This is a genomic window from Streptomyces sp. CNS606, assembly GCF_000426325.1.
The window spans coordinates 168,004-215,192 of sequence record NZ_AUFD01000011.1; the positions used below are offsets into that span (position 1 = coordinate 168,004).

39 protein-coding genes, 1 pseudogene and 1 riboswitch (1 of these 41 running past the window's edge) are annotated in these 47,189 nt (G+C 73.1%); of the genes and pseudogenes, 20 read left to right on the forward strand and 20 right to left on the reverse strand.

Annotated features, from left to right (window positions below; genetic code table 11):
• Both glmS and K304_RS0109515 read right to left on the reverse strand, forming a co-directional pair.
• Positions 1-532: the beginning of a glutamine--fructose-6-phosphate transaminase (isomerizing) gene (gene glmS / locus K304_RS0109510; RefSeq protein ID WP_027763556.1), read on the reverse strand. It extends 1,283 nt beyond the left edge of the window; 532 of the gene's 1,815 nt are visible here — the first part of the coding sequence; its start codon is at positions 530-532; the stop codon falls past the left edge of the window.
• Between the two features lie 74 nt (positions 533-606).
• Positions 607-885, reverse strand: coding sequence for a hypothetical protein (locus K304_RS0109515; protein ID WP_027763557.1), 279 nt, complete (start codon positions 883-885; stop codon positions 607-609).
• A 236-nt stretch (positions 886-1,121) separates the two neighbouring features.
• On the opposite strand from K304_RS0109515, the gene K304_RS28165 reads away from it, so the two are divergent.
• Positions 1,122-2,747 carry a beta-N-acetylhexosaminidase gene (locus K304_RS28165; protein WP_037789723.1) on the forward strand — a complete coding sequence of 542 codons (1,626 nt, stop codon included), beginning with the start codon at positions 1,122-1,124 and terminating at the stop codon, positions 2,745-2,747.
• 46 nt (positions 2,748-2,793) lie between these two features.
• Here K304_RS28165 and K304_RS0109525 read toward each other — a convergent pair whose 3' ends face one another.
• Both K304_RS0109525 and K304_RS0109530 read right to left on the reverse strand, forming a co-directional pair.
• Positions 2,794-3,720, reverse strand: coding sequence for a DUF4429 domain-containing protein (locus tag K304_RS0109525; RefSeq protein ID WP_027763558.1), 927 nt, complete (start codon positions 3,718-3,720; stop codon positions 2,794-2,796).
• Positions 3,721-3,750: 30 nt separating this feature from the next.
• Entirely contained in the window at positions 3,751-4,512 is a 762-nt protein-coding gene (locus K304_RS0109530) for an SDR family oxidoreductase (RefSeq protein WP_027763559.1), read from the reverse strand.
• Between the two features lie 104 nt (positions 4,513-4,616).
• On the opposite strand from K304_RS0109530, the gene K304_RS28170 reads away from it, so the two are divergent.
• Positions 4,617-5,600, forward strand: coding sequence for a sigma-70 family RNA polymerase sigma factor (locus K304_RS28170; protein ID WP_078528833.1), 984 nt, complete (start codon positions 4,617-4,619; stop codon positions 5,598-5,600).
• Between the two features lie 96 nt (positions 5,601-5,696).
• Here the strand turns inward: K304_RS28170 and K304_RS0109540 are convergent, their stop codons facing one another.
• The 4 genes from K304_RS0109540 to K304_RS0109555 are packed head-to-tail and all read right to left on the reverse strand — an operon-like array spanning position 5,697 to position 11,561.
• On the reverse strand, positions 5,697-6,857 hold the full coding sequence (locus tag K304_RS0109540) for an acyl-CoA dehydrogenase family protein (RefSeq protein WP_027763560.1): 1,161 nt from the start codon (positions 6,855-6,857) through the stop codon (positions 5,697-5,699).
• A 2-nt stretch (positions 6,858-6,859) separates the two neighbouring features.
• Positions 6,860-7,828 (reverse strand): hydroxymethylglutaryl-CoA lyase, encoded by a 969-nt coding sequence (locus K304_RS0109545; protein ID WP_027763561.1) that lies wholly within the window; start codon positions 7,826-7,828, stop codon positions 6,860-6,862.
• On the reverse strand, positions 7,825-9,912 hold the full coding sequence (locus tag K304_RS0109550) for an ATP-binding protein (RefSeq protein ID WP_027763562.1): 2,088 nt from the start codon (positions 9,910-9,912) through the stop codon (positions 7,825-7,827). The genes K304_RS0109545 and K304_RS0109550 overlap by 4 nt, the downstream gene beginning before the upstream one ends.
• A gap of 17 nt (positions 9,913-9,929) precedes the next feature.
• Positions 9,930-11,561, reverse strand: a complete 1,632-nt coding sequence (locus tag K304_RS0109555; protein ID WP_027763563.1) for a carboxyl transferase domain-containing protein — start codon at positions 11,559-11,561, stop codon at positions 9,930-9,932.
• Between the two features lie 96 nt (positions 11,562-11,657).
• On the opposite strand from K304_RS0109555, the gene K304_RS0109560 reads away from it, so the two are divergent.
• The 3 genes from K304_RS0109560 (at position 11,658) to tesB (ending at position 14,442) form a co-directional block, all read left to right on the forward strand.
• Entirely contained in the window at positions 11,658-12,293 is a 636-nt protein-coding gene (locus K304_RS0109560; RefSeq protein WP_027763564.1) for an SACE_7040 family transcriptional regulator, read from the forward strand.
• Positions 12,294-12,343: 50 nt separating this feature from the next.
• On the forward strand, positions 12,344-13,501 hold the full coding sequence (locus K304_RS0109565) for an acyl-CoA dehydrogenase family protein (protein WP_027763565.1): 1,158 nt from the start codon (positions 12,344-12,346) through the stop codon (positions 13,499-13,501).
• Positions 13,502-13,572: 71 nt separating this feature from the next.
• Positions 13,573-14,442 carry an acyl-CoA thioesterase II gene (gene tesB / locus K304_RS0109570; RefSeq protein WP_027763566.1) on the forward strand — a complete coding sequence of 290 codons (870 nt, stop codon included), beginning with the start codon at positions 13,573-13,575 and terminating at the stop codon, positions 14,440-14,442.
• 58 nt (positions 14,443-14,500) lie between these two features.
• Here the strand turns inward: tesB and erm are convergent, their stop codons facing one another.
• The 3 genes from erm to K304_RS0109585 all read right to left on the reverse strand — a co-directional run bounded on the left by erm (position 14,501) and on the right by K304_RS0109585 (position 16,497).
• Positions 14,501-15,262, reverse strand: a complete 762-nt coding sequence (gene erm, locus K304_RS0109575; RefSeq protein ID WP_027763567.1) for an ErmE/ErmH/ErmO/ErmR family 23S rRNA (adenine(2058)-N(6))-methyltransferase — start codon at positions 15,260-15,262, stop codon at positions 14,501-14,503.
• Between the two features lie 190 nt (positions 15,263-15,452).
• Positions 15,453-15,590, reverse strand: coding sequence for a hypothetical protein (locus tag K304_RS33305; protein WP_158687321.1), 138 nt, complete (start codon positions 15,588-15,590; stop codon positions 15,453-15,455).
• Between the two features lie 100 nt (positions 15,591-15,690).
• Entirely contained in the window at positions 15,691-16,497 is an 807-nt protein-coding gene (locus tag K304_RS0109585) for a phosphatase (protein ID WP_037789726.1), read from the reverse strand.
• A 113-nt stretch (positions 16,498-16,610) separates the two neighbouring features.
• Here K304_RS0109585 and speB point away from each other — a divergent pair, with 113 nt between their 5' ends.
• Positions 16,611-17,609, forward strand: a complete 999-nt coding sequence (speB, locus tag K304_RS0109590) for an agmatinase (RefSeq protein WP_027763569.1) — start codon at positions 16,611-16,613, stop codon at positions 17,607-17,609.
• 569 nt (positions 17,610-18,178) lie between these two features.
• On the forward strand, positions 18,179-21,997 hold the full coding sequence (locus K304_RS0109595; RefSeq protein WP_051308194.1) for an ABC transporter ATP-binding protein: 3,819 nt from the start codon (positions 18,179-18,181) through the stop codon (positions 21,995-21,997).
• Positions 21,998-22,010: 13 nt separating this feature from the next.
• Here the strand turns inward: K304_RS0109595 and K304_RS0109600 are convergent, their stop codons facing one another.
• Positions 22,011-22,235 carry a hypothetical protein gene (locus K304_RS0109600; protein WP_027763571.1) on the reverse strand — a complete coding sequence of 75 codons (225 nt, stop codon included), beginning with the start codon at positions 22,233-22,235 and terminating at the stop codon, positions 22,011-22,013.
• A 14-nt stretch (positions 22,236-22,249) separates the two neighbouring features.
• Complete coding sequence (locus K304_RS0109605) at positions 22,250-22,735, reverse strand: NUDIX hydrolase (protein WP_027763572.1); 486 nt, start codon at positions 22,733-22,735, stop codon at positions 22,250-22,252.
• Positions 22,736-22,897: 162 nt separating this feature from the next.
• On the opposite strand from K304_RS0109605, the gene K304_RS0109610 reads away from it, so the two are divergent.
• Positions 22,898-24,313 (forward strand): S28 family serine protease, encoded by a 1,416-nt coding sequence (locus tag K304_RS0109610; RefSeq protein WP_027763573.1) that lies wholly within the window; start codon positions 22,898-22,900, stop codon positions 24,311-24,313.
• Positions 24,314-24,361: 48 nt separating this feature from the next.
• On the opposite strand, the gene K304_RS0109615 is transcribed toward K304_RS0109610, so the two are convergent.
• A complete protein-coding gene (locus tag K304_RS0109615; protein ID WP_027763574.1) occupies positions 24,362-25,285 on the reverse strand; it encodes a bifunctional helix-turn-helix transcriptional regulator/GNAT family N-acetyltransferase in 924 nt (307 codons plus the stop codon).
• Positions 25,286-25,539: 254 nt separating this feature from the next.
• On the opposite strand from K304_RS0109615, the gene recD2 reads away from it, so the two are divergent.
• Complete coding sequence (gene recD2, locus K304_RS28175; protein WP_051308176.1) at positions 25,540-27,825, forward strand: SF1B family DNA helicase RecD2; 2,286 nt, start codon at positions 25,540-25,542, stop codon at positions 27,823-27,825.
• Between the two features lie 115 nt (positions 27,826-27,940).
• On the forward strand, positions 27,941-29,254 hold the full coding sequence (locus K304_RS0109625) for a citrate synthase (RefSeq protein ID WP_078528835.1): 1,314 nt from the start codon (positions 27,941-27,943) through the stop codon (positions 29,252-29,254).
• 412 nt (positions 29,255-29,666) lie between these two features.
• Here K304_RS0109625 and K304_RS0109630 read toward each other — a convergent pair whose 3' ends face one another.
• The 3 genes from K304_RS0109630 to K304_RS0109640 form a co-directional block, all read right to left on the reverse strand.
• Positions 29,667-29,885 carry a heavy-metal-associated domain-containing protein gene (locus K304_RS0109630; RefSeq protein WP_027763576.1) on the reverse strand — a complete coding sequence of 73 codons (219 nt, stop codon included), beginning with the start codon at positions 29,883-29,885 and terminating at the stop codon, positions 29,667-29,669.
• A 150-nt stretch (positions 29,886-30,035) separates the two neighbouring features.
• On the reverse strand, positions 30,036-30,233 hold the full coding sequence (locus tag K304_RS0109635; RefSeq protein WP_027763577.1) for a helix-turn-helix transcriptional regulator: 198 nt from the start codon (positions 30,231-30,233) through the stop codon (positions 30,036-30,038).
• A gap of 226 nt (positions 30,234-30,459) precedes the next feature.
• Positions 30,460-31,362 (reverse strand): sugar phosphate isomerase/epimerase family protein, encoded by a 903-nt coding sequence (locus K304_RS0109640; protein WP_027763578.1) that lies wholly within the window; start codon positions 31,360-31,362, stop codon positions 30,460-30,462.
• 121 nt (positions 31,363-31,483) lie between these two features.
• On the opposite strand from K304_RS0109640, the gene iolC reads away from it, so the two are divergent.
• The 5 genes from iolC (at position 31,484) to K304_RS28185 (ending at position 37,563) form a co-directional block, all read left to right on the forward strand.
• A complete protein-coding gene (gene iolC / locus K304_RS28180) occupies positions 31,484-32,497 on the forward strand; it encodes a 5-dehydro-2-deoxygluconokinase (RefSeq protein ID WP_037789730.1) in 1,014 nt (337 codons plus the stop codon).
• Between the two features lie 74 nt (positions 32,498-32,571).
• Positions 32,572-33,471 (forward strand): 5-deoxy-glucuronate isomerase, encoded by a 900-nt coding sequence (gene iolB / locus K304_RS0109650; protein WP_027763579.1) that lies wholly within the window; start codon positions 32,572-32,574, stop codon positions 33,469-33,471.
• Entirely contained in the window at positions 33,468-35,360 is a 1,893-nt protein-coding gene (gene iolD, locus K304_RS0109655; RefSeq protein ID WP_027763580.1) for a 3D-(3,5/4)-trihydroxycyclohexane-1,2-dione acylhydrolase (decyclizing), read from the forward strand. The genes iolB and iolD overlap by 4 nt, the downstream gene beginning before the upstream one ends.
• Positions 35,361-35,525: 165 nt before the next feature.
• A complete protein-coding gene (locus K304_RS33310; RefSeq protein WP_158687322.1) occupies positions 35,526-36,185 on the forward strand; it encodes a hypothetical protein in 660 nt (219 codons plus the stop codon).
• 25 nt (positions 36,186-36,210) lie between these two features.
• Complete coding sequence (locus tag K304_RS28185) at positions 36,211-37,563, forward strand: hypothetical protein (RefSeq protein WP_486591612.1); 1,353 nt, start codon at positions 36,211-36,213, stop codon at positions 37,561-37,563.
• Positions 37,564-37,580: 17 nt separating this feature from the next.
• On the opposite strand, the gene nhaA is transcribed toward K304_RS28185, so the two are convergent.
• On the reverse strand, positions 37,581-38,969 hold the full coding sequence (nhaA, locus tag K304_RS0109670; RefSeq protein ID WP_037789734.1) for a Na+/H+ antiporter NhaA: 1,389 nt from the start codon (positions 38,967-38,969) through the stop codon (positions 37,581-37,583).
• A gap of 295 nt (positions 38,970-39,264) precedes the next feature.
• On the opposite strand from nhaA, the gene K304_RS0109675 reads away from it, so the two are divergent.
• Positions 39,265-40,371 (forward strand): PucR family transcriptional regulator, encoded by a 1,107-nt coding sequence (locus K304_RS0109675; protein WP_027763583.1) that lies wholly within the window; start codon positions 39,265-39,267, stop codon positions 40,369-40,371.
• Between the two features lie 61 nt (positions 40,372-40,432).
• Here the strand turns inward: K304_RS0109675 and K304_RS28190 are convergent.
• Together K304_RS28190 and K304_RS0109685 are read right to left on the reverse strand one after the other, a co-directional pair.
• A pseudogene (locus tag K304_RS28190) lies at positions 40,433-41,355 on the reverse strand (aminoglycoside phosphotransferase family protein).
• Between the two features lie 581 nt (positions 41,356-41,936).
• Positions 41,937-42,590, reverse strand: coding sequence for a LysM peptidoglycan-binding domain-containing protein (locus K304_RS0109685; RefSeq protein ID WP_027763584.1), 654 nt, complete (start codon positions 42,588-42,590; stop codon positions 41,937-41,939).
• A gap of 2 nt (positions 42,591-42,592) precedes the next feature.
• Positions 42,593-42,750: riboswitch (cyclic di-AMP (ydaO/yuaA leader) on the reverse strand.
• 802 nt (positions 42,751-43,552) lie between these two features.
• Between K304_RS0109685 and K304_RS0109690 the strand changes: the two genes are divergently transcribed.
• The 4 genes from K304_RS0109690 to K304_RS0109705 all read left to right on the forward strand — a co-directional run.
• Positions 43,553-44,155 (forward strand): response regulator transcription factor, encoded by a 603-nt coding sequence (locus tag K304_RS0109690; protein WP_027763585.1) that lies wholly within the window; start codon positions 43,553-43,555, stop codon positions 44,153-44,155.
• Positions 44,156-44,423: 268 nt separating this feature from the next.
• Entirely contained in the window at positions 44,424-45,689 is a 1,266-nt protein-coding gene (locus tag K304_RS0109695; protein WP_486591613.1) for an FAD-dependent monooxygenase, read from the forward strand.
• A 38-nt stretch (positions 45,690-45,727) separates the two neighbouring features.
• Positions 45,728-46,591: a metallophosphoesterase family protein gene (locus K304_RS0109700; protein ID WP_027763587.1), complete on the forward strand. Its 864-nt coding sequence runs from the start codon at positions 45,728-45,730 to the stop codon at positions 46,589-46,591.
• Between the two features lie 48 nt (positions 46,592-46,639).
• Positions 46,640-47,189, forward strand: a 550-nt coding sequence (locus K304_RS0109705; protein WP_027763588.1) for a carboxyl transferase domain-containing protein, incomplete at its 3' end; no start/stop codon positions are given.

Below are 47,189 nucleotides of genomic sequence, written 5' to 3' on the forward strand. Positions count from 1 at the left end.
CCGGCGAGCCGTTGCGGGCGACGACGATGCGGTCGGGGAAGTCGGCGTGCAGCACCGCGATGCCGTACGTGCCGTCGATGTGCCGCAGCGCCTCCTGCACGCGCCCCTCGAGGGTGTCGGCCTGGGCGCGGGCGACCAGGTGGGCGAGGACCTCGGTGTCGGTGTCGGAGACCAGCTCCACGCCGTCGGCGGCGAGCTTGGCCCGCAGGTCGGAGGCGTTGTCGATGATGCCGTTGTGCACGACGGCGACCTTGCCCTCGGGGTCGAGGTGCGGGTGCGCGTTCACGTCGTTGGGGGCGCCGTGGGTGGCCCAGCGGGTGTGCGCGATGCCGGTGGTGCCGGCGAAGCGCTTCGGGAGCTTCGCCTCCAGGTCGCGCACCCGGCCCTTGGCCTTGACGGACTTCAGGCCGGAGCCGCGGGTCTGGACGGCGATGCCCGCGGAGTCGTAGCCCCGGTACTCCAGGCGCTGAAGCCCTTCCAGCAGCAGCGGCGCGACGTCGCGCTTCCCGATGTATCCCACGATCCCGCACATGGCGCTTCTCCTTCGAACGGTCGGTCGGTGTGCCGGCGCGCCGAGGCGGGTGCGCCGCGGGGCGGCGCGTCGCGTCAGCCGTAGACGATGCGCCGGATCTGCCGCAGCGACAGTTCCGGCGGCGCCACCGCGCGGTGCGGCAGTTCGGCGGCGATCCGCTCGAAGATGTCGGCGTTCACCAGCCCGCCGGACTTCAGCTCGCGGTGGCGGCGGCGTACGTAGTCCTCGGTCGTCTCGTCGAAGTACGCCAGCACGTCGAGGACCACCCGGACCGCCTCGTTGCGGGGCAGCGCGGTGGTGCGGGTCAGGTGGTCGATCAGGTCCTCGTGGACCGGTGTCCGGCGCTCCAGCACCCGTCGATAGTGCGCGTCCGGGGCGGCCTTCGCAACATTTCTGCCCGATACCGGGCAGGATCGCGAGAAAAGGCGGCTCCGGTGTCCGGTCCCGGGAATTGGTCTACACCTTGACCCCGGGGTCCTGAGCACGGTACGAACGTCAGCGTGCGTCACTTCATGCACATGCCATCGCTCGGAACGTGCTCCCGGCCGCGAGAGGCCCGGAGGACGGACCGCCGCCGAAGGGATCGCTCGTGAGACGTCTCAGGCCCCTCCTGCTCAGCGCCGCGCTGCTGCTCGGCGCGGTGCCGGCGACCGGCGCCGCGGCGAACGCCGCCCCCGCCCCGGCCGGAGCCGGGGGAGACCCCCGGCCACTGGACCAGATCATCCCCGCACCGGCGTCCGTGCGCGCGCACGGCGACCCGTTCACCCTCACCGACGACACCCGCATCCAGGTGGGCGGACACGCCGCGGCCGCGCGGGGAGCGCGGGACGCGGCGCAGGAACTCGCGGAGATCCTGCGGCCCTCCACCGGCTACGACCTGCCGGTCACCACCCGCGGCGACGCACACCGCGGTTCCGGGGCGATCGTGCTGGCCCACGGCGGGCCGCGCAGCCTGGGGGAGGAGGGCTACCGGCTGCGGGTGGGCGAACACCGCATCGTGCTCCAGGCGCGGGCGTCCGCCGGCTTCTTCCACGGCGTGCAGACGCTGCGGCAACTGCTCCCCGCGCAGGTGGAGTCGGACGCCGCGCGGACCGGGACGCGGACCTGGCGGATCGCCGGCGGCACCCTCACCGACACCCCGCGCTTCGAGCACCGCGGTGCGATGCTCGACGTCTCCCGGCACTTCTTCACGGTCGAGGAGGTCAAGCGCTACATCGACCAGCTCGCCCTCTACAAGTTCAACCGCCTGCACCTGCACCTGAGCGACGATCAGGGCTGGCGCATCGCCATCGACTCCTGGCCGCGGCTCGCGACCCACGGCGGCAGCACCGAGGTCGGCGGCGGCCCCGGCGGCTACTACACCAAGGCCGAGTACCGGGAGATCCTGCGCTACGCGGACGCCCACCAGCTGATGGTCGTCCCGGAGATCGACATGCCCGGCCACACCAACGCGGCCCTCGCCTCGTACGCCGAACTCAACTGCGACGGCGTCGCGCCGCCGCTCTACACCGGCATCGAGGTCGGCTTCAGCTCGCTGTGCGTGCCGCTGGAGCGCACGTACGACTTCGTGGACGACGTGGTGCGCGAGATCGCGGCCATGACACCGGGGCCCTACCTGCACATCGGCGGCGACGAGGCGCACTCCACCAGCCACGAGGACTACGTCGCCTTCATGGACCGCGCACAGGCCGCCGTCGGGAAGTACGGCAAGACCGTCGTGGGCTGGCACCAGCTCACCGGCGCCGAGCCCGCCGAGGACGCCGTCGTGCAGTACTGGGGCGTCACGGGAGAGGAGGAGGACGTCGCGGAGGCCGCCCGCAACGGCAACCGGCTGGTGCTCTCGCCCGCCGACCGGGTCTACCTCGACATGAAGTACAACGAGGACACGCCGCTGGGGCTGAGCTGGGCCGGATACGTCGAGGTGCGGCAGTCCTACGACTGGGACCCGGGCCGCTACTTCCAGGGCGTGCCGGAGAACGCCGTCCTCGGCGTCGAGGCGCCGCTGTGGTCGGAGACCCTGGAGAACAGCGACCACATCGAGTACATGGCGTTCCCGCGGCTGCCGGGCGTCGCGGAACTCGGCTGGTCGCCGGCGGCCACCCACGACTGGGAGGACTACCGCGTCCGCCTCGCGGCGCAGGCGCCGCGCTGGGAGGCCCTGGGCATCGACTACTACCGCTCCCCGCAGGTCCCCTGGGACTCCGGGACGCGCTGACGCGCGCCGGCCCGGCCGTGCGGCGGACGCCGGCCGGGCGGCGGAGTCAGAAGCGGTTCAGCACCGCACGCTTGGCCGCCGCGAACTCCTCGTCCGTCAGGACGCCTTCGCGGTGAAGTTCGCCCAGCTCCCGCAGCCTGCGCAGCAGTGCGTCGTGGTCCGCGTCGCCGGGAGCGGACTTCACCAGGGACGGCGGCGCGGAGGCCGTCGCCCCCGCCGCCGCGGGGGCACTCTCCGCGAGTGCGGGAGGCGGCCCGGCTCCGGGGTGCGGAAGCCGGGCCGCGACGGCGGCGGCCAGCAGCACGGCGCCACCCGTCTCCCGCGCCTGCCGCACCCCCCACAGCAGCACGCAGTTGGGGTCGTGCTCCGGCTTCGGCGCCGTGTGGCCGCCGCGCGGCCGGAACCGCAGGCTGCCGTTCTGCCAGCCCACCGCCGGAGTCCACTCCACCGCGGTCAGCTCGTCGAGCGGCAACGTCCTCGGGCCACCGGAGGACTTGCTCTCCTCGGCCATCCAGTTCCACTCCAACTGCACCCGCTCGCCGTCGAAGACGGCCGTGCCGTCCGTACCGGCCGCCGTGCGCGGCACGGACGGGCCGGGCAGCAGGTACCGGTCGCACGGACCGTCCGGCACCTGTTCCAGCAGCCGCGCGTTCCGCACCTCGTCCACGACGTACTCGGCGACGCCCGCCCGGTCGCCGTCGACCGCCAGCTGGTACGGGTCGGCGGTGTCCGGGAGCCGGCCGCCCGCGACATGGGCCAGCGGATCCGCACCGGTGCGCAGCCGCACCCGCAGGCGTCCCGCCTTCCGGCCGTGCCCCGCCTCGTACGCGATCCCCGCCACCGCCTGCAACGGCACGGCGACCTCGCCCAGCTCCCTGCGCAGCGTGTGGGTGGACCTGCCGTTCCCCGGCACGATCCGCAGCGTGTCGCCGTCGAACGTCCAGGTGCCCGCGCGCTGGATGATTTCCGCCATGCCGACGATTCTCGCGCACGGGCACCGTGCTCAGGCCACCCGTTCGGACAGGAAGTCCTCCCAGGTGCGCGCGCCCAGGGTGGCGCCCTCCAGCGTCAGGTTGGCGCCCGCCCGGTAGGCGCGGCCGGCCTTGCCCGGGATGCGGACCGGCATCAGGGGGCGCCGCTTGCCGCGCGCCCGCAGGTAGCCGCGGCTCAGCTCGGCGAGCTCGTACACCCTCGGTCCCGCCAGGTCCGGCACCAGCCCCGCCGGCGTGCCCAGCGTCAGCTCCACCAGCCGTTCCGCCACCTCGCGCGCGTCCACGGGCTGGAGGCGGAGCCCGCCGGGGGAGGGGACCACCGGCAGCTTCGCCATCTTCTCCACCATGGCCAGCGTCAGGTCGTGGAACTGGGCGGCCCTCAGGGTCGTCCAGGGCACGCCGGAGCCCGCGACGGCGCGTTCGGCGGCGAGCTTGGACCGGAGCCAGGCCAGCGGCACCCGGTCCGCGCCGATGACGGAGATGTACACCAGGTGCTTCACCTGCGCCTGCGCGGCGGCGCGGGCCAGGTGCGCGGTCGCCTCGTCGTCCCCCTTGGGGCCACCGGCGAGGTGCAGTACGGTCTCGCAGCCCGCCACGGCGGCGGCCACGCCCCTGTTCTCCCGCAGGTCCCCCGTGACGTACACGACGCCGTCCTCGTCCGGCCGCTCCCGGCGGCTCAGGACGCGCACGGAGCAGCCCGCGCCGCGCAGCAGCGGCACCACGTGCCGTCCGAGGGTGCCGGTACCGCCGGTGACCAGAATCGTCGAAGCCATCGTCTCTCCTCATCGCGTCGGCCCGAAGGTGGCGCTTCCCGGCTCCGTCGTGCCGGGTTTCGGGTTCTACTGCTGTGACACGTGGCGAGGAAGGAATGTGACAGGTGGGCGAGGGCGAGCTGCTGGCGGAGCGATTCGAGGGTGAGCGCGGCCGGCTGCGGGCGGTGGCGTACCGCATGCTCGGCTCGGTGAGCGAGGCGGAGGACGCCGTGCAGGAGGCGTGGCTGCGCCTCAGCCGCGCCGACACCGCCGAGGTGCGCAACTTCGGCGGCTGGACCACCACGGTGGTGGCCCGGGTGTGTCTGAACCTGCTGCGTTCCCGGGAAGCGCGGCGCGAGGAAGGACTCGAGGCCGTCGAGGCGCTGGAGAACGGGCTTGCCAAGGGTGTCCGGAGCGGGACGGAAGCCCCCGCGCCGGAGGACGAAGCGGTGCTGGCGGAGTCGGTGGGGCTGGCGATGCTGGTGGTGCTCGACACGCTCTCCCCGGCCGAACGCGTCGCGTTCGTGCTGCACGACATGTTCGCCGTGCCCTTCGACGAGATCGGGCAGCTGCTGGAGAAGTCCCCGGCAACGGCCCGGCAGCTCGCGAGTCGCGCACGCCGCCGGGTGCGCGGCGGCTCGGCCGTGCCCTCGGCGGACCTGGCGCGGCGGCGCGGGGTCGTGGAGGCGTTCCTCGCCGCGGCCCGTGGAGGCGACTTCGACGCGCTGCTCGCGGTCCTCGATCCCGAGGTGGTGCTGCGGGCGGACGCGGCGGTCGGCCCGACACGGCACCCGCTGGTGGTGGCCGGTGCCCGCAACGTGGCCAAGGGCGCGTCGGCTGCCACGGCCCGGGCGCGGGGCACTCAGCCGGCGCTGGTGGACGGGGCGCCGGCGCTCCTGATGGCCGACGGCGGACGGCTGGCGCTGGTGATGGCCTTCACGATCACCGAGGGACTGATCACCGGCATCGACCTGATCGCCGAGCCCGAGCGGCTGAGCGCGCTGCGGGTCGACGTCCTGGACGCGGCCGCACGCAGGGCAGCGGCCGAGGACCTGAACGGGACCGAGGGCCCGGAGGGGCCGGACGGCGTCGACGACCCGGACGCCTGACCCGCCGCGGGCCGGGTTCGGTCCCCGTGTTCCCCGCCCGCCCGCCCGCCCGCGTGCGGCGCGGGCAGGGCAGGCGGGCGGGCGCTGCGAGAGCGGTCAGAAACCCAGCTCGCGGGCGATCAGCATGCGCTGCACCTCGCTCGTCCCCTCACCGATCTCCAGGATCTTGGAGTCCCGCCACATGCGGGCCACCGGGTACTCGTTCATGAAGCCGTACCCGCCGTGGATCTGAGTGGCCTCCCGGGCGTTGCTCACGGCGATCTCGGAGGAGTAGAGCTTCGCCAGCGCCGCCTCCTTCTTGAACCGCTCGCCCGCCACCAGCCGGGACGCGGCGTCCCGCCAGGCCAGGCGCGCGGTGTGGGCGCGCATCTCCATGTCGGCCAGCTTGAACTGGATGGCCTGGTTCTCGCCGATGGCCTTGCCGAACGCCCTGCGGGTCTTCGCGTACGCCACGGACTCGTCCACGCAGCCCTGCGCCAGCCCTGTGGCCAGCGCCGCGATGGCGATGCGGCCCTCGTCCAGGATGCGCAGGAACTGCGCGTAGCCGCGGCCCTCCTCGCCCAGCAGGTTCTCGCCGGGCACGCGGACGTCGGAGAACGACAGCTCGCGGGTGTCCGACGCGTTCCACCCGACCTTGGAGTAGGGGGCGGCGACGGTGAAGCCCGGCGTGCCGGACGGCACGATGATGCTGGAGATCAGCGGCGCCCCGTCGGGCTTGCGCCCGGTGACGGCCGTGACCGTGACCAGGCCGGTGATGTCGGTGCCGGAGTTGGTGATGAAGCACTTCGAGCCGTTGATCACCCACTCGCCGGTCTTCTCGTCCCGGGTGGCGGTGGTCCGGGTGCCGCCGGCGTCCGAGCCGCACTCGGGCTCGGTGAGGCCGAACGCGCCGAGCATCTCGCCGGAGCAGAGCTTCGGCAGCCAGGTGCGCTTCTGCTCCTCGGTGCCGAAGCTGTAGACCGGCATGGCGCCCAGCGAGACACCGGCCTCCAGGGTGATGGCGACCGAGGAGTCGACCCGGGCCAGCTCCTCCAGGGCCAGGCCCAGGGTGAGGTAGTCGCCGCCCATGCCGCCGTACTCCTCGGGGAACGGCAGCCCGAACAGGCCCATCTCGCCCATCTGCCGGACGATGTCGTAGGGGAACTCGTGGTTCTCGTAGAACTCGCCGATCTTCGGAGCCACGACGTCGTGCGCGAACTCCTCGACGGTGCGGCGCAGTTCCTCGTGCTCGGGGGCGAGACGGTGGTCGAGAGACATGACTACTGCTCCTTGTGGGAGAGCGCTCGGACGGTACGGGAGGGGCTGGGGCGTCCCAGCCGTTCGGCCATCCACACGCTGGTGGCGGTGAGCCGGCCGAGGTCGACCCCGGTCTCGATGCCGAGGCCGTGCAACATCCACACGAGGTCTTCGGTGGCGAGGTTGCCGGTGGCGCTCTTCGCGTACGGGCAGCCGCCGAGGCCGCCCGCGGAGGCGTCCACCGTCTGCACGCCGTGCTGGAGCGCGGCGAGGGTGTTGGCCAGTGCCTGGCCGTAGGTGTCGTGGAAGTGGACCGCGATCCGGTCGGCGCCGATGCCCTCGGAGTCCAGCGCGGTGAGCAGCGCGCCGACGTGTCCGGGCGTGGCGACACCGATGGTGTCCCCGAGGCTCAGCTCGTCGCAGCCCATGTCCACCAGGCTGCGGCACACCCGCACCACCTGCTCGACGGGCACCGGGCCCTCCCAGGGGTCGCCGAAGCACATCGAGAGGTAGCCGCGGACGCTCGCTCCGGCCTCCCGGGCCCCGCGCACCACGGGCTCGAACATCGCCAGCGCCTCGTCGACCGTGCGGTTGAGGTTGGCCTTGGCGAAAGACTCGGTGGCGCTGGCGAACACCGCGATCTCGCGGGCGCCCAGCGCGAGCGCGCGCTCGAGACCGCGGGTGTTGGGCACCAGCACCGGGAGCCGCACGCCGTCGCCCAGGTCGGAGAGCTTCGGGTACAGCTCTTCCGCGTCGGCGAGCTGCGGCACCCACTTGGGGTGGACGAAGCTGGTCGCCTCGACGGTCCGCAGGCCGGCGTCGGCGAGCCGGTGGACGAACTCCGCCTTCACCTCGACCGGGACGATCGCCTGTTCGTTCTGCAGGCCGTCTCGCGGGCCGACCTCGTGGATGCGGATGCGGGGCGGCAGCCCGGGGGCGGGCACCGCCATGGGCAGGCCCTCGACGCCCGGGGTGCGCGGTGCGGCGGTCATGCCGGACCGCCCCCCTTCGGCTGCTGCGCCTCCTCGGAGTCCTGCGGCTCCTTCGGCTCCACGACGGCGAGCACCTGGTCCATCGCGACGGTGCTCCCCGCCGACACGTCCAGCTCGGTGACCACGCCGTCGTAGGGGGCGGCGATGACGTGTTCCATCTTCATCGCCTCGACCACCAGCAGGCTCTGGCCCGCGGTGACCTCCTCGCCGACCTGGGCCTTGACGACGGTGACCGTGCCCGGCATGGGAGCGGTGAGCGCGTCCGCGCCGTGCGCCCCGGCGCCGCCGCGCAACGCCGCCTCGACCGGGTCGTGGGCCTGCACGTGCCAGGCCTCGCCGTCGCGCCCGAGCCAGGCACCGCCGTCGTCGGCCACCCGGGCGAAGCGGTGCGTGACCCCGCCCCACTCAAGCCGGGTACCGGCGGGAGCGGTGTCGGCCAGCCGCGCGACGACCGGCTCGGCGTCCCCGACGCGGACCAGCGCGTCGTGCGCCAGGCCGCGGACCCGCACGGCCACCGGGTCGTGGCCGGGGACGCGCACGTGGTGCACCGTCCAGGCGGCCTCGCCGCCCATCCGGAAGCCGGACGGCACGGTGAACGGGTTCACCCAGTCGCCCGCGCCGCCGCGCGGTGCGGCGGGCTCCAGCGCCGCGTGACGCAGCAGCGCCGCCGTGGCGTACACCTCGTCCGGGACGCCGTCGGGGACCAGGCCGGCCGCGTCGCGGTCGACCAGGCCGGTGTCCAGGTCGCCGGTCACCACGTCCGGGTGGGCGAGCAGCGCCCGCAGGAACGCGACGTTGGTGTCCACGCCGAGCACGGTGGTGCCGCCCAGGGCGGAGCGGAGCCCGCGCAGCGCCGCGGCCCGGTCCGGGCCGTACGCGATGACCTTGGAGAGCATCGGGTCGTAGGAGGTGCCGACCTCGGTGCCCTCGGACAGTCCGGAGTCGGTGCGGACCCGCTCGCCCTGCGGTTCGCGGAGCAGCCGGACCGTCCCGGCGGAGGGCAGGAAGTCCACGCGATCGCCGGACACCCGGGCGGTCTCGGCGCAGACCCGGGCCTCCACCGCGTGTCCGGTGAGGGCGACGTCGTCCTGGCCGAACGCGAGCGGCTCGCCCGCGGCCACCCGGAGCTGCCACTCCACCAGGTCCAGCCCAGTGACCAGCTCGGTGACCGGGTGCTCGACCTGGAGGCGGGTGTTCATCTCCATGAAGAAGTAGTCGCGCCGCCCGTCGGCCGCCGGTGCGCCGCCGGGCACGATGAACTCCACCGTGCCCGCGCCCCGGTATCCGCAGGAGCGGGCGGCGTTCACCGCGGCCTCGCCCATCGCGGCGCGCGTGGCCTCGTCGAGCAGCGGACTGGGCGCCTCCTCGATGATCTTCTGGTGGCGGCGCTGGAGGGAGCACTCGCGCTCGCCGAGGTGCACGACGTTGCCGTGGGCGTCGGCCAGCACCTGGATCTCGATGTGCCGCGGCCGGTCGATCCAGCGCTCCACCAGGAGCGTGTCGTCGCCGAAGGAGCCGCGGGCCTCGCGGCGCGCGGCGGCGATCTCGTCGGCCAGCAGCGCCTCGTCGCGCACCAGGCGCATGCCCTTGCCGCCGCCTCCCGCGGAAGGCTTGAGCAGCACCGGCATGCCGATCTCCCGGGCTGCGGAGGCCAGTTCGGCGTCGGACAGGCCGGAGCCGGAGGAGCCGGGGACGACCGGAACACCGGCCGCCGCGACGGTCTCCTTGGCGCGGATCTTGTCGCCCATGAGGTCGATGGCCGCGGCGGGCGGCCCGATGAAGACCAGCCCGGCGTCGGCGCAGGCCGCGGCGAACGCGGCGTTCTCCGCGAGGAAGCCGTACCCCGGGTGCACGGCCTGGGCTCCGGTCCGGCGCGCGGCGTCCAGCAGGCGGTCCACCGACAGGTAGCTCTCGGCTGCGGCGGCCGGGCCGATGCGCACGGCGGTGTCGGCCTCGCGCACATGGCGGGCGTCGGCGTCGGCGTCGCTGTGGACGGCGACCGAACGGACGCCCTCGGCGCGCAGGGTGCGGATGACCCGCACGGCGATCTCGCCGCGGTTGGCCACCAGCACGGTGTCGAACATCGTCATCGTCGTCCCCCTCACATCCGGAACACGCCGAAGGCGGGCGCGTTCGGATCCTTCTCCGGCAGCGGAGCGTTGGCACAGGCGGTCAGCGCGAGGCCCAGCACCTGGCGCGTCTCCATCGGGTCGATCACGCCGTCGTCCCAGAGGCGCGCGGTGGCGTAGTACGCGTTGCCCTGCTCGTCGTACTGGGCGCGGACCGGAGCGCGGAAGGCCTCTTCCTCCTCCTCGCTCCACGCCTCGCCACGGCCCTCGATCTGGTCGCGCTTGACGGTGGCCAGCACGGAGGCGGCCTGCTCGCCGCCCATCACCGAGATCTTGGCGTTCGGCCACATCCACAGGAAGCGCGGGCTGTACGCCCGGCCGCACATCGAGTAGTTGCCCGCGCCGTACGAACCGCCTATCACCACGGTCAGCTTGGGCACCCGGGTGCAGGCCACGGCCGTCACCATCTTGGCGCCGTGCTTGGCGATGCCGCCCGCCTCGTAGTCCTTGCCGACCATGAAGCCGGAGATGTTCTGGAGGAAGAGCAGCGGGATGCCGCGCTGGTCGCACAGCTCGATGAAGTGGGCGCCCTTCTGGGCGGATTCGGAGAAGAGGATGCCGTTGTTCGCCACGATGCCGACCGGATGGCCGTGGATGTGGGCGAAGCCGGTCACCAGGGTGGTGCCGTACTCGGCCTTGAACTCCTGGAAGCGGGAGCCGTCCACCACGCGGGCGATGACCTCGCGCACGTCGTAGGGCGTGCGCGAGTCGACCGGGACGGCGGAGTAGAGGCCGGACGGGTCCGCCCGCGGCTCCTCCGGTGGGGTGACCGTCCAGGGCGGTGCCGGGCGGCCGGGCAGGGTGCCGACGATGTTCCGCACGATGCGCAGCGCGTGCGGGTCGTCCTCGGCGAGGTGGTCGGTGACGCCGGAGGTGCGCGAGTGGACCTCCCCGCCGCCGAGCTCCTCCGCGGTGACCACCGCGCCGGTCGCGGCCTTCACCAGCGGCGGGCCGCCGAGGAAGATCGTGCCCTGCTCGCGGACGATGACCGCCTCGTCGCTCATGGCGGGGACGTACGCGCCGCCCGCGGTGCAGGAGCCGAGGACGGCGGCGATCTGCGGGATGTCGGCGCCGGACATGCGCGCCTGGTTGTAGAAGATGCGGCCGAAGTGCTCGCGGTCCGGGAACACCTCGTCCTGCATGGGCAGGAAGGCGCCGCCGGAGTCCACGAGGTAGACGCACGGCAGGCGGTTCTCCAGAGCGATCTCCTGGGCCCGCAGGTGCTTCTTCACCGTCATCGGGTAGTACGTGCCGCCCTTGACCGTGGCGTCGTTGGCCACGATCACGACCTCGCGGCCGGACACCCGGCCGATGCCGGCGATCACGCCGGCCGCGGGAGCGGCGCCGCCGTACATCCCGTCGGCCGCCAGCGGTGCGATCTCCAGGAACGGGGAGCCCGGGTCGAGCAGCGCGTCCACCCGGTCGCGCGGCAGCAGCTTGCCGCGCGCGGTGTGCCGGGCGCGGGCCTTCTCGCCGCCGCCCAGCCGGGCCGTGGCGAGCTTCTCGCGCAGCCGCGCCGCCAGTTCGCGGTGCGCGGCCTCGTTCGCCCGGCAGTTGTCCGATGCCGGATCGACGCCGCTGACCAGCGCCGTTGCCTGCTCCATGCCGCTGAGCCCCCTTGCTCCGTGCGTGCGTTAATGAGCGTTAACCTGGTGCTCACAGGTTAACGCTCATTAACGTGCCTGTCTAGAATGGCCGGCATGACGACCAGTGCGGCACGTGACCGAGCCACCCCGACCCGGCGCGACCAGATCCTGCGGGAGGCGGCCCGGCTCTTCGCGGAGCGCGGCTTCCACGGCGTGGGCGTCGACGAGATAGGTGCGGCCGTCGGCATCAGCGGCCCCGGCCTCTACCGGCACTTCGCCGGGAAGGACGCGATGCTGGCGGAGCTGCTGGTGGGTATCAGCGAACGGCTGCACGAGGGCGGCGTGGCACGGGTGGAGGAGTCGGTCTCCGCCGGTCTCGCCCCGGAGGCCACGCTGGACGCGCTGATCGCCGGTCACATCGACTTCGCGCTCGACGACCGCTCTCTGATCACCCTGCACGACCGGGAACTGGACCGGCTGCGGGACGACGACCGCAAGCAGGTGCGCAAGCTGCAGCGGCAGTACGTCGAGCTCTGGGTGGGCGCCGTGCGGGCCGTGTATCCGGGGCTCACCGAGCTGGAGGCGCGGGTCTCGGTGCACACCGTCTTCGGGCTGCTCAACTCCACGCCCCACCTCTCCGGGTCCTCCTCGCTCCCGGATCGCGGGACGACCGCCGCCCTGCTGCACCGGCTGGCGCGCGGCGCGCTGGCGGCCGCCCGGGCGGACGGCGGCTCTGGACAGCCGCACTGACTGCCGGGTAACTTGTCTGAGCAAGCGCTTAGACAGCGGGAGGTGGCGCAGTGCGGCGTACGGTGTTCCACGACGACCACGAGGCGTTCCGACGGACCGTCCGCGACTTCATCGAGGCCGAAGTCGTCCCCGTCTACCCCGAGTGGGCCGCGCAGGGATACGTCCCGCGCGATTTCTACAAGAAGCTCGGCGAGCTGGGCGTCTTCGGCATCGAGGTGCCCGAGGAGTACGGCGGCGCGGGCGAGACCAGCTTCAAGTACAACGCGGTCATCAGCGAGGAGTGCGCCCGCGCCGGGGTCAGCTTCGGCGGCTCCAGCGTGCACACCGCGCTGTGCCTGCCCTACATCCTGGCCTACGGCACCGAGGAGCAGAAGCAGCGCTGGCTGCCCGCTTTCGTGTCCGGCGAGATGATGACCGCGATCGCCATGACCGAGCCCGGCACGGGTTCCGACCTGGCCGGCATGCGCACCACGGCCAAGCTGTCCGAGGACGGCACCCACTACGTCCTCAACGGCGCCAAGACCTTCATCACCGGCGGCGCGCAGGCCGACCGGGTGCTCGTCTGCTGCCGCACCGCGCCCCCGAGCCCCGAGGACCGCCGGGCCGGCATCTCCATCCTGGTGGTGGACGCCTCCTCGGAGGGGTACGCCGTCGGCCGCACGCTCGACAAGCTGGGCCTGAAGTCCTCCGACACCGCGGAGCTCTCCTTCACCGACGTCAAGGTGCCCGTCGAGGACCTGCTCGGCGAGGAGGGCGAGGCGTTCGGCTATCTCGCCCACAACCTGCCGCAGGAGCGCCTCGGCATCGCGTTCGGGGCCTACGCGCAGGCCGCCGCGGCCGTCCGCTTCGCGAAGGAGTACGTCAAGGAGCGCACGGTCTTCGGCAAGGAGGTCGCCTCCTTCCAGAACACCAAGTTCGTGCTCGCCGACTGCCAGGCCGACGTCGACGCCATGCAGGCCGTCGTCGACCGCGCCCTGGAGGCGCACGACGCCCGCGAGCTGACCGCGGCCGACGCCGCCTCCGCGAAGCTCTTCACCACCGAGACCGCCGCGCACGTCATCGACAAGTGCCTCCAGCTGCACGGCGGCTACGGCTACATGACGGAGTACCCCATCTCCCGGCTGTACGCCGACACCCGCGTCACCCGGATCTACGGCGGAACCAGCGAGGTCATGCGCTCCATCATCGCCAAGTCCATGGGACTGTGAGGAGTGTGAACGACCCCGGCACCCCCGAACCGCACGACCCGGACACGGACACGGACCCGGACCCGGGGGACCTGCTCGACCTGCTCGATCTGCTCGACCTGGAGCGGATCGAGCAGGACATCTTCCGGGGCGCGAGCCGCCAGGCCGTGATCCCCCGGGTCTTCGGCGGCCAGGTGGCGGCGCAGGCCCTGGTCGCGGCCTGCCGCACCGTTCCCGAGGGGCGGCTGCCGCACTCGCTGCACGCGTACTTCCTGCGCCCCGGAGACTCGGGGGCGCCCATCGTCTACACGGTGGACCGCATCCGCGACGGCCGGTCCTTCACCACCCGCCGGGTCGTCGCCGTGCAGCACGGGCAGCCGATCTTCCACCTCTCCGCCTCCTGCCAGGCGCACGAGGACGGCCTGGAGCACCAGGCGCGGATGCCCGACACGCCGGACCCCGACACGCTGCCGCGCGCCGAGGAGATGATGCCGCGGTACGCGCACCTGTTCAGTGACCCGCGGGTGCCTCAGAAGCTGCTCAGGGCCCGGGCGGCGGTCGACCTGCGGTACGTCGAGGCCCCGCCGTTCGCCCGCGCCGGCGAGCCCCGGGAGCCGCGCTCCCAGGTGTGGTTCCGCACCAACGGCAAGCTCGACGGCCTCCTGGACGACCCCACCCTGCACATCTGCCTGGCCACCTACGTCTCGGACATGACCCTGCTGGACTCGGTGCTGCTGGCGCACGGGCGCGGCGGCTGGGCGGTCGGCGACGTCGTGGGCGCGAGCCTGGACCACGCGATGTGGTTCCACCGCCCCTTCCGGGCCGACGAATGGCTGCTGTACGACCAGGAGTCGCCGACCGCGCAGGGCGGCCGCGGGCTGGCCGCCGGACGGATCTTCACCCGCGACGGCCGGCTCGCCGTCTCCGTCATCCAGGAGGGCGTCGTCCGCGTCCCGCGCTGACCGGGACGACGGCCCCCGTGCCCCGCCGCCCGGCGCGGCCCGGCGTCACCGCGCGGGTTCAGCCCAGGCGCCGGAAGAGCTCGACCCACGTGTCCGGCGGCACCAGGCCGACCGGCGTGCCCGGCTCCAGCCCGGCGGCCGCGAAGACGTCGCGGACCCGGCGGGGGCGGTGTCGGCGGGCCAGGGTGGCGCCGAGGGAACCGCCGACGCCGGTGAAGCCGTGGGCGACGAACTCTCTGTAGGCGGGAAGCGCCGGACGCGGCAGCAACGGCGCCGGCCGGCGTGCGATCCGCAGCACCGCCGAGTCCGTCCGCGGCACCGGCGTGAAGGACTCGCGCGGCACGCGCCCCTCCACCCGCCAGGTGAACTCCGGCCAGCTGCCCACGGTCACCAGTGACCAGCGCCCGTAGCCGCCGGTGCGCTTGCGAGCGTACTCGAGCTGGGTGAGCAGGGTCGCGGAGGTCATCGCGGGCGCGCTCAGACACCATCGGACGATGTCCGAGGTGCGCGCGAAGGGGATGTTGCCGACGACGGCGAACGGTTCCCGGGGCGGCCGCGCCCGCAGGAAGTCGCCGGTCACGGTGCGCACGTTGGGCTCGTTCCGCAGCCTCCGGGGCAGCGCGGCGGCGAGGCGCGGGTCGATCTCGTACGCCACCACCTGCCGGCAACGGCGGGCCAGGGCGCGGGTCAGCACCCCTTCGCCCGCGCCCGGTTCGACGACCAGGTCGTCCGGGCGCAGCCGGGAGGCGCGCACGAGGCGGTGTACGGCGGCGGGGTCGTGCAGGAAGTTCTGGGAGAGCGTGCTGCGGCGGCGAGCCACGGTGAAGTCCTCTGGTGTGAGGACAGGCGGGGGCGCGCGGGCGGCGGCCGGGCCTGTCCGGGGCGATGGGGACACCGGAGGCCCTGGGCGGGCACGTCGACGGAGCGCGGCTCGGATCAGGAGTGCGCGAGGGTGCGACCCGCCGCGCGCACGAGGGTGCGTGCGGTAGGCGGGGAAGCGCGGGGCGGACTCAGGCGCCGAGGGCGTCCTGGCGTGCGGCCAGGGCGCTGCGCCGAGCGCGCGGACGGAGGCAGAGCCGGGCGGACCAGCCGGTGCGCCGCGCGTCGGCGTGCGCGCCGTCGATGATCGCCGCGAAGGGGGCGGACATGAGGGGGACGCTAGGCCGCCCGGGACGGGCGCGGCAAGCGGTTTTCCGGCGGCCGCCGCAAGGGCGCCGCCCGAGCTGCGCGGGTGCCGGGCGCCGAGGGTCAGGCGTCGGTGAGGCCGGCCGCGTCCAGCAGGTACGCGATCATCGGCTCGTAGAACCGGGGGTCGGCCACGTGGTCGTCCAGCGGCACGGCGACGGAGAGCGTGTCCTCCGCCTCGCCGAGGAAGAGCGCGGGGTCGTTGCAGTCGGCGAAGCCGACCGTGTCGAGGCCGCGCTGCGCCGCGCAGCCCGCCCAGCCGTGGTCGGCGAACACCAGGTCGGGCATGCCGTGCCCGGCCCGCTCGTAGGCGTCGAGGATCTGCCGCATCGGTTCGGGCGAGTGCGTGTGCCACAGCGAGGCGCCGCGTTCGTGCACGGCGACGCCCGCGAACTGCACGACCACGCCCTCGTCGGCGTACAGCCCGAGCGGCACGCGGGCTATGTCGCAGCCCGCCGACCGCAGCGCCCGGGCGACCGTGCCGTGCACGTCCAGCAGGCCGCCGGGGTGGCCGGTGGCGAAGAGCACCCGTTTGCGGTCCTCCGCCGCCTTGCGCAGCTCCGCGGCGGCCCGGTCGAGGGCGCCGACGGTCAGCTCCGGGTCGATGGTGTCCTGGCCGTGCCGGTGGTCGGGGTCGTCGCTCACGCCCACCCGCTCGGCCATCACCGCGAGCACGTCCTGCTCGTCCGACCACCGGTCGCCCAGCTCCAGGCCCAGCCAGTAGTGCCGGTTGCCGTTCGCCAGCTCGCGGTAGTGGGACAGGTTGTTCTCGCGCGGCGTGGCCACGTGCCCGGCGATCCGGGTGTGCACCAGGTGCTCCAGGAGCGCGGTGCGGCTGGGAACGGCGGGCAGTGGGAGCGACGAAGACATGCCGCCATTGTGTCCCGTACGCCTGGTCGATGGACGGAGTGTCCAAATAGGCGGCCCGGGATCTGCACATCCGTCCATGGGGACGCCCGCGCGGGCTGCCTACCCTTCCCCTCATGAGCACCCCTTCCGAGCAGTCCGCTGCACGCCCCGAGCCCGTCGGGCCTGTCGACTCCTCCCGCATTCCCCGCTACGCCGGCCCGGCGACCTTCGCCCGGCTGCCCCGCCTGGACGAGGTGGGCGGCCGGACCGACGTCGCCGTGGTCGGCGTGCCGTTCGACACCGGCGTCTCGTACCGGCCGGGCGCCCGCTTCGGCGGCAACGCGATCCGGGAGGCGTCCCGGCTGCTGCGCCCCTACAACCCGGCGCAGGACGCGTCGCCCTTCGCCCTGGCCCAGGTCGCGGACGCGGGGGACATCGCGGCGAACCCGTTCCGCATCGACGAGGCCGTGGAGACGGTGCAGGCGGCGGCCGACGAGATCCTCGGCTCCGGCGCCCGGATGATGACACTGGGCGGCGACCACACCATCGCGCTGCCCCTGCTGCGCGCGGTCGCGCGCAAGCACGGCCCGGTGGCGCTGCTGCACTTCGATGCGCACCTGGACACCTGGGACACCTACTTCGGCGCCGCCTACACCCACGGCACGCCGTTCCGCCGGGCGGTGGAGGAGGGCATCCTCGACACCGAGGCGCTCAGCCACGTCGGCATCCGCGGCCCGCTGTACGGCCGCAAGGACCTCACCGACGACGAGAAGATGGGCTTCGGCATCGTCACCTCCGCCGACGTGATGCGGCGCGGCGTGGACGAGGTCGCCCAGCAGCTGCGGGAGCGCATCGGCGACCGCCCGCTGTACGTGTCCATCGACATCGACGTGCTCGACCCGGCGCACGCGCCCGGCACGGGCACTCCGGAGGCGGGCGGCCTGACCTCGCGCGAGCTGCTGGAAATCCTGCGCGGCCTGGCCGGTTGCCACCTGGTCTCGGCCGACCTGGTGGAGGTGGCCCCGGCCTACGACCACGCGGAGATGACCGCGGTCGCCGCCTCGCACACCGCGTACGAGCTGACCACCTTGATGACGCGGCAGATCGCCGAGGCCCGGGACGGGACCTCCTGAAGCGCCCGCCCGGCGGGCGGCCGGTGCTCCGACGCCTCGTCGAACGCCGGTTCCACGCCGGGGAGCATCGGTTCTCGGCCAACTTGGCGACGCAGTCCGGGCACCGTTCGTGGCGGATCCTGTGCGGTGCGTCACACTTCCTGGTGGAGGCCACTGGCGGAAAACCGCTGGTGGGTGGCGTGTGATGCCCGGGTGACACTCTGTTGTCATGTGACGTTATGAAAGCAGTTTAATACGCAACGTTACCGATTCTGTGCGGTCGATGTGCACGGCGTGGAAGTTTCCGACAGAATCCTGAGCGCTGCCCCGCGGGATGGGGCGCCGTCGAACGGACGGAGGGCCGGCCCTGTGGGGGGTGCCTGGTCCACCGAAGGCCACCGAGACGGACGCCCCCAGCCGGTACGGCCCCGGAGAAGTATGCGGCTCCTCCGGGGCCCGACCGGATTCTTCCCCCGATCGCGGAGGGAATGCCCCGCCGCCGTCGGCCTCCGGGATGAAATCCCCCGTCCGCGACGTTGCACCCTTCCGTCAGTGATCGACCGGAGGGGAGCGCGAGCGTGGGGGAGAAGGTGACCGGAGCCGCCGGGCGGACCGGAAGCGGAGACGGGCCGGAGGGCCGCCGCGGATGGGCCCGCAGGCTGAGTGCGTACTGCTGGCACTACCGGCGGAACGTGCTGCTGGCCCTCGGCGCCTCGCTGGCCGGCATGGGCCTGATGGCCCTCGTGCCGCTCCTCGTCAAGGTGGTCATCGACGACGTCGTGGTCGGCGACCAGGGCGGCCTGGAGATCTGGGTCGGCCTGCTGATCGCCGTCGCCGTCGCCGTCTACGGCCTCACCTACGTCCGCCGCTTCTACGGCGGACGCCTCGCGCTCGACGTCCAGCACGACCTGCGCACCGACATGTACGAGGCGATCGTCCGCCTCGACGGCCACCGGCAGGACGAACTCAGCACCGGCCAGGTCGTCGGACGCGGCACCAGCGACCTCCAGCTCGTGCAGAGCCTGCTGTTCATGCTCCCCATGATGATCGGCAACGCCCTCCTCTTCCTGGTCGCGCTGGTCGTCATGCTGGTGCTCTCCCCGCTGCTGACTCTCGTCTCGCTGGCCGTCGCGCCGTTGCTGTGGATCATCGCCAACCGCAGCCGCACCCGACTGTTTCCAGCCACCTGGTACGCCCAGCAGCAGGCCGGTTCGGTGGCCTCGGTCGTGGACGGCGCGGTCACCGGCGTGCGCGTGGTGAAGGGCTTCGGCCAGGAGGAGCAGGAGACGGGGAAGCTGCGCCGCATCAGCCGCACGCTCTTCGCCGCCCGGCTGCGCACCGTCAAGCTCAACGCCCGCTACACCCCCGCCCTCCAGGCGGTGCCCTCGCTCGGCCAGGTCGCCATGCTGGCGCTCGGCGGCTGGCTCGCCACCGAGGGGCGCATCACCCTCGGCACGTTCGTCGCCTTCTCCGCCTACCTCGCCCAGCTCGTCGGGCCCGTACGGATGCTGGCGATGGTGCTCACCGTCGGCCAGCAGGCGCGGGCCGGCGTCGAGCGCGTCTTCGACCTCATCGACACCGAGCCCAAGCTGACCGAACGCCCGGGCGCGCACGAACTGCCCGCCGACGCGGACGCCTCCGTCGAGTTCGACGACGTCACCTTCGGCTACGGCGACGGCCCACCGGTGCTGGACGGGCTCAGCCTGCGCATCGAGCCGGGCGAGACGGTCGCCGTCGTGGGCACCAGCGGATCCGGGAAGTCGACAGTCTCGCTGCTGCTGCCCCGCTACTACGACGTCACCGGCGGCGCCGTCCGGGTCGGCGGCCACGACGTGCGCGACCTCTCCACGGGCTCGCTGCGCGCCGCGATCGGCCTCGTCCCGGAGAACAGCTTCCTCTTCTCCGAGTCGCTGCGGGACAACATCGCCTACGGCGCCCCGGACGCCACCGACGAGCAGGTCCGCGCCGCCGCCCGCGCGGCCCAGGCCGACGGCTTCATCTCCGAGATGCCCGACGGCTACGACACCATGGTCGGCGAGCAGGGCCTGACCCTCTCCGGCGGCCAGCGGCAGCGCGTCGCGCTCGCCCGCGCCATCCTCACCGACCCCCGGCTCCTCGTCCTGGACGACGCCACCTCCGCCGTGGACGCCCGCGTCGAGCACGAGATCCACGAGGCGCTGCGCGGCGTGATGGCCGGCCGGACGACGCTGCTCATCGCACACCGCCTCTCCACCCTCGCGCTGGCCGACCGCATCGCCGTCCTGGACGGCGGCCGCCTGGTCGACGTCGGCACGCACGACGATCTGACCGGCCGCTGCTCCCTGTACCGCCGCCTGCTCACCGACCCCGACGAACTCGCCGACGTCGAACGCGACCCGGCCGGACTCGCCGGCCACGACGCGCACCGCCGGGTCGACGGGGTGACCCCGGAACTGTGGGTGCGCCCGGAGGAGGACGAGGCCGACTCCGCCACCGGCTCCGACGGCGGCCGCACGGCGACCGCCCACGCCCAGGCCGGACGCCCGGGCAGCTTCGCCGCCGAACTCGCCGGCATGCCCGGCAGCCCCGAACTCCTCGCCCGCGTCGCCGCGCTGCCACCCGCCGACGACGAACCGGAGGTCGACGAACGGCACGCCACACGCCCCGAGCCCTCCTACGGCCTGCGCCGGCTGCTGCACGGCTTCGGCCGCCCGCTCTCCGTCGCGTTCGCCTTCGTCGCTCTCGACGCCCTCGCCGCGCTGATGCTGCCCGTCCTGATCCGGCACGGCATCGACGAGGGCGTCTCCCAACGCGCCCTCGACGCCGTGTGGTGGGCGTCCGCGCTCGCACTGCTCGTCGTCGTCGGGCAGTGGGGCGCCCAGTTCGCCGCCATGCGCTTCACCGGCCGCACCGGCGAACGCGTGCTGTACGCGCTGCGTGTGAAGATCTTCGCCCAGCTCCAGCGGCTCGGCCTCGACTACTACGAACGGCACCTGACCGGCGCCGTCATGACCCGCATGACCACGGACGTCGACGCGCTGTCCACCTTCCTGCAGACCGGGCTGGTCACCGCACTCGTCGCGCTGCTCACCTTCTTCGGCATCCTCGTGGCCCTGCTGGTCATCGACCTGCAGCTCGCGCTGGTCGTGTTCGCCGCGCTGCCGCTGCTGATCGTCGGCACCGTCTTCTTCCGCCGGCAGAGCGTGAAGGCGTACGAACTCGCCCGCGAGCGGGTCAGCGTGGTCAACGCCGACCTCCAGGAGAGCGTCGCCGGGCTGCGCATGGTGCAGGCGTTCCGCCGGGAGGACGGCGGCGCCGAGCGGTTCGCCGCCCGCAGCGGCGCCTACCGGCGGGCCCGCATCCGCGGCCAGTGGCTGATCTCCGTCTACTTCCCCTTCGTGCAGCTGCTCGCCGCCCTCGCGACCGCCGCGGTGCTGGTCGTCGGCGCCGGCCGTGTCGACGACGGGACGCTCACGGCCGGTGCCCTGGTCGCCTATCTGCTGTACATCGAGCTGTTCTTCGCCCCCGTGCAGCAGCTCTCACAGGTCTTCGACGGCTACCAGCAGGCAGCCGTCGCGCTGGGCCGCATCCAGCAGCTCCTCGGCGAGCAGACCACCACGCCGCCCGCCGCGACGCCGCGCGAGGTCCGTGAGCTGCGCGGCGAGGTCGCGTTCGAGGACGTCCACTTCCACTACGCCACCGCCGACGGGACGGGTTCCGACCCGCACGAGGCGGCGCTGGCGGGCATCGACCTCACGGTGGAGGCGGGCACCACCGTGGCCTTCGTGGGCGAGACCGGCGCCGGCAAGTCCACTCTGGTCAAGCTCGTGGCCCGGTTCTACGACCCGACCCGCGGCACGGTACGGGTGGACGGCGCGGACCTGCGCGAACTCGACCTCACCACCTACCGGCACCGCCTCGGCGTCGTGCCGCAGGAGCCGTACCTGTTCCCCGGCACCGTCCGGGAGGCCATCGCCTACGGCCGCCCCGGCGCCACCGACGCCGACGTCGAGTCGGCGGCACGTGCGGTCGGCGCACACGACATGGTCGCCTCCCTGCCCGGCGGCTACCTGCACCCCGTCTCCGAACGCGGGCGCAACCTCTCCGCCGGTCAGCGGCAGCTCCTCGCCCTGGCCCGGGCACAGCTCGTCGACCCGGACGTGCTGCTGCTCGACGAGGCGACCGCCGCCCTCGACCTGGCCACCGAGTCGCTGGTGAACCGCGCCACGGACCGGCTCGCCCGCCGCCGCACGACGCTCGTGGTGGCGCACCGGCTCTCCACCGCGGCACGCGCGGACCGGGTGGTCGTGCTCGACCACGGCCGCATCGCGGAGTCCGGCACGCACGAGGAACTCCTGGCCCGCGACGGCCGGTACGCCGAGCTGTGGCGGGTCTACGCGGGGGAGACCGCGCCCGCACCCACAGCGTGACCGCCGGGGGCGGTCAACGCCCCCGGTTGCGGGGATGGTTGCGGGCGGTGCGCTCGTTGCCGTGCTTGTAGGCGCCGGTCCAGCGGGCCATCACCAGCTGCTCGTCCCCGGCCCCCACCTCGGCGAGGAACCGTGCGGCGCGGCCCCCGCGGAGGGCGGCGGCCTCCCGGCCGTGGTGGGTGACGACGACGCTTCCGTCGCCGTGCTGCGCGTAGGCGAACCCGTGAGGTCTCGGCATGCCGCGACAGTACGTCACCCTGCGCAGCGCGCCACCAGATATTCGTCGACCGTCTGCACCCGACCGCCGGGCAGGTTCTCCCCCTCGCGACGCCAACGGATCGCGGCGATCTCCTCGTTGGGGGTGAACGGCAGGCGGACGGTCACGCTCCCGGTGAACACCGCGCCGTAGAGCACGGACCGGTCCGGCAGCTTCGTGCGTGCGAAACCGGCGAAGCGCAGGTCCTCCGGCGCGACGTGCTGGCCCGCCTCCTCCCGCAACTCCCGCACCGCCGCCTCGCGCGGCGTCTCGCCCGGCTCGATGCCGCCGCCGGGGATCTCCCAGCAGCCGCGGTGCCGTTCCAGCACCATCAGCACCCGGTCCTCGTGCCGGAGCACGACCAGCGCGTAGCCCACCGCGGCGTCGGGAAACCCGGTGTGCTCGGGCTCGGGGTGGAAGGACAGCAGCTCCATGCCCAGCGGACCGGTCACAAGGGGCGTCGTCGCCTCGGCGTCGCTCATGCTCCGACCCTATGCCGTGCGGTCCGGGCCGCGCGGGCGTGCGACGGTGCCGGTTCCCGGGCTCTCCGGTAGCCGGTCGGCTGGAATCCCCGAACGACCCTGGCGGGCCGCGCGGTGCGGGGATAGGTTCGCGGGCGACCTTTGCGACCCAGGGGAGGGCGTATGCACAAGGCGCTGAGGTGGCTGCTGTCGCTGGTGGTGCTCATAGGCACCGTCGGGATCGGCACCGCTTCCGCGTCGGCCGAATCGGCCGAGAACGCGGACATCAAGCAGAGACTCCTGGCCATACCCGGGATGAGTCTCATCGAGGAGAAGCCGGTCGACGGCTACCGCTTCTTCCTCCTGAACTACGAACAGCCCGTCGACCACCGGAACCCGGAGGCCGGCACGTTCCAGCAGCGGATCTCGATCCTGCACAAGCACGTCGACCGGCCCACGGTCTTCTTCACCTCCGGCTACAACATGAGCACCCAGCCGCGCCGCAGCGAACCGACGCAGATCGTGGACGGCAACCAGGTGTCCATGGAGTACCGGTTCTTCACGCCCTCGCGGCCGGAGCCCGCCGACTGGAGCAAGCTGACCATCTGGCAGGCCGCCAGCGACCAGCACCGCATCCACGACGCGCTGGAGGACGTCTACGACCAGAACTGGGTGGCCACCGGCGGCAGCAAGGGCGGCATGACGGCCACCTACTACCGCCGCTTCTACCCGTACGACATGGACGGCACCATCGCCTACGTGGCGCCGAACAACGTCGACGACCGCGACGACCGGGCGTACGACGAGTTCTTCGCCACCGTGGGCACCGAGGAATGCCGGACCGCGCTCAACGCGGTGCAGCGCGAGGCGTTCGTGCGCCGTGACGAGATGGTCGAGCGCTACCGGCAGCAGGCGGAGGCGGAAGGCTGGACCTTCGACCTGATCGGCGACGTCGACCGGGCCTACGAGGTCGTCGTGCTGGACCTGGTGTACGCCTTCTGGCAGTACCAGCCGGAGTCCGAGTGCGCGAACGTGCCCGCCGCCGACGCCGCGACGGACGAGATCTGGAACTTCGTCGACGCCGTCTCCGGCTTCTCCTTCTACACCGACCAGGGCCTGACGCCGTACGTGCCGTACTACTACCAGGCGGGCACCCAGATGGGTAACCCGGACATGGAGAACGCGCACCTCGACGGGCTGCTGCGCTACCCGGGCATCAACGCGCCGCGCAGCTTCGTGCCCGAGGACATCCCGATGGACTTCGAGCGGCGCGCCATGCGGGACATCGACCGCTGGGTGCGCAAGCACTCCTCCGAGATGCTCTTCGTCAACGGCGAGAACGACCCGTGGGGCGCCGAGCCCTTCCGCGTCGGCAAGAAGGCCGACGACTCCTACGTCTTCACCGCGCCGGGCGCCAACCACGGTGCCGACATCGCGAGCCTGAAGGACGGGGAGCGGCGGATCGCCACCGAAGCCCTGCTCGACTGGGCGGACGTGGAGAACGAGCAGCCGGAGGCCGACACCGCCACCAAGCGGCTGACCGAGCCGGACCGGAAGCTGGACAAGCAGGTTGAGCGGCAGCGGACCTTCCGCCCGTGACCTGAGCACGGACGGCGTGGGTGGCGGCAGCGCCCCCACGCCGTCCGTTCACAGCTCCAGGCGCCAGTCCTGCCCCACCAGGTCCACCCCGTAGCTGTGGTGCGGCTTCTCTCCGGCGAGGGTGAAGCCGGCCCTCTGGTAGATGCGCCGGGCCGCGTCCAAGACGGAGTTGGTCCACAGCACCATCTCCCGGTACCCCTGCTCCCGGGCGAACCCGACGCACTCGCGCACCAGGCGGTCGCCCAGCCCGTGGCCCCGGGCGTCGGGCTCGACGAGCAGCAGCCGGAGCCGGGCGGCGCCCGGTATGCCGGTGTCCCGTACGCACATCACCGAACCCGCGCGCTCCCCGTCGAGTTCGGCTATCCACACCCGCTCCCGCTCCGCGTCGTGCCCGGCCGCGAACTCGCCCACGATGCGGGCCACCAGCGCCTCGAAGCCCGCGTCCCAGCCGTACTCGCGGGCGTACAGCTCGCCGTGGCGCTGGACGATCCAGCCCAGGTCGCCCGGCTCCGGCCCGCGCAGCCGCACCCGCGACGAGGGCCGCACGGACCGCTCCTCGCCCAGCACGGTGCGGATGGTGCCCATCGCCTCGGCCAGCCGGTCGCGGTCGTCCGAGGAGATCCGGTCGAGCAGGGCCCCCACCGATTCCAGGGAGCGTTCCTCCAGCAGTGTCGCCGCCTCGCGTCCGCCCTCGGTGAGGGTGATCCGCTGCCGGCGTGCGTCCTCGGCGGAGGGCTCCCGGGTGAGCAGCCCGTCCTTCTCGAACTTCATCAGCAGCCGGCTCAGGTGGCCCGCGTCCAGGTGCAGCGAGGTGCGCAGGTCCGCGGCGTCCAGCCGGCTGCCGTGCGCCAGCTCGTAGAGGATGCGGGCCTCGGTGAGCGTGTACGGCGTGTAGAGGTGACGGCTGTAGTCGAGGGCACCGATCAGGTTGGTGTAGAAGCGGTTGAACGCGCGGACTTCCTGGACGGTCATGACAGGCCCCCTGGGGAACGACGCCGGCCCCGGGGCCTGCGGCCACCGGGCGGGGCTCGGACTCGCAGCCCGGGAGCCGGACCCGGGGTCCGGCTCCCGAGAAACTTGACTGAGTCAAGGATAGGCACTTCCGAGCCGTCGGCGGAAGACCCCGCCCGGCATCTCACCCCTGAGGGTGACGCTCGGTCGTCTCCGGCCGTTCGCCGCCGCCGTACCGGTGCGGACTGTCGGTGGCGGGGGCTACGGTCTGTCACATGTCGTTCCAGCCCGCCGTGCTCGAGGGTGTCCTCGAGCGCATCACCTACGCCAACGAGGACAACGGCTACACCGTCGCCCGGGTGGACACCGGCCGGGGCGGTGAGCTGCTCACCGTCGTCGGGTCGCTGCTGGGCGCGCAGGTGGGCGAGTCGCTCCGGATGGAGGGGCGCTGGGGCTCGCACCCCCAGTACGGGCGGCAGTTCACGGTGGAGAACTACACGACGGTGCTCCCCGCCACGGTGCAGGGCATCCGCCGCTACCTGGGATCGGGGCTGATCAAGGGCATCGGACCGCGCATCGCCGAACGGATCGTGGACCACTTCGGCCTGGACACCCTGGACGTCGTCGAGCAGGAGCCGCAGCGGCTGATCGAGGTGCCGGGCCTGGGGCCCAAGCGGACGAAGAAGATCGCCGCCGCCTGGGAGGAGCAGAAGGCCATCAAGGAGGTGATGGTCTTCCTCCAGGGCGTCGGCGTCTCCACCTCGCTCGCCGTCCGCATCTACAAGAAGTACGGCGACGCCTCCATCTCCGTGGTGAAGAACCAGCCCTACCGGCTGGCCGCCGACGTCTGGGGCATCGGCTTCCTCACCGCGGACCGGCTGGCGCAGGCGCTGGGCATCCCGCACGACAGTCCGGAGCGGGTCAAGGCCGGCCTCCAGCACGCCCTCTCGCAGTCCACCGACCAGGGCCACTGCTTCCTCCCCGAGGAGCAGCTGATCTCCGACGCGGTCAAGCTTCTCCAGGTCGACACCGGGCTCGTCATCGAATGCCTCACGGAGCTGGCGCAGGACGAGGAGGGCGTGGTGCGGGAGCAGGTGCCGGGGTCGGACGGGGAGCCGGTCACCGCGGTCTACCTGGTGCCCTTCCATCGGGCCGAGATCTCCCTCGCCGCGCAGCTGATGCGACTGCTGCGGACCGACGAGGACCGGCTGCCCGCCTTCGGCGACGTCGACTGGGAGGCGGCGCTGGGCTGGCTCGGCCGTCGCACCGGCACCGACCTCGCCCCGGAGCAGTCGCAGGCCGTCCGGCTCGCGCTGACGCAGAAGGTGGCCGTGCTCACCGGCGGCCCGGGCTGCGGAAAGTCCTTCACCGTGCGCTCCGTGGTGGAGCTGGCGCGCGCGAAGAAGGCGCGGGTGGTGCTGGCCGCGCCCACCGGCCGGGCCGCCAAGCGGCTGTCCGAGCTGACCGGTGCCGAGGCGTCCACCGTGCACCGGCTGCTCGAACTCAAGCCCGGCGGCGACGCCGCCTACGACCGGGACCGCCCCCTGGAAGCGGACCTGGTGGTGGTCGACGAGGCGTCGATGCTCGACCTGCTGGTGGCGAACAAGCTGATCAAAGCCGTGCCCCCGGGCGCCCACCTGCTGCTGGTCGGCGACGTCGACCAACTGCCCTCCGTCGGCGCGGGGGAGGTGCTGCGGGACCTGCTCGCCGAGGGCGGCCCGGTCCCGGCCGTGCGGCTCACGCGGATCTTCCGGCAGGCGCAGCAGTCCGGCGTCGTCACCAACGCGCACCGCATCAACTCCGGTGTGCCCCCGGTGACCCACGGCCTGCCGGACTTCTTCCACTTCGTCGAGGACGACACCGAGGAGACGGGCCGGCTCACCGTCGACGTCGTCTCCCGGCGCATCCCGGCGAAGTTCGGGCTCGACCCGCGACGGGACGTTCAGGTGCTCACCCCCATGCACCGGGGCCCGGCCGGCGCCGGCACGCTCAACGGGCTGCTCCAGCAGGCCGTCACGCCCGCCCGGCCGGACCTGCCGGAGAAGCGGTTCGGCGGCCGCGTCTTCCGGGTCGGTGACAAGGTCACGCAGATCCGCAACAACTACGACAAGGGGGCGAACGGCGTCTTCAACGGCACGGTCGGCGTCGTCACCGCGCTGGACGCCGAGGAGCAGCGCCTCACCGTGCGCACCGACGAGGACGAGGAGGTGGGGTACGACTTCGACGAACTGGACGAACTGGCCCACGCCTACGCCGTCACCATCCACCGCTCGCAGGGCAGCGAGTACCCGGCGGTGGTGATCCCCGTCACCACCAGTGCCTGGATGATGCTCCAGCGGAACCTCCTCTACACGGCGGTCACGCGGGCCAGGCGGCTGGTCGTTCTGGTGGGTGCACGCAGGGCGATCGCCCAGGCGGTGCGCACGGTGTCGGCCGGCCGCCGGTGCACGGCGCTGGACCACCGGCTGAGCGGGGCGGTGCCCGCTCCCCGGCCCGGCGGGGGAGGTGCCCGTGTCGGCGGGGGTGACCAGCGCCCCCGGGAGGGTGCAGGATGGTCCTGACGGCGGCACTCCGTGCCACCGTGGGGCCCGTTCGCCGACCCCGAGTGCACCGCACGGCACCGGATGGGGGACAGTGGAGAGAGTCAGGGCACCTCGAAGAAGAGGCACGACGTCGGTGAGGGAAGACGTGAGCGAGAACCGCGATGACAACGCCGTAGTACTGCGGTACGGGGACGGCGAGTACAGCTACCCGCTGGTGGACAGCACGGTCGGCGACCGTGGCGTCGACATCGGCAAGCTGCGCGCTCAGACCGGTCTGGTGACCCTGGACTCCGGTTACGGCAACACGGCGGCCTACAAGTCCGCCATCACCTACCTCGACGGTGAGCAGGGCATCCTGCGCTACCGCGGCTACCCGATCGAGCAGCTCGCGGAGCGCGGCTCCTTCATCGAGACCGCCTACCTGCTCATCAACGGCGAGCTGCCCACCGTCGACCAGCTGGCGAACTTCAAGAACGAGATCACCCAGCACACCCTGCTGCACGAGGACGTCAAGCGCTTCTACGACGGCTTCCCGCGCGACGCCCACCCGATGGCCATGCTGTCCTCGGTGGTCAGCGCGCTGTCGACGTTCTACCAGGACAGCCACAACCCGTTCGACGAGGAGCAGCGGCACCTCTCGACGATCCGGCTGCTCGCCAAGCTCCCGACCATCGCGGCCTACGCCTTCAAGAAGGCGATCGGCCACCCGGTCGTCTACCCGAGCAACGACCTCGGCTACGTCGAGAACTTCCTGCGGATGACGTTCTCCGTCCCCGCCGCGGAGTACGAGCTGGACCCGGTCGTGGTCAGCGCCCTGGACAAGCTGCTCATCCTGCACGCGGACCACGAGCAGAACTGCTCCACCTCCACCGTCCGCCTGGTCGGCTCCTCGCAGGCGAACATGTTCGCCTCCATCTCGGCCGGCATCAACGCCCTGTGGGGCCCGCTGCACGGCGGCGCCAACCAGAGCGTGCTGGAGATGCTGGAGCGCATCCAGCGCGAGGGCGGCGACGTCGACTCCTTCATCCGCCGCGTGAAGGACAAGGAGGACGGCGTCAAGCTGATGGGCTTCGGCCACCGGGTCTACAAGAACTTCGACCCGCGCGCGAAGATCATCAAGGCGGCCGCGCACGACGTGCTGTCCGCGCTGGGCAAGAGCGACGAGCTGCTGGACATCGCGCTCAAGCTGGAGGAGCACGCGCTCGCGGACGACTACTTCGTCGAGCGCAAGCTCTACCCGAACGTGGACTTCTACACCGGCCTGATCTACCGCGCGATGGGCTTCCCGACCAGCATGTTCACCGTGCTGTTCGCCATCGGCCGGCTGCCCGGCTGGATCGCCCAGTGGCACGAGATGATCAAGGAGCCGGGCTCCCGCATCGGCCGTCCGCGGCAGATCTACACGGGTGTCGTCGAGCGCGAGTACGTCCCCGTCGAGTCCCGCTGACGCGTTCCGCGCCCCGCGCCCCGCACCGCCCTTCGAGGCCCCGGTCCCCGGACCGGGGCCTCGGCTCGTTCTGTTCGCACGCGGTGTGCGGGTCTGGCGCCGGTGGTGAAGAGCGTGCAAAAATGTGACGCAGGTCACAGCAAGAAGAGTCCAACCCTTTGCAGGGGTCGTGGGTCTAAGGGGTGTGAGTCGACACCCGGCGGAGTCGGCCCACGGTGCAACCGGACCGAAAGAGCTTTGAGCGGCCCTCCCGGAACGGATGCACCCGAAGACACCCGGCCAGGATCCCGTGGGGGGAATCCATGACCGGGACATGGAAACGCCCCGCCGGTGGGCCCGTGGGGGGACCTGCCGGCCGGGGCGTTTTCCGTTGCGTGTCACCACACGCCGCGCCGCCCGTGGGGGCGGCGTGTCAGGCGCGCCCGACCAGTTCGTAGCCGGCCTCGTCCACGGCGACGCCGATCGCCGTGTCGTCCGGCTCGGCGGCGGAGGTCACCGTCACCAGACTGCTCTTCGCGTCGGCCTGCACGGCGGTCACGCCGGCGACGCCGCCGACCTCCTCGGTGACGGCCTTCTCGCAGTGGCCGCAGCTCATGCCGGTGACCTTGTAGGTGGTCGTGACGGTGCTCATCGCAGTGCTCCTCGCCCTCGGGTCGGTACTTCTCCGGTCGTCGCTGCCTCTCAATACCCCCCAAGGGTATCGCACCGCAGGGGGTCCTCCCGGGAGGCGGGGCGGGCGGGGATTCCCCCGCCCGCCCCGCCGGTCGCGCCACCGTGCCCCTCAGCGCCGTCCCCCGCGGTTTCCCGGGCGCCGGGCCACCCACTCCCGCACGGTGTCCGCGCACCAGAACGGCCTGCCGCCCTCCACCAGGTCCGGTGGCGGCAGCAGGCCGTGCTTGCGGTACGAGCGCACGGTGTCCGGCTGGACGCCGATGTGCGCGGCGATCTCCTTGTAGGACCAGAGCCGACGGTCGGTCAATGTCCCTGCACCTCCCAGTGGCGGCGGTATTGCCCGGGCCACCCTGTGACCGGAAGGCGACCTCCGGTCACCGCCGCGAGGCCCTGTAGCCGCCCCGTGACGCGGAACGCGCGAAACGGTGACCCCGGTGACCCCCAAGGAACCGGCCGAACGGCCGTCCGCACGGCGGGCCGTGAGGCGGTGTCCGGCCGGGTGCCGCCCCGCGACTTCACACGTACGGCGGGAGTCAGGCCCCGCAGCCCCGCAGGTACCGCCGGGTGCGCAAGGCGATCGGCATCGGCTGCTCCGGCGGGCACGGGTACATGTCCTGCTCCACGATCGCGAACATGTCGACGCCCAGCTTCTGCGCCGCCGCCAGCACCGGCTCCAGCGCCGGCACGCCGTGCGGCGGCTCGCACATCACGCCCTGCCGCACTGCCGGCCCGAACGGCGTCCCGTGCGCCCGGACGTCCGCCAGCACCTCCGGGTCGACCTGCTTCAGGTGCAGGTAGCCGATGCGCTCGCCGTAGGTCTCGATCAGTTTGACGCTGTCTCCGCCGCAGTACGCGTAGTGGCCGGTGTCCAGGCACAACCCGACCAGGTCCGGGTCGGTGGCGTCGAGGAACCTCTCGACGTGCTCCTCGGTGTCGATGTGCGTGTCCGCGTGCGGGTGCACCACGATGTCCAGGCCGTACCCGTCCCTCAGTTCGCGGCCGAGGCGTTCCATGCCGGACGCCAGGTGCCGCCACTGCCCGGCGGTGAGCTCCGGCGGTTCGATCTCCCGCGCGGTCCGGTCGTCCCGCCAGAACGACGGGATCACCACCACGTGCTCCGCACCCATGGCGCGGGTCAGCTCCGCGACGCGCTGCACGTGCGCCCAGGTCTCCTCCCACACGCCGGGCCCCCGGTGCAGGGCGGTGAAGACGGTGCCGGCCGAGACGCGCAGCCCCCGCCCACCCACCTCGTCCGCCAGCCGGGCCGGATCGACCGGCAGATAGCCGTACGGACCCAGCTCGATCCACTCGTAGCCCGACGCGGCGACCTCGTCCAGGAAGCGCTGCCAGGGGACCTGCCGCGGATCGTCGGGGAACCAGACACCCCACGAGTCGGGCGCGGAGCCGACGCGCAGGCGGTCGAGGGTGACGGTCATGGAGAGGACTCCTCACGTCGCTGTCGCCTCAAACTACCCATGCCACCACCGCCCAGGTCCACAATGGGACACCGAGCCGTGTGCGATCACCCCCGTTCACCGCCACAGGAGGGCCGATTCGATGACCGCCCCGCCCGCCGACCGCTTCGACGTCGTCACCATGGGACGGATCGGCGTGGACGTCTATCCGTTGCAGGCGGGCGTGTCGCTGAGCGACGTCGAGACGTTCGGCAAGTTCCTCGGCGGCTCCCCGACGAACGTGGCCGTCGCCGCCGCCCGGCTCGGCCGCCGCACCGCCGTGGTGACCCGCACCGGACAGGACCCGTTCGGCGACTACTGCCACCGCGCCCTGACCGACTTCGGCGTCGACGACCGCTGGGTCACGCCGGTGCCCGGCCTGGCCACGCCGGTGACCTTCTGCGAGATCTTCCCGCCCGACCACTTCCCGCTGTACTTCTACCGGCAGTCCGCCCCCGACCTCCGGATCGCCGCCGGCGAACTCGACCTGGCGGGCGTCCGGGCCGCCCGCGTCTTCTGGGCCACCGGCACCGGTCTGTGCGAGGAACCGAGCCGCGAAGCCACCCTGTCCGCCCTGGCGGCCCGCGGCGGCGGAGCGGACCGGGACCCCGGGACCGTCGCCACCGTCCTCGACCTGGACTGGCGTCCCATGTTCTGGCCCGACGGCCCGCAGGCCGCCCGCCCCGTCTACCGCGCCGCCCTCGCACACGCCACCGTGGCGGTCGGGAACCTCGACGAGTGCGAGGTCGCCACCGGCGTGCGCGACCCCGCCGCCTGCGCCGACGCCCTGCTGGACGGCGGCGCCGAACTCGCCGTCGTGAAACTCGGAGGCGACGGCGTCCTCGCCGCCCACCGCGACGGCACCCGGGTGCAGGTTCCGCCGCATCCGGTGGAGGTGCTCAACGGCCTGGGCGCCGGCGACGCGTTCGGCGGCGCGCTGTGCCACGGACTGCTCGCCGGCTGGGACCTCGAGCACACCGTGCGCCGCGCCAACGCGGCCGGCGCCCTCGTCGCCTCCCGCCTCGCCTGCTCCACCGCCATGCCGACCGACGCCGAGCTGGACGACTTCCTCGGCGCACCCGACGGGAACCCGCCCGCGCGCACGCCGACCGGCTGACACCCCGACCCGGGTTCACCGCGTCCGCGCGCGGGAAGTCATCACCACGCCCCTCCCGGGGGAGGCTGAACGACATGACTTCGCACCACGGCCACCACCACCGCACCCCGGCCGACGCCGCCCCCGGCCCGTACCGGCTGGACATCACGCCCGCTGACGCCGGATGGCGGCACTCCGCGCTGCGCGTGCTGGAACTCCCGCCACGCGGCAGCCACCGCTTCGACACCGAAGACAGCGAGTGGATCGTGCTGCCGCTGTCCGGCGGCTGCGGCGTGAACGCCGACGGGGAGACCTTCCTGCTCGACGGCCGCGCGTCCCCGTTCACCGCCGTCACCGACTTCGCCTACGTGCCCCGGGACGCCCACGTCCGCATCGACAGCTCCGCCGGCGGGCGCTTCGCCCTGGCCGGCGCACGCTGCACGGAGCGGCTGCCCGCCCGCTACGGGCCCGCGTCCGGCGTCCCCGTCGAACTGCGTGGGGCCGGGAACTGCTCCCGGCAGGTCAACAACTTCGCCGCCGCCGACGTCTTCGAGGCGGACCGGCTGATCGCCGTCGAGGTCCTCACCCCTGGAGGCAACTGGTCCTCCTACCCGCCGCACAAGCACGACGAGCACCGGCCCGGAGAGGAGAGCGAACTGGAGGAGATCTACTACTTCGAAATCGCCCCGCACGACGGAACCGAGGGCGTCGGCTACCAGCGCGTCACCCCCTCGGGGCGGGGAGCCGGCACCGACGTGCTGGCCGAGGTGCGCACCGGTGACGCGGTTCTCATCCCCGACGGCTGGCACGGACCCTCCATCGCCGCCCCCGGCCACCCGATGTACTACCTCAATGTGATGGCCGGCCCCGACACGGAACGCCGGTGGCTGATCCGCGACCACCCCGACCACGCCTGGATCCGGCGGAGCTGGCGCGACCAGGAGATCGACCCGCGGCTGCCGCTGACGACCGCCCGGGAGGAGACGCCCCGATGACCCCGACCCGGCGCCTCACCGTCGCCCAGGCCCTGCTCCGCTTCCTCACCGCCCAGCACACCGAACGGGACGGCGCCCGGCAGCGCCTCGTCACCGCCTGCTGGGGCGTCTTCGGCCACGGCAACGTGGCCGGTGTCGGACAGGCGCTGCTGGAGAGCGGCGACGCCCTGCCCTATCTCCAGGGCCGCAACGAACAGGCCATGGTGCACGCGGCCGTCGGCTACGCCCGGCAGAGCGACCGGCTGCGCACCCACGCGGTCACCACCTCCATCGGCCCCGGTGCCACCAACCTCGTCACCGGCGCCGCCCTGGCCACCGTCAACCGGCTGCCGGTACTGCTGCTGCCCGGCGACGTCTTCGCCGCCCGCCCCGCAGACCCCGTGCTCCAGCAGCTCCAGGTCCCCTACGCCGGCGACGTGTCCGTCAACGACGCGCTGCGGCCGGTCTCCCGCTACTTCGACCGGATCACCCGCCCCGAGGTGCTGATCCCCGCCGCGCTGGAGGCGATGCGGGTGCTCACCGACCCGGCGGAGACCGGCGCCGTCACCCTCGCCCTGCCGCAGGACGTGCAGGCCGAGGCGTACGACTGGCCGGAGGACTTCTTCGCGCCACGCGTCTGGCGGGTGCGCCGCCCGCTCCCCGACCCCGACGCCCTCGCCGAGGCGGCGGCCGTCCTCCGCGCGGCGGAACGCCCGCTGGTCGTCGCCGGCGGCGGCGTCCGCCACAGCGGGGCCGAAGCGGCCCTCGCCGCCTTCGCCGAGGCCACCGGCATCCCCGTCGCCTCCACCCAGGCCGGGAAGGGTTCGCTGCGCCACGACCACCCCTGCGACCTCGGAGGGATCGGCCACACCGGCACCCCGAACGCCGACGCCTGCGCCCGCGAGGCCGACGTGGTGCTCGGCGTCGGCACCCGCTGGACCGACTTCACCACCGCCTCGATGACGCTCTTCCGGCAGCCGGGAGTCCGCTTCGTCAACCTCAACATCGCGCCGTGCGACGGCGGCCGGATGAGCGGACTGCCCCTCGTCGCCGACGCCCGGGCCGGACTGGAGGCCCTCGCCGGGGCGCTGGACGGCCACCGGGTGCCGGCGCGGTACGAGACGGAGTACGCAGGGGCGAAGGCCCGCTGGGACCGCCTCGTGCAGATGGCGCTGGGAGCCGAGGACGGCGGGGTGCGGCCCACCCAGGTGCAGGTCCTCGGCGCGCTCGACTCCGTCGTCGGCGACGAGGACGTGGTGATCAACGCCGCGGGGTCGCTCCCCGGCGACCTGCACAAGCTGTGGCGCACCCGCTCCCGGCAGCAGTACCACGTGGAGTACGGGTACTCCTGCATGGGTTACGAGATCCCCGCCGCCCTCGGCGTCCGCCTCGCCGCTCCCGACCGCACGGTGTGGGCGCTGGTCGGCGACGGCACGTACCTGATGATGCCGACCGAACTGGTGACCGCCGTCCAGGAGAACCTGAACATCAACGTGGTGCTGCTGCAGAACCACGGATACGCCTCCATCGGGGGCCTGTCCGAGGCCACCGGCGGCGAACGCCTCGGCACCGCCTACCGTTTCCGCGACGCCGACGGCCGCTTCACCGGCGACCCGCTGCCCGTGGACCTCGCCGCCAACGCCGCCTCGCTGGGCCTGGAGGTGCTGCGCGCCGGAACGGTCGACGAACTGCGGGCCGCGCTGCGCGCGGCGCGCGCGTCCAGCCACCCCACCTGCGTGTACGTGGAGACGCGTGCCGCCGACGCGGACCAGCGCCCCCGGGTGCGGGAGGCGCTGGCGCCGCAGGCATGGTGGGACGTGCCCGTCGCCGAGACGGCGAGCCGGCCGGCCGCGGTCGAGGCGCGCCGGGAGTACGACCGGCACGCCTCCGACCGCCGTCGGCACCTCTGACCTTCGCGGGCTCCGACCGGCGGCGCCCCGGCACGAGCATGGCGGTGCGTCAGGCGACCGGAGGCGCGAACGCGGTCCCGGCGTACGGGGGTTGCCCGCGGTCGGGGCGGGGGTGGGAGGATGCAGCGGCCCCCCGCCCGGCCCGTCGCGACAAGGTGACCGCCCATGACACCCGCCACCCCCTGCCAGACCTGCGGGAGAACCCTCAACGGAGCGCTGTGCTGCCCCGACTGCGGCACGCCGGTGGAGCCGGCCCCCTCCGCAGCGGGGCCCGGGCAGGGACCCGGGCCGCTGCCGCCCGAGGCGGACGCCCGCGACACGACGCGGATACCCGCGGGCGTGCCGCCCGTCGGCCCGGGGCCGCTGCCACCTGCGGCGCCCGCCGCACCGGTGGGCGCCGCCCGTTCCGCCGAGCCGCCCGCGGTACCGGACCGGCGTCGCCGGGGCGGGCCGTTGGCCAAGGGCGCGGCTGCGGCGGTCCTGGTGGCCGCGCTCGCGTGCGGCGGCTTCCTGGTGTTCGCGCCCGCCGGTGATCAGGCCGGGGGCACGCCCGGGCCCCGCCGCACCGAACAGCCCCGCACGGACCGCCCGAGCGACTCCGCCCCGACGCCCTCCGGCACGCCCAGCCCGCGGCTCGCCGGCTCCGACCCCCGGCCCGCGCCCTCCACCAGGACGGCGGAACCGTCCCCGCCGCCCCCGTCGCCGACGCCGCCCGCCCCGACCCCGGGCGTACCGGAACCGGCCCCCACCACTCCCCGGCCCTCGTTCTCCTGGCCCTCCACCTGGCCCACGCCCTCCCGGTGCGCGGAGATCCCCTGGTGCTGACCGGCAGGTCCTACGCTGACGCGTGATGGAGCGACCGGCCGTACCACCCCAGGACCGCCGGCGGCGCGCGCCGCGCCCGCGGCACGCCGTGCTGCTCGTGCTGCTGCCGGTGGTGGTCGTCGCGCTGGTCGTCGCGCTGCCGGGTGACGACCAGCCGGGGCGTGACGAGGCCGCGGACTGCTCCGCCGTACGGGCCGAGCGGGTGCGGCCGGACCGCAAGATCACCGAGACCTTCGCCCGCTACGGCGACGACGGCAGCCGTACGGACGACTGGACCGGCGGCGACGGCACCCGGTCCGTGCGGCTGCCGGACGGCCGCACGCTGTGGCTGTTCGCCGACACCTTCCTCGACCGTGTCCACCCGGGCGGACGCCGTGTCCCGCAGCCCGTCTGGGTGCGCAACTCGGTCGTCGTGACGTCCCCGGCCGGCCGGCCGCGCAGCACCCTCACGGGCGATCTTCCGGCCGCCGACGGCCGCCCCACCGCCCTCTTCCCCGGCACGGCCACGCCGGACGGCCGCGAGGTGTGGCGGTGGCCGGCCGACGCGGTGGTGGAGCCGCGCCGGCCCGGTTCCGGCGAGCGGGTCGTCCGGGTGCTGCTGTGGCAGCGGGAGGCGGCCGGAGCGCCGTGGCTCTTCGGCGTCCCGCGAGCGACGGAGGTGGCCACGCTGTCCCTGCCCGGCCTGCGCCTGGAGAACCTCCGCGAGGTGCACCGGCCGCCGCCCTCGTCCCCGCCGGGGGACCGCGTCCTGTGGGGCACCTCGGCGGTACGGGACGGCGGCTGGACCTACGTCTTCGGGGCCGACGAGCGGGGTACGGAGGGCGGCGGCCCGTCCCGCACCTACGTGGCGCGGGCCCCGCGCGGCAGCCTCGACGACCCGGCGGCCTGGCGCTACCGGACGGGGGCCGGCTGGTCGCCGGACGGAACGGCCGCGCGGCCCATGGACGTCGCGACGCGGCGGCCGGACACCGCGGAGGGCGGCGCAGCGCGCGGAGCGGGCAGCGCCGTGACCAACACCTACACCGTGACCCGGCACGGCGGCACGTGGCTGCTGATCAGCATGGACGCGGGCGGGCCGGACGGACGCCCCTCGCAGACGGTCGTGTCGTACTGGTCGTGCACACCGCACGGGCCGTGGCACGGGCCGGACGCGGTGACCGTCCCCGGCCTGCCGCCGGGCGGCCGGCAGGCCGGGGCGACGGCGTACAACGTGCAGGCCCACGGGGACCACGACGGGCGTGGGCTGCTGCTCTCCTACGACGTCAACGTGCTCGGCGACCCGAGCGCCGTGCAGGCGGACGTGGCCCGGTACCGGCCGCGCTTCCTGCGTGTCGGCCTCGCCCCGGAGGACGGGGGCCGACCGGACCGACCGGGCTGACCCCGGACCGGGCCGCCCTACTCCTCCTGCTCCACGCGGCGCTGGGCCTCCGCCTCCAGGCGGGCCTTGGCGGCGGCCATCGCACGGCGCTTGTACTCCGTCGGCCGGTGCTCCAGGTCCTCCGGCTGGTCGATGTCCGGTATGCCGTCGAGGTCCTCGTCCCGGATCTCGTCCTCCCACAGCTTCGCGTACTGCGCGTCGCGCAGCTTCAGCAGCACGCAGGCCAGCACCGCGGAGATCAGCGAACCGATCAGCACCGCCGCCTTCGCGTGCTCCCGGGTGGCCGCGTCGGTGAAGGCCAGCTCGGCCACCAGCAGCGACACGGTGAAGCCGATGCCGGCGAGCAGGGAGAGACCCGCCACGTCGGTCCAGGACAGGCCGGGACTGAGCTTGGCCTTCGTGAAGCGGGCCGCGACATACGTGCCGCCGAAGATGCCCAGGAACTTGCCCGCGACCAGGCCGAGGATGATCCCGAGGGCCTCCGGCTCCCGGAAGGTCTCGGCCAGCGCCGACCCGGACACGCTCACCCCCGCCGCGAAGAGGGCGAAGAAGGGCACGGCGAAGCCCGCGGACAGCGGGCGCACCAGGTGTTCGATGTGCTCGGCCGGCGACGTCTCCTCGCCGTTGCGCGGGGTGCAGCGCAGCAGCATGCCCATCGCCACACCGGCGATGGTGGCGTGGACGCCGCTGTTGTACATCAGCGCCCAGATCACCACGGCGAGAGGCACGTACACGTACCAGCCGTGGACACGCAGCTTGTGGTGCAGCAGCCAGTAGAGGACCAGGCCGGCGACCGCTCCGGCGAAGGCGAAGAGGTTCAGCGTCGAGGTGAAGAAGACGGCGATGACCAGGATGGCGCCCAGGTCGTCCGCGATCGCCAGCGTCAGCAGGAAGGCGCGGATGCCGGACGGCAGGTTGGTGCCGATCACGGCCAGCACGCCGAGCGCGAAGGCGATGTCGGTGGCCATCGGCACCGCCCAGCCGTCCAGCTGCCCGCCGCCCGCGACGTTGACCCCCACGTAGAACAGCGCGGGCACGACCATGCCGCACACGGCCGCCACGATCGGCAGCGCGGCGGCGGCGGGCCGGCGCAGCTCGCCCACCACCAGTTCGCGCTTGAGCTCGATGCCCGCGGCGAAGAAGAAGATGGTGAGGACGCCGTCCGAGGCCCAGTGGCCGACGGACAGGTCCAGGCCCAGAGCCGGGATGCCGAAGTGGAAGTCGCGGACGGTCTCGTACACGTCGCCCAGCGGACTGTTCGCCCAGACCAGTGCCACCACCGCGGCTATCAGCAGCAGGAGGCCGCCGGCCGTCTCGGTGCGCAGCGCGTCGGTGAGCAGCTTCCGTTCACGGGGGGAGGGCAGCCCGAACAGGGCTGTGGGCTGCTTGTCGGAAAAGAGGCGCATCAGGGACTCCGGAGTGCGTCTGGGCAGGGCGAAGCGCTGCCGACCAGACTTCCCGGCTCACCTGTGTGCGATCTTGACGTTGTTCCTCCACCGTATACGCATCACCCGAGGTCGGCACAGTGGTCGCCGTCACAGTCGCCGGCACCTCGGTCCCCGTCGGGCTCGCCGTCCGGGGCCGCGACGCGCCGTGCCGTGCCGGGCCCCGTCCGTGGCCCCGGAGACCCCGCTCGCCTACGCTGAGCCCCCGAACAGGGCCGGAGCACGGCCGAACGACGCCAGGGGGGCGGACGCCACGGTGCAGGACGACGCGATCTCCGACGAGTTCCTCGGTCCCTACCCGGAGCTGCTCACGGAGGTCTCCGAGACCGGCCGCCTGCCGCGCCGGGACGAACTGGACGCGTTCCGCGAACTCGGCGAACGCGCCGCCGAGCGCGGGTACGGCCTGCGGCGCCTCGCCGGTCTGTACATCGGCTCGACGCGCGCGCTCTGGGGCTCGCTGCCCGGCATCGCCCGCTCCGCGACCGGCGCCGAGCGGGCCCGTACCGGCGATGCCCTGCTCGCCGCGCTCGACGCCGCGGTCGCCGCGCTCGGCGAGGGGCACGAGCGGGCGCTGCGTTTCGCCATGCGGCAGGAGGAGGGCGAGCGCCGCGAGTTCATCGACGACCTGCTGTACGGGCGCAGCGACCTGGGCCGCCTCGCGGAACGCGCGCAGCGCTTCGGGCTGCGGCTGGCGGGCGCGCACGCGGTGGCGGTGGCGTGCGGGCCGGAGAAGTACGACGACGTGCACCCCAAGGTGCGCTGGATCGAGCGCGAGCTGCTGGGCCGGTTCGGCGAGCGGGACGTGCTGCTGTCCACCAAGGACGGCCGGCTGGTGTGCATCGCGCCCAGCACCGAGGCCACCGTGCTGGAGGCGTTCGCCGCGCACGCGCAGGCGGGCGGGCCCGCCTACGCCCCGGCCCGGCGGGTCGCGTTCGGGCGGCAGCACAGCGGCGCGAGCGGGGTGGTCCGCTCCTACGAGGAGGCGCTGAACGCCCTCGACCTCGCGGACCGCCTGGGTCTGGACGGCGTGCGGCTGCACGCGTCGGAACTCCTGGTCTTTCCGGTGCTGCTGCGCGACCGGGAGGCGATGGCCGACCTGGTCCGCACCGTGCTCGGCCCGCTGACGGAGGCGCGCGGCGGTGCCGAGCCCCTGCTCGAGACCCTGTCCGAGTGCGCCGCCGCCGGTTACGTGAACGCCGAGGCCGCGCGCCGGCTGGGCGTCAGCGTGCGCACCCTGTCGTACCGGCTGGAGCGCATCCGCAGCCTCACGGGGTACGACCCCGGCGACGCCCTGCACCGCTACACCCTGGAGACCGCCGCGATGGGTGCGCGCCTGCTGAACTGGCCCGCCGACGGGCTGTGACGAGGCCGCCTTCCCCGAAAAGCCGGGGCCGGGGCCGGGGAAGGCCCGGGAGCCGGGGTCCCTACCGCTGCGCCAGAGCCTGGGCCACGTGGTCGCCGAGCGCGGTGAGCCGGTCCAGTCCGGACGGGCCGGTGCCCGTGCGCATGCCGTGGCGGCGCCCGTGGAACGCGTCCTGGACGGCGTGCAGCTGGGCCCAGCGACGGGCCCGTTCACGGTCGAGTCCCGCGGCGTCCGCGAACACGTTCAGCGCCCTGAGCAGGGCGGTCTTCGGCACCTCGCCGGCCGTCAGGAACGTCAGGGCGCGGGACTTGAGCAGCGTCCCGGCGTCGAACGCGGGGTCCCCCGCCCAGCCCTCGGGGTCGATGGCCAGCCACGGCTCCCGGTCGGCGCGCAGGATGTTGCGCTCGTGCAGGTCGCCGTGGAACAGCGTGTCCGGCTGGTCCCGGCCGAGCTCGCGGACGGTCGCCAGGGCGGCGTCCACCAGGTGACCCGGTAGCCGCGGCTCCAGTTCCGCGGCGTCCTTGAGCAGCTGCTCCTCCCAGGCGTCGGCCCGGTCCCGCAGCCTCGGCAGGCCGGGCGGAGCCGGCGGCTGAGCCGTCCGGCGACCTCCATCACCTCGTCGCCGTCCGCGACGTCGGCCAGCGTCGAGGGGCGGGCGCGCTCGAGGAGCATCGCGCACCGGTCGTCGTCGCGTTCGTGCAGCAGGACGGCTCCACGCCCGGCCCATACCGCGAACGCGTCCGGCTCGTGGACGCGGTCGGGGTGGGGGAACGACACCTTCAGCACGCAGCGCCGCCCGGCGGGTCCGGACACCGGGAGGACCACCCCGATGCCGCCGTGCGCCGCCTCGCCGTCCGGTACGCAGTCCCACTGGTCCAGCAGGGCCTCCACGAGGCCCGGCAGGTCCGCCAGCCATCTTCTGCCGGAGGCTCCCTCGCGGTCGACGATGCTCCGCGCGAACAGCAGCGGGATTTCACGTGCCATCGGGGCAACGTACGGCCGCGCGCGGAGGGGAGGCGCTCCGTCGTCGTGGATGTAGGAGGACCACTGAGCGCCCCGCCGGGGCGGAACGGGGGGCGTGCTCGCTGGAGTCGGACGTCAACGCGCCGTGAACTTTGCCGGGTTCTGGCAATGTGCGAGTCCTGCGCTGCGTGTCACGATGAGGCCCGCAAGGCAGCCGGCACGGGGGTGCGGCGCAGGAGTCCTCGGCGCGTCAAGCGTCGGGTTTCCCTCGCCGGTCCGATCGGGCCCGCCCGCGGGAGGGGATCGGACACCGGCTGTCTGTGCAGGTGACGGGCATGGTCGCCGATACCTCCCACGGGGGTGGGGGTATCGGCGCCGCCACGCCGGAGTCACCTGCGGCCCGAGGGCGGGCCGTGCCGGGGAGATCCCCGGCACGCCCGGTCGGGGGGAGGGTGACTGCCGGGCCAGGTTGCCCGGTTCTTGCCTCGGGGGAGGAGACGGGGGGAGGAGACGGGGGAGCGGTCCGCGCCTGCGCCGGAGGGGGAGCCGGGCGGGCGCGGACCGCGGAGCCGGAAGGGTCGTGCGTGCGGCCTGACGGCGGGTCAGCGGATCACGAGCTGCTGACCGGGAAGGATGAAATCGGGGTCGTCGCCGACGACCGAGCGGTTGTCCTGGTAGATCTGCTGCCAGGTGGTGCCGTACGCGACGGCGATGGCGCCGAGGGTGTCACCCGAGCGGACGGTGTAGTCCGACCCGGTCGGCTGCACCGGTTGCACGGGCTGGGACTGCTGCTGGGGAGCCGACGGTGCCGCAGGCGCAGGCTCCGGCGCCTGCTGCTCCGGCACGCCGGTGTCGGGGGCCACCTGAGCAGGGGGAGCCCCTGCGGTCAGCCCGCCTTCGCTGCCGCAGACCGGCCAGGCACCCGGGCCCTGCATCTCCAGCAGCTTCTCGGCCACGGCGATCTGCTCCTGCTTGCTGGCCAGGTCCGCACGCGGGGCGTACTGCGTGCCGCCTGCGGCCTCCCAGCTGGACTGGGAGAACTGCAGCCCGCCGTAGTAGCCGTTGCCGGTGTTGATGCGCCAGTTTCCGCTGGACTCGCATGCGGCGACCTGTTCCCAGGTGTCGACGGAAGCGGCTCTGGCGTTCGACGCCGACATCAGCGGAAGCGCGACCGCGGCTCCCGCCGTGCTCACCAGGGCCGCGACGCGTGCGCGGGTGCTGGACAGGTGTGCCCGGTACTTGCCAGTGAACAGCATGTTCGTCTCCTCACCGACGCCTGCGAGGTGAGCTGTCGGGCTCGGGCCGGAGAGTGCCCGTCCGTCCGCTGACGCGGGCGGATACGCCCCGAGCCGCTCCCTCCTTCGGGTGCGGCGGCCTACCTGGGTCCCCCGCTCCTGCCTACGGCGCTCACGCGACGAAGTGTCCCCGGCCGCCGGCAGGATTCGGCGTGACGACCGCGGTGCCCGTCAGGCGACGAGCGATGCGACGGTAAGCACATCGCACCGGCGTGTTCAAAAACCGACATACAGGGCGTCCGGGTGTTCCGGTGTTGCGCCGAACCGGTGATTCCGCAGGTGGTGACGGTGTGTCGGACGTGCATGCCGCCCCGCGAGCGTCACTCCTCTGGAGGGAGGCCGAACGCGCCGCCGCAGGGCTTCTCCTGACGTGGCGTCGAGCCGGCCGATCGCCTGCGGGGAGCGGTTCGCCGGGACGAAGGGGCCGGACGTTCACCTTGTGAAGAGACGGAGTGTGACCGTGGAAGCGCCGGGCCGGAGTCGTGGGTGTTACAGCTGATGCTCACGTGTCGGCTACGCGTGACTAGCACACCCGAGAAGCTCAGGTCCAGCTCAAATCGACATCGGCCTTCCCGGCATAGCGGGAGGTAGACCGACATCCTGGGCGCCTTCTCTTTGTGAAGGACCATTGACCGGTCTCAAGTCGGTCTGTAACTCTACGGAACGCAGGCGGTGCGGTCGACCGCCTTGGGCATCCACCCTGGAGCAACGCCGAACGGGGGTGAACCGACAGGGGTGGAGCACGGCAGAGCGTCCGAGAGGATTCTGCTGTTCGTTTGAATTTGTGCCGACACTGGGGTTGGAGGGGTGGCACCCTCCGGGGCGTTTTCGCGGTACGGGCCAGTGTATGTTCACATTCAAGCTGGGACTTCGGCGTGCCTGGAAACCACGGGCTCACCGGGTCCACGCGGGGAGTTCAAGCAGTGACAATTCGCATCCTAGTGGCCGACGAACGTCGCCTGATCTCGGAGACCCTGGCCGAAACCCTCAAGCAGGTACGGGACTTCGACGTCGTGGAGACCGTCAACGACAGCCGGCAGATCGTCCCGGCGGTGCTGCGCGTACGTCCCACCGTCGCCGTCCTCGGCGCGACCACCACGGGTCGCGACGAGCTCCACCTCGCCGACGAACTGCGCGCCGCCGCACCCGACTGCGGCATCGCCGTCATCGCGGCCGAGCCCAGCAGAGCGGTCCTGGACCGCGCCATGGCCGGTGTCTTCAGCGTCATTCCGCACCACGCCCGTTTAACTCATCTGGTGCATGCCATCCGGGGCATCGTGGCGGGTTGTCCGACGATCGACCCGTCCCTGCTCCGTCCTCCCTCCCGCAACAGCCGCCAGTTGAACGACCGGGAGAGAGAAGTGCTGAGACTGACGGCCGGCGGAGCACCGATCAAGGAGATCGCCGCGGAGCTCTATCTGTCACCCGGCACGGTCCGCAACGTCACCTCCAGCGCCATCAAGAAGCTGGAGGGGCGCAACAGGTTCGACGCCGCCCGGATAGCGAACAGCCGCGGCTGGCTCTGACCACGCCATCGCCTCAGCCCCTCTCCTCGGTCCTCCACGTCCGGCGCCCCGCCGCGACGCACGCCCGGATGACTCCGGACGCCGCCGGTGCGCCGCTGCGGTGACGTCAGCTTGCGGCGACCCCCGGCCGGGAGGCGACCGGAACGGACGGGACGGTGACCGATGTCATGCCACACGCGACAGAAGTCAGCAGCCTCCCGGGTGGCGTTGTGCCCGCCCCACGGCGTGGACATCCTCTGTGCCTGAGATGTGGAGAGAAGGCAGAGCGGTGCGCGTTGCAGGAGTGGAGGACCGGCCGCGCATCGTTGTGGTCGGTGCCGGTATCGGCGGACTGGCACTGGCGGCCGCACTCACCGCGTCCGGTACGCGGTGCGAGGTCTTCGAGCGGGAGCGGGAGTCGGCCGGGGACGGCGCGGGTGAGGAACTCGCGCCGAACGCGGTCCGGCCTCTGCGCCGGCTCGGCCTCGGACCCGTACTGAGGGCCTGCGCCGTCCGCGTGGAAGGGACCGAGATCCGCGGATGGGACGGCCGCCCCGTCGCCCGGATCCCCCACGGCGTCCCCTGCGAACGGCTCTTCGGCGCGCCCTACTACACCGTCCGGCACACCGACCTTCGCGCCGCCCTGCGCGAAGGCGTCCCCGCCGGGGCGCTGCACACCGGCAGGACCGTGACCGGACTGACCGAGGACGCCGACGGCGTGACCCTGCACTGCGCGGACGGCGGCACGCACCGCGCCCACGCGGTCGTCGGCGCCGATGGCGCGCGGTCCGCGGTGCGCGCCGCGATCAGCCCGGAGACACCTGCGCCCAGGCCGACCGGACTCACCGTTCACCAGGGCCTGTTGCCCGTCGAACGCCTCCCTCGGGCGGTGGCGCGGGACGCCCTCGTCCGGCGCTGGCTCGGCCCCGGCGCCCATCTCGTCTGCTACCCCGTCGCCGGGGGCGCCCAGGTCGCCTTCACCGCCACCGCGCTCCGTCCGGACGACCCGGACGCGGCGGACGCCCCCAGGCCGGCCGATCAGCCGGCCGATCAGGGGACCGCGGTCGCCGAACCCAAGGATCTCGTCCAGGACTTCGGGCACTGGCGCGGCATCCCCGCGCAGCTCGCCACCGCGGCCGCCCGCGGCGCGGGAACCGTGCGACGCCTCGTCCCGCAGGAGTGGGAACCGCCGGCCCGCTGGAACACCCGGCGGACGGCGCTGCTGGGCGACGCGGCGCACCCCGCGCTGCACCTCGTCCCGCAGGGCGCCGCGCAGGCGCTGGAGGACGCCTTCGACCTCGCCGCATGCCTGGCCGGGGCGCCGCGCGACGGACTGCCCGAGGCGCTGGCCCGCTACGCGTCGTTGCGCGCGCCGCGCGTGGCCGCGGTGGAAGCAGCCGCACGCGAGGAGCGCGCGGGCCTGCTGCTGCCCGACGGGCCGGAACAGCGGGCCAGGGACCTGGCGCTGCGAGGCCGTTCCACCCTCCAGCACCTCGCCCCGCTCTACGCCTACGACACCGGCCGCCCCGGACAGGGGTACGCGACCGTCGGTTAGGGGTTGTCGCACTCCGGGGCCTGCGATGGAGTGGACGTGTGTCTGAGAACCGGCCGGGAGGGCTCTTCGCCGTCAGCGACCTGCACGTCCGTTACGCCGAGAACCGGCGGATCGTCGACGAGATCAGGCCGCAGTCGGACGCGGACTGGCTCATCGTGGCCGGAGACGTCGGCGAGACGGCGGCCGACGTGGAAGAGGCGCTGCGCACGCTGAGCCGTCGCTTCGCCAAGGTGGTGTGGACGCCGGGCAACCACGAGCTGTGGACCGTCCCCGACGATCCGCTGCAGCTGCGCGGCGAGAAGCGGTACCGGCATCTGGTCGAGATGTGCCGGGCCCTCGGCGTGGTCACGCCCGAGGACCCGTACCCGCTGTGGGAGGGCCGCGGCGGGCCCGTCGTCGTGGCTCCGCTGTTCCTGCTCTACGACTACACCTTCCGCCCGCACGGCACCGCCGACAAGACGGAGGCCCTGCGCGTCGCCGACGAGGCCGGAGTCATCTGCTCGGACGAGTTCATGCTGCACCCCGACCCGTACCCGAGCCGGGAGGCCTGGTGCCGCGCGCGCGTGGCGGCCACCGAGGCGCGCCTTGCGGAGATCCCCTCCGACCGGGACACCGTCCTGGTCAACCACTGGCCGCTGATCCGCGAACCCACACGCGTGCTGTGGCACCCGGAGTTCGCGTTGTGGTGCGGAACGACCGCCACGGCCGACTGGCACCGGCGCTTCCGGGCCCGGACCGTCGTCTACGGACACCTGCACATCCCCCGAACCATCAGCCGGGACGGGGTGCCTCACCGGGAGGTCTCCCTGGGCTACCCGCGCGAGTGGCAGCGGCGGCAGGGCGTGCCCGGCCGGCTGGTGCCCGTCCTGCCCGAGGCCGAACCCGCGCGTTCCCCTTCCTGACCCGATCCGGCTCGGGGCCGGGCCGTCGCAGAGTTGGAGTGGTGTGAGATGAGCGTCCCGCACGGCGGCACCGAGGATGCGCCGCCCGCCGCCACCACACGGCGCCTGGTCACCGAACTGGGGGCGATGCGGGCGCAGGCTCATGCCGGGCCGAGTGAGCGGGCGACGGAGGCGCAGCATGCGAAGGGCAAGCTGACGGCTCGGGAGCGGATCGATCTGCTGATGGATGCGGGGTCGTTCCGTGAGGTGGAGACGTTGCGGCGGCATCGTGCGTCGGGGTTCGGGCTGGAGGCGAAGCGGCCGTACACCGATGGTGTGGTGACGGGGTGGGGTGAGGTCGAGGGGCGGACGGTGTTCGTGTACGCCCACGATTTCCGGATCTTCGGTGGTGCGCTGGGGGAAGCGCATGCGGCGAAGATTCACAAGATCATGGATATGGCGATTGCGGCGGGTGCGCCGTTGGTGTCGTTGAACGACGGTGCGGGGGCGCGGATTCAGGAGGGTGTTTCGGCGCTGGCGGGGTATGGGGGGATTTTTCAGCGGAACACGCGGGCGTCGGGGGTGATTCCGCAGATCAGTGTGATGCTGGGGCCGTGTG

Bases quoted from the DNA above. Each gene is read 5' to 3' on its own strand.
- K304_RS0109525 (WP_027763558.1), bottom strand. From the start codon at position 3,720: ATGGCGGAAATCATCCAGCGCGCGGGCACCTGGACGTTCGACGGCGAC.
- K304_RS0109530 (WP_027763559.1), bottom strand. From the start codon at position 4,512: ATGGCTTCGACGATTCTGGTCACCGGCGGTACCGGCACCCTCGGACGG.
- K304_RS0109540 (WP_027763560.1), bottom strand. From the start codon at position 6,857: ATGTCTCTCGACCACCGTCTCGCCCCCGAGCACGAGGAACTGCGCCGC.
- K304_RS0109545 (WP_027763561.1), bottom strand. From the start codon at position 7,828: ATGACCGCCGCACCGCGCACCCCGGGCGTCGAGGGCCTGCCCATGGCG.
- K304_RS0109550 (WP_027763562.1), bottom strand. From the start codon at position 9,912: ATGTTCGACACCGTGCTGGTGGCCAACCGCGGCGAGATCGCCGTGCGG.
- K304_RS0109555 (WP_027763563.1), bottom strand. From the start codon at position 11,561: ATGGAGCAGGCAACGGCGCTGGTCAGCGGCGTCGATCCGGCATCGGAC.
- K304_RS0109560 (WP_027763564.1), top strand. From the start codon at position 11,658: ATGACGACCAGTGCGGCACGTGACCGAGCCACCCCGACCCGGCGCGAC.
- K304_RS33305 (WP_158687321.1), bottom strand. From the start codon at position 15,590: ATGTCCGCCCCCTTCGCGGCGATCATCGACGGCGCGCACGCCGACGCG.
- K304_RS0109585 (WP_037789726.1), bottom strand. From the start codon at position 16,497: ATGTCTTCGTCGCTCCCACTGCCCGCCGTTCCCAGCCGCACCGCGCTC.
- speB (WP_027763569.1), top strand. From the start codon at position 16,611: ATGAGCACCCCTTCCGAGCAGTCCGCTGCACGCCCCGAGCCCGTCGGG.
- K304_RS0109600 (WP_027763571.1), bottom strand. From the start codon at position 22,235: ATGCCGAGACCTCACGGGTTCGCCTACGCGCAGCACGGCGACGGAAGC.
- K304_RS0109605 (WP_027763572.1), bottom strand. From the start codon at position 22,735: ATGAGCGACGCCGAGGCGACGACGCCCCTTGTGACCGGTCCGCTGGGC.
- K304_RS0109610 (WP_027763573.1), top strand. From the start codon at position 22,898: ATGCACAAGGCGCTGAGGTGGCTGCTGTCGCTGGTGGTGCTCATAGGC.
- K304_RS0109615 (WP_027763574.1), bottom strand. From the start codon at position 25,285: ATGACCGTCCAGGAAGTCCGCGCGTTCAACCGCTTCTACACCAACCTG.
- recD2 (WP_051308176.1), top strand. From the start codon at position 25,540: ATGTCGTTCCAGCCCGCCGTGCTCGAGGGTGTCCTCGAGCGCATCACC.
- K304_RS0109630 (WP_027763576.1), bottom strand. From the start codon at position 29,885: ATGAGCACCGTCACGACCACCTACAAGGTCACCGGCATGAGCTGCGGC.
- K304_RS0109640 (WP_027763578.1), bottom strand. From the start codon at position 31,362: ATGACCGTCACCCTCGACCGCCTGCGCGTCGGCTCCGCGCCCGACTCG.
- iolC (WP_037789730.1), top strand. From the start codon at position 31,484: ATGACCGCCCCGCCCGCCGACCGCTTCGACGTCGTCACCATGGGACGG.
- iolB (WP_027763579.1), top strand. From the start codon at position 32,572: ATGACTTCGCACCACGGCCACCACCACCGCACCCCGGCCGACGCCGCC.
- iolD (WP_027763580.1), top strand. From the start codon at position 33,468: ATGACCCCGACCCGGCGCCTCACCGTCGCCCAGGCCCTGCTCCGCTTC.
- K304_RS33310 (WP_158687322.1), top strand. From the start codon at position 35,526: ATGACACCCGCCACCCCCTGCCAGACCTGCGGGAGAACCCTCAACGGA.
- K304_RS28185 (WP_486591612.1), top strand. From the start codon at position 36,211: ATGGAGCGACCGGCCGTACCACCCCAGGACCGCCGGCGGCGCGCGCCG.
- nhaA (WP_037789734.1), bottom strand. From the start codon at position 38,969: ATGCGCCTCTTTTCCGACAAGCAGCCCACAGCCCTGTTCGGGCTGCCC.
- K304_RS0109685 (WP_027763584.1), bottom strand. From the start codon at position 42,590: ATGCTGTTCACTGGCAAGTACCGGGCACACCTGTCCAGCACCCGCGCA.